This window comes from Glutamicibacter sp. (assembly GCF_035257265.1).
In the GTDB taxonomy this organism is placed as follows: domain Bacteria; phylum Actinomycetota; class Actinomycetes; order Actinomycetales; family Micrococcaceae; genus Glutamicibacter.
The window spans coordinates 401343-459013 of the sequence record NZ_DATEXC010000038.1 but is presented as its reverse complement, the minus strand read 5'-3'; the positions used below and the strand labels follow the sequence as shown (position 1 = coordinate 459013).

52 protein-coding genes (2 of these 52 cut by a window edge) are annotated in these 57671 nt (G+C 56.4%); 29 read left to right on the top strand and 23 right to left on the bottom strand.

Translation table 11 applies throughout. The features are described from left to right. The 3 genes from VJ369_RS10920 to VJ369_RS10910 all read left to right on the top strand — a co-directional run. Positions 1-1533: the 3' portion of a thioredoxin domain-containing protein gene (locus tag VJ369_RS10920; protein ID WP_324092088.1), read on the top strand. 576 nt of this gene lie to the left of the window's left edge; 1533 of the gene's 2109 nt are visible here — the last part of the coding sequence; its start codon lies beyond the left edge, outside the window; it ends in the stop codon at positions 1531-1533. A gap of 99 nt (positions 1534-1632) precedes the next feature. Next, positions 1633-2394, top strand: coding sequence for an isoprenyl transferase (locus VJ369_RS10915; protein ID WP_324092087.1), 762 nt, complete (start codon positions 1633-1635; stop codon positions 2392-2394). 257 nt (positions 2395-2651) lie between these two features. Further along, positions 2652-3965, top strand: a complete 1314-nt coding sequence (locus VJ369_RS10910; protein WP_324092086.1) for a PhoH family protein — start codon at positions 2652-2654, stop codon at positions 3963-3965. Here VJ369_RS10910 and VJ369_RS10905 read toward each other — a convergent pair. After that, the gene (locus VJ369_RS10905) at positions 3962-4756 is read right to left on the bottom strand and encodes a hypothetical protein (protein ID WP_324092085.1); all 795 of its coding nucleotides are present in this window, start codon (positions 4754-4756) and stop codon (positions 3962-3964) included. The two genes, VJ369_RS10910 and VJ369_RS10905, sit on opposite strands and share 4 nt — an antisense overlap. Positions 4757-4846: 90 nt before the next feature. Between VJ369_RS10905 and VJ369_RS10900 the strand changes: the two genes are divergently transcribed. Continuing rightward, a complete protein-coding gene (locus tag VJ369_RS10900) occupies positions 4847-5335 on the top strand; it encodes an A24 family peptidase (RefSeq protein ID WP_324092084.1) in 489 nt (162 codons plus the stop codon). A 4-nt stretch (positions 5336-5339) separates the two neighbouring features. Continuing rightward, on the top strand, positions 5340-5804 hold the full coding sequence (locus tag VJ369_RS10895; RefSeq protein WP_324092083.1) for an NUDIX domain-containing protein: 465 nt from the start codon (positions 5340-5342) through the stop codon (positions 5802-5804). Positions 5805-5899: 95 nt separating this feature from the next. Here the strand turns inward: VJ369_RS10895 and VJ369_RS10890 are convergent, their stop codons facing one another. Then, a complete protein-coding gene (locus tag VJ369_RS10890; RefSeq protein ID WP_324092082.1) occupies positions 5900-7594 on the bottom strand; it encodes an MDR family MFS transporter in 1695 nt (564 codons plus the stop codon). Continuing rightward, on the bottom strand, positions 7591-8301 hold the full coding sequence (locus tag VJ369_RS10885; RefSeq protein ID WP_324092081.1) for a TetR/AcrR family transcriptional regulator: 711 nt from the start codon (positions 8299-8301) through the stop codon (positions 7591-7593). The genes VJ369_RS10890 and VJ369_RS10885 overlap by 4 nt, the downstream gene beginning before the upstream one ends. 115 nt (positions 8302-8416) lie before the next feature. Between VJ369_RS10885 and VJ369_RS10880 the strand changes: the two genes are divergently transcribed. Beyond that, entirely contained in the window at positions 8417-8983 is a 567-nt protein-coding gene (locus VJ369_RS10880; protein ID WP_324092080.1) for a GNAT family N-acetyltransferase, read from the top strand. Positions 8984-9084: 101 nt separating this feature from the next. On the opposite strand, the gene VJ369_RS10875 is transcribed toward VJ369_RS10880, so the two are convergent. The 3 genes from VJ369_RS10875 to VJ369_RS10865 all read right to left on the bottom strand — a co-directional run bounded on the left by VJ369_RS10875 (position 9085) and on the right by VJ369_RS10865 (position 12001). Further along, entirely contained in the window at positions 9085-10497 is a 1413-nt protein-coding gene (locus tag VJ369_RS10875) for a class II fumarate hydratase (RefSeq protein WP_324092079.1), read from the bottom strand. A 154-nt stretch (positions 10498-10651) separates the two neighbouring features. Further along, on the bottom strand, positions 10652-11281 hold the full coding sequence (locus VJ369_RS10870; RefSeq protein WP_324092078.1) for a carbonic anhydrase: 630 nt from the start codon (positions 11279-11281) through the stop codon (positions 10652-10654). A gap of 63 nt (positions 11282-11344) precedes the next feature. After that, positions 11345-12001 (bottom strand): DUF4245 domain-containing protein, encoded by a 657-nt coding sequence (locus VJ369_RS10865; RefSeq protein WP_324092077.1) that lies wholly within the window; start codon positions 11999-12001, stop codon positions 11345-11347. A gap of 146 nt (positions 12002-12147) precedes the next feature. Here VJ369_RS10865 and glpX point away from each other — a divergent pair, with 146 nt between their 5' ends. Continuing rightward, complete coding sequence (gene glpX, locus VJ369_RS10860; RefSeq protein ID WP_096256586.1) at positions 12148-13182, top strand: class II fructose-bisphosphatase; 1035 nt, start codon at positions 12148-12150, stop codon at positions 13180-13182. 74 nt (positions 13183-13256) lie between these two features. On the opposite strand, the gene manA is transcribed toward glpX, so the two are convergent. The 4 genes from manA to VJ369_RS10840 form a co-directional block, all read right to left on the bottom strand. Then, positions 13257-14471, bottom strand: a complete 1215-nt coding sequence (gene manA, locus VJ369_RS10855) for a mannose-6-phosphate isomerase, class I (protein ID WP_324092076.1) — start codon at positions 14469-14471, stop codon at positions 13257-13259. Between the two features lie 83 nt (positions 14472-14554). Then, positions 14555-16165, bottom strand: a complete 1611-nt coding sequence (locus VJ369_RS10850) for an LCP family protein (RefSeq protein ID WP_324092075.1) — start codon at positions 16163-16165, stop codon at positions 14555-14557. Positions 16166-16182: 17 nt separating this feature from the next. After that, complete coding sequence (purE, locus tag VJ369_RS10845; protein ID WP_414652647.1) at positions 16183-16722, bottom strand: 5-(carboxyamino)imidazole ribonucleotide mutase; 540 nt, start codon at positions 16720-16722, stop codon at positions 16183-16185. A gap of 45 nt (positions 16723-16767) precedes the next feature. Further along, positions 16768-17928, bottom strand: coding sequence for a 5-(carboxyamino)imidazole ribonucleotide synthase (locus VJ369_RS10840; RefSeq protein WP_324092074.1), 1161 nt, complete (start codon positions 17926-17928; stop codon positions 16768-16770). Positions 17929-18169: 241 nt separating this feature from the next. Here VJ369_RS10840 and VJ369_RS10835 point away from each other — a divergent pair, with 241 nt between their 5' ends. After that, the gene (locus VJ369_RS10835; RefSeq protein ID WP_324092073.1) at positions 18170-18727 is read left to right on the top strand and encodes a GtrA family protein; all 558 of its coding nucleotides are present in this window, start codon (positions 18170-18172) and stop codon (positions 18725-18727) included. Here VJ369_RS10835 and VJ369_RS10830 read toward each other — a convergent pair. Beyond that, positions 18724-19452, bottom strand: coding sequence for a TIGR03089 family protein (locus VJ369_RS10830; RefSeq protein WP_324092072.1), 729 nt, complete (start codon positions 19450-19452; stop codon positions 18724-18726). The two genes, VJ369_RS10835 and VJ369_RS10830, sit on opposite strands and share 4 nt — an antisense overlap. Before the next feature lie 283 nt (positions 19453-19735). On the opposite strand from VJ369_RS10830, the gene VJ369_RS10825 reads away from it, so the two are divergent. The 3 genes from VJ369_RS10825 to VJ369_RS10815 are packed head-to-tail and all read left to right on the top strand — an operon-like array spanning position 19736 to position 25904. Continuing rightward, positions 19736-20257 carry a WhiB family transcriptional regulator gene (locus VJ369_RS10825; RefSeq protein WP_096256780.1) on the top strand — a complete coding sequence of 174 codons (522 nt, stop codon included), beginning with the start codon at positions 19736-19738 and terminating at the stop codon, positions 20255-20257. Beyond that, positions 20161-23739 (top strand): glycosyltransferase, encoded by a 3579-nt coding sequence (locus VJ369_RS10820; protein ID WP_324092071.1) that lies wholly within the window; start codon positions 20161-20163, stop codon positions 23737-23739. The genes VJ369_RS10825 and VJ369_RS10820 overlap by 97 nt, the downstream gene beginning before the upstream one ends. Beyond that, positions 23739-25904 (top strand): DUF5719 family protein, encoded by a 2166-nt coding sequence (locus VJ369_RS10815; protein WP_324092070.1) that lies wholly within the window; start codon positions 23739-23741, stop codon positions 25902-25904. Before VJ369_RS10820 ends, VJ369_RS10815 begins: the two co-directional genes overlap by 1 nt. Before the next feature lie 5 nt (positions 25905-25909). On the opposite strand, the gene VJ369_RS10810 is transcribed toward VJ369_RS10815, so the two are convergent. Then, complete coding sequence (locus VJ369_RS10810; protein WP_324092069.1) at positions 25910-26368, bottom strand: metallopeptidase family protein; 459 nt, start codon at positions 26366-26368, stop codon at positions 25910-25912. 89 nt (positions 26369-26457) lie between these two features. On the opposite strand from VJ369_RS10810, the gene VJ369_RS10805 reads away from it, so the two are divergent. Together VJ369_RS10805 and VJ369_RS10800 are read left to right on the top strand one after the other, a co-directional pair. Beyond that, entirely contained in the window at positions 26458-26826 is a 369-nt protein-coding gene (locus tag VJ369_RS10805; RefSeq protein ID WP_324092068.1) for a DUF3499 domain-containing protein, read from the top strand. Positions 26827-27081: 255 nt separating this feature from the next. Beyond that, positions 27082-28671: a TIGR01906 family membrane protein gene (locus VJ369_RS10800; protein ID WP_324092067.1), complete on the top strand. Its 1590-nt coding sequence runs from the start codon at positions 27082-27084 to the stop codon at positions 28669-28671. Positions 28672-29305: 634 nt separating this feature from the next. On the opposite strand, the gene VJ369_RS10795 is transcribed toward VJ369_RS10800, so the two are convergent. Continuing rightward, on the bottom strand, positions 29306-30916 hold the full coding sequence (locus tag VJ369_RS10795) for a dolichyl-phosphate-mannose--protein mannosyltransferase (protein WP_324092066.1): 1611 nt from the start codon (positions 30914-30916) through the stop codon (positions 29306-29308). A 67-nt stretch (positions 30917-30983) separates the two neighbouring features. Between VJ369_RS10795 and rsmI the strand changes: the two genes are divergently transcribed. Further along, positions 30984-31844, top strand: a complete 861-nt coding sequence (rsmI, locus tag VJ369_RS10790; RefSeq protein WP_324092065.1) for a 16S rRNA (cytidine(1402)-2'-O)-methyltransferase — start codon at positions 30984-30986, stop codon at positions 31842-31844. Between the two features lie 137 nt (positions 31845-31981). Beyond that, positions 31982-33469 (top strand): NAD-dependent succinate-semialdehyde dehydrogenase, encoded by a 1488-nt coding sequence (locus tag VJ369_RS10785; protein ID WP_324092064.1) that lies wholly within the window; start codon positions 31982-31984, stop codon positions 33467-33469. A 99-nt stretch (positions 33470-33568) separates the two neighbouring features. On the opposite strand, the gene VJ369_RS10780 is transcribed toward VJ369_RS10785, so the two are convergent. From VJ369_RS10780 to VJ369_RS10770, 3 genes are read right to left on the bottom strand one after another with little or no spacing between them, the layout of a single operon-like run. Continuing rightward, positions 33569-35977, bottom strand: coding sequence for a transglutaminaseTgpA domain-containing protein (locus VJ369_RS10780; protein WP_324092063.1), 2409 nt, complete (start codon positions 35975-35977; stop codon positions 33569-33571). Beyond that, positions 35974-37296, bottom strand: a complete 1323-nt coding sequence (locus tag VJ369_RS10775; protein ID WP_324092062.1) for a DUF58 domain-containing protein — start codon at positions 37294-37296, stop codon at positions 35974-35976. The genes VJ369_RS10780 and VJ369_RS10775 overlap by 4 nt, the downstream gene beginning before the upstream one ends. Before the next feature lie 12 nt (positions 37297-37308). Next, a complete protein-coding gene (locus tag VJ369_RS10770; RefSeq protein ID WP_324092061.1) occupies positions 37309-38271 on the bottom strand; it encodes a MoxR family ATPase in 963 nt (320 codons plus the stop codon). 203 nt (positions 38272-38474) lie between these two features. Here VJ369_RS10770 and VJ369_RS10765 point away from each other — a divergent pair, with 203 nt between their 5' ends. The 7 genes from VJ369_RS10765 (at position 38475) to VJ369_RS10735 (ending at position 47133) form a co-directional block, all read left to right on the top strand. Next, positions 38475-39422: a TatD family hydrolase gene (locus VJ369_RS10765; RefSeq protein WP_324092060.1), complete on the top strand. Its 948-nt coding sequence runs from the start codon at positions 38475-38477 to the stop codon at positions 39420-39422. A gap of 212 nt (positions 39423-39634) precedes the next feature. Continuing rightward, entirely contained in the window at positions 39635-40870 is a 1236-nt protein-coding gene (locus VJ369_RS10760; protein ID WP_324092059.1) for a transglycosylase family protein, read from the top strand. Positions 40871-40970: 100 nt separating this feature from the next. Continuing rightward, on the top strand, positions 40971-41852 hold the full coding sequence (gene rsmA / locus VJ369_RS10755; protein ID WP_324092058.1) for a 16S rRNA (adenine(1518)-N(6)/adenine(1519)-N(6))-dimethyltransferase RsmA: 882 nt from the start codon (positions 40971-40973) through the stop codon (positions 41850-41852). 2 nt (positions 41853-41854) lie between these two features. After that, the gene (locus VJ369_RS10750; protein WP_324092057.1) at positions 41855-42790 is read left to right on the top strand and encodes a 4-(cytidine 5'-diphospho)-2-C-methyl-D-erythritol kinase; all 936 of its coding nucleotides are present in this window, start codon (positions 41855-41857) and stop codon (positions 42788-42790) included. 96 nt (positions 42791-42886) lie between these two features. Then, a complete protein-coding gene (locus VJ369_RS10745; protein ID WP_324092056.1) occupies positions 42887-44257 on the top strand; it encodes an FAD-binding oxidoreductase in 1371 nt (456 codons plus the stop codon). A gap of 289 nt (positions 44258-44546) precedes the next feature. Further along, complete coding sequence (locus tag VJ369_RS10740) at positions 44547-44774, top strand: heavy-metal-associated domain-containing protein (protein WP_324092055.1); 228 nt, start codon at positions 44547-44549, stop codon at positions 44772-44774. A gap of 67 nt (positions 44775-44841) precedes the next feature. After that, a complete protein-coding gene (locus tag VJ369_RS10735) occupies positions 44842-47133 on the top strand; it encodes a heavy metal translocating P-type ATPase (RefSeq protein WP_324092054.1) in 2292 nt (763 codons plus the stop codon). Between the two features lie 113 nt (positions 47134-47246). Here VJ369_RS10735 and VJ369_RS10730 read toward each other — a convergent pair whose 3' ends face one another. Together VJ369_RS10730 and VJ369_RS10725 are read right to left on the bottom strand one after the other, a co-directional pair. After that, positions 47247-47483 (bottom strand): metal-sensitive transcriptional regulator, encoded by a 237-nt coding sequence (locus VJ369_RS10730; RefSeq protein ID WP_219844216.1) that lies wholly within the window; start codon positions 47481-47483, stop codon positions 47247-47249. A gap of 461 nt (positions 47484-47944) precedes the next feature. Further along, the gene (locus VJ369_RS10725) at positions 47945-48574 is read right to left on the bottom strand and encodes a maleylpyruvate isomerase family mycothiol-dependent enzyme (protein WP_324092053.1); all 630 of its coding nucleotides are present in this window, start codon (positions 48572-48574) and stop codon (positions 47945-47947) included. 385 nt (positions 48575-48959) lie between these two features. Here VJ369_RS10725 and VJ369_RS10720 point away from each other — a divergent pair, with 385 nt between their 5' ends. The 4 genes from VJ369_RS10720 (at position 48960) to VJ369_RS10705 (ending at position 52226) form a co-directional block, all read left to right on the top strand. Next, on the top strand, positions 48960-49571 hold the full coding sequence (locus tag VJ369_RS10720) for a GrpB family protein (RefSeq protein ID WP_324092052.1): 612 nt from the start codon (positions 48960-48962) through the stop codon (positions 49569-49571). A gap of 458 nt (positions 49572-50029) precedes the next feature. Next, positions 50030-50557, top strand: coding sequence for a GNAT family N-acetyltransferase (locus VJ369_RS10715; RefSeq protein ID WP_324092051.1), 528 nt, complete (start codon positions 50030-50032; stop codon positions 50555-50557). A gap of 108 nt (positions 50558-50665) precedes the next feature. Then, on the top strand, positions 50666-51448 hold the full coding sequence (locus tag VJ369_RS10710) for a class I SAM-dependent methyltransferase (RefSeq protein WP_324092050.1): 783 nt from the start codon (positions 50666-50668) through the stop codon (positions 51446-51448). A gap of 184 nt (positions 51449-51632) precedes the next feature. Further along, complete coding sequence (locus tag VJ369_RS10705; protein WP_324092049.1) at positions 51633-52226, top strand: class I SAM-dependent methyltransferase; 594 nt, start codon at positions 51633-51635, stop codon at positions 52224-52226. 46 nt (positions 52227-52272) lie between these two features. Here VJ369_RS10705 and VJ369_RS10700 read toward each other — a convergent pair whose 3' ends face one another. From VJ369_RS10700 to VJ369_RS10690, 3 genes are all read right to left on the bottom strand, one after another. Next, complete coding sequence (locus VJ369_RS10700) at positions 52273-52635, bottom strand: hypothetical protein (RefSeq protein WP_324092048.1); 363 nt, start codon at positions 52633-52635, stop codon at positions 52273-52275. Positions 52636-52836: 201 nt separating this feature from the next. Beyond that, positions 52837-53208 carry a DUF6176 family protein gene (locus VJ369_RS10695; RefSeq protein ID WP_324092047.1) on the bottom strand — a complete coding sequence of 124 codons (372 nt, stop codon included), beginning with the start codon at positions 53206-53208 and terminating at the stop codon, positions 52837-52839. Between the two features lie 136 nt (positions 53209-53344). Then, entirely contained in the window at positions 53345-53743 is a 399-nt protein-coding gene (locus VJ369_RS10690; RefSeq protein WP_324092046.1) for a hypothetical protein, read from the bottom strand. Positions 53744-53893: 150 nt separating this feature from the next. Between VJ369_RS10690 and VJ369_RS10685 the strand changes: the two genes are divergently transcribed. After that, on the top strand, positions 53894-54454 hold the full coding sequence (locus VJ369_RS10685) for a hypothetical protein (protein WP_324092045.1): 561 nt from the start codon (positions 53894-53896) through the stop codon (positions 54452-54454). A 172-nt stretch (positions 54455-54626) separates the two neighbouring features. Here the strand turns inward: VJ369_RS10685 and VJ369_RS10680 are convergent, their stop codons facing one another. Beyond that, positions 54627-54941 carry a hypothetical protein gene (locus tag VJ369_RS10680; protein WP_324092044.1) on the bottom strand — a complete coding sequence of 105 codons (315 nt, stop codon included), beginning with the start codon at positions 54939-54941 and terminating at the stop codon, positions 54627-54629. 344 nt (positions 54942-55285) lie between these two features. Here VJ369_RS10680 and VJ369_RS10675 point away from each other — a divergent pair, with 344 nt between their 5' ends. Continuing rightward, on the top strand, positions 55286-55699 hold the full coding sequence (locus tag VJ369_RS10675; protein WP_324092043.1) for a hypothetical protein: 414 nt from the start codon (positions 55286-55288) through the stop codon (positions 55697-55699). A gap of 785 nt (positions 55700-56484) precedes the next feature. Further along, the gene (locus VJ369_RS10670; RefSeq protein ID WP_324092042.1) at positions 56485-57093 is read left to right on the top strand and encodes a hypothetical protein; all 609 of its coding nucleotides are present in this window, start codon (positions 56485-56487) and stop codon (positions 57091-57093) included. 212 nt (positions 57094-57305) lie between these two features. Here VJ369_RS10670 and VJ369_RS10665 read toward each other — a convergent pair whose 3' ends face one another. Further along, positions 57306-57671, bottom strand: partial view of a hypothetical protein gene (locus tag VJ369_RS10665; RefSeq protein ID WP_324092041.1) — the 3' end only. The gene runs 480 nt beyond the window's last position; 366 of the gene's 846 nt are visible here — the last part of the coding sequence; its start codon lies off the right edge, out of view; its stop codon occupies positions 57306-57308.

Genomic DNA, 57671 nt, shown 5'->3' with positions numbered 1-57671 from the left:
TGGATTGCCACGAGCAAGGCCGAGGGTGGCTTCACCGCTGCACCAAAGTTCCCACCTACCTGGGCACTGAAGACCATGTGGCGCTCGGTGCTCCTAGACGGAGAACTTGGGACCGAAGCCATTGAACCACTGGCGACAACCCTGGAAGCGATACTGCTTGGCGGTCTGCGAGATCATCTTTCCGGCGGCTTTGCCCGCTATTGTGTGGATGAAAATTGGACGATCCCGCACTTTGAAAAAATGCTCTACGACAACGCCGGCTTACTTTCTTTATGCGCGCATACCGCGGTCTTCGCAACACAGTATGCGCTTCAGCATCCCCAGCACGAGCAGCGAGCCACCCAGCTGGCGCAGTTAGCCCGCCAAGCGGCGCTGGATACGGCGGGCTTCTTGAGCAACGACCTTTTGACCGCCGAATCCGGTGCGCCCCACCGCGCTTTTGCCGCATCGCTAGACGCAGACTCGTTGCGCGGCACGTCAAGCGTCGAAGGGGCAGCCTATACGTTCACCAGAGAAGAATGCCTCGAAGCAGTACGCCGAGCAGGTGTCCAGCTGCCCACGGACATGGTACGGCTAGCTGGCATTGCTGAAGACCCTGGCTATTATCACGTCTCGTTGACCCGGGTACCGGTTGACGGAGAGACCCGGATTTGGGATGCCTTCAGAGCCGAACTGCGCACCGTGCGCGCCACCAGACCAAGTCCGGGACGCGATGAGAAGATCATCGCCGGATGGAATGGGCTTGCCATTGAAGCGCTCGCCGAAGCCGGCGAACTACTCGATGAACCACAACTCGCCCAGCTGGCGGAACAGGTGGCCACCACGCTATGGGAGGTGCACTGGGATGCGCAGAATCAAACGCTGGCGCGTGTGAGTTTTGCCGGTCAACGCTCGGCGGATAACGAGGGCACCTTAGAAGACTATGCCGGGCTTACCCTCGGGTTCTTAGCGCTCACCCAGAGCCCGCACTACAGTGTGTGGCAAGAACGTGCCGGCCTGCTGATCGGAAAAACCGCACAGTTCATCGATGTGGAGACCGGGATTCCTCGCGATGCCTTGGCACTCGATGACCGCTTGAGCAAACAACGCTCACAGATTGCCCCGGTGACAGTACTCGACGACGCCATTCCTGCTGCCGCTGCGCTCTACGCCAAGGCGCTGAGCCGGCTAGCTATCCAGCGGATGGCCGACGAGAATTTTGACGATTCGGGCCAGGAGCAATTTGACCTGGCACACCGGCTTAGCGCTCACGGTGTGGCGCTCGCCGGTCAAGCTCCTACTCAAGTAGCCACGGCTCTTGAGGTGCAGTCGGTACTCGACTCGGCGGTCCATTATGTGAAGTTAAACGGTGCAGACGCAGCCGAGCACCAGCATTTGCGGAGCCTATGCCGCGCTCTGGGGATCGAAGTCCGAAGCTCAGCGCAGCCTGCTTCCGGCGCGCAAGGCCTGGAAATTCAGCCTTGCCGGTTGGCGCTGTGTAATCTTCCGGTGCACGATGTTTCATCGTTGCTGACTTTGTTGGCAGGCAAATAAGCATTGGCTGCGGACGCTTGGCTGCACGGTGTTGCGGGGGAAACACGATAGATTTAGTTTAAAGAAAACTTTTGAACGTGTGCGAAAGCGAGGAACCCGGTGCGTCTTCCCTCTCTTGTGTACCGTTTCTATGAACGGCGCCTAGCGAAGTCGTTACCCGGTGACAAACTGCCCCACCACATCGGTGTCATGGTTGATGGTAATCGCCGCTGGGCGAAACTAGCAGGCAGCCCCACGATGGCCGGTCATCAGGCCGGCGCGGATAAGATCCTTGAGTTCCTCGAATGGTGTGAGGACTTAGGCATCAAGGTCGTCACCCTCTACATGCTTTCTACCGACAACCTCAACCGCGAACCCAGCGAGCTGCGTGATTTGCTGGAAGTCATCGGCAACACGCTGGATCGATTGGGCGAAACGAACCAGGTGAAGGTGCAGCAGGTCGGGGCGTTAGATGTGTTGCCTGCGGATCTCGCAGCGAAACTTGCCGCGCTGGAAACAAGCACCGCACAGCGGACCGGAGTTCACGTCAACGTGGCCATTGGCTACGGTGGACGACGTGAAATTATCGATGCGATTAAGTCCTTGCTGCGCGATGCTACCGAACACGGTCGGTCATTGGAGAGTGTCAGTGATTCGCTGAGTATCGAAGAACTCGAATCGTACTTGTACACCAAGGGGCAGCCCGATCCGGATCTGGTGATTCGCACCAGTGGTGAGCAACGCCTGAGCGGCTTCCTAACCTGGCAAAGTGCCTACTCGGAGTTCTATTTCTGTGAAGCTCTCTGGCCGGATTTCCGTCGCGTCGACTTCTTACGTGCACTGCGCGATTTTGCCGATCGCCAGCGCCGGTTCGGTGCTTAAAACGTCCGCTGAGTTGGCAGGTATTGATCGTTTCCGAAAATGATACTTTGCCGTAACCTGTTGGAGCAGTTGGCCGTCTATGGTGAGGATATGGCGGGACGCTAAAGTCCCGTCAAACCGAAAGGTTCCTCACTAGATGACAAGATGCGGCGTACACACGAAGCGATTCGTGGTTCACCCTTGGCATCCGGTGGTGGAGCTTCCCACTAAAGCGTGGGGAGTATCCCCACGCCGGATTCGAGAATGGGTGCGCTGTTATGACCCGAACTACCAACTCGGCCGTCCGCACATACGTCATTGACACTTCGGTGTTGTTGTCGGACCCGAAAGCGATGTTCCACTTCGAGGAGCACCATGTGGTGATCCCGTTGACAGTCATTACCGAGCTGGAGCATAAGCGCAAAGATCCGGATCTGGGCTTTTTCGCGCGACAAGCATTGCGCTTGCTCGATGAACTGATCTCCAGCCACGGCGGACTATCCCAGCCTGTCCCGGTCTCCGACGCCGGAGGAACCCTGCGCATTGAGCTGAACAACATCGCCTCCGATGTTCTGCCCGTGGGAATGCGCTCGGCAGAAAACGACACCCGTATTCTTGCGGTGGCAAAGCACCTGCTTGATGAAGGCCAAGACGTGGCGTTGGTGACCAAGGACTTGCCCATGCGCATCAGGGCTTCCGCCATTGGTATCCATGCCGAGGTTTACCGTAATGAATTGATCGCCTCCACCGGATGGAGCGGGGTTCAATCATTGGAGCTAGACGAAGCGAGCATGGCTACGCTCTATGAGTCAGAAAAGCTCATCAATCTCCCCGAAGCCAGCCAGAGCCCGATCAATACCGGCTTTGTCATTACCTCGCCCAGAGGCAGCGCGTTGGCGCGCAAGGTCACGGCCGACACCGTCAAGCTGGTCCGTGGTGACCAGCAAGCTTTCGGACTGCATGGAAGAAGCGCTGAGCAGCGTATTGCACTGGACCTGTTGCTGGATCCCAACGTGGGAATCGTGTCGATGGGTGGCAGCGCAGGTACAGGAAAATCCGCTCTGGCCTTATGCGCCGGGATGGAAGCGGTGCTCGAACGCCGCGAACACCGAAAGATCACGGTGTTCCGCCCGCTCTATGCGGTCGGTGGTCAGGAGCTTGGGTATTTGCCCGGTTCCGAAGGGGAGAAAATGGGGCCCTGGGCCCAAGCGGTCTTCGACACTCTCGGATCCATCGTGTCTAAGAACGCCATCGATGAGGTAGTCGAACGCGGCTTGCTCGAAGTATTGCCGCTGACCCACATTCGGGGACGCTCCCTGCACGATTCTTTCGTGATTGTCGACGAGGCCCAGTCGCTGGAACGCAATGTACTGCTTACGGTCCTTTCACGGATCGGGCAGAACTCAAAGGTCGTGCTCACCCATGACGTAGCACAGCGGGATAACCTGCATGTTGGAAGACACGATGGGGTCTCTGCCGTGGTTGAACAGCTTAAAGGCCATAGCCTCTTCGGGCATGTGACCCTGATGCGTTCGGAACGTTCGGCTATCGCCGCGCTGGTCACCGAAATGCTGGATGGTCCGCTGACCTAAGATGTGGCGCGCACCGTCCACGGGATGTGTGCGCGCACATCTGTCATCGTCGGGGTGGGGCTGGTGAACAAAGAGTCGATATAGTACTCATTTTTCGCCAACACCGTGGTGCTCAGCGGGGCCTGATTGCTGCCCAGAATCCTGCGTTCAACGCATATTCCGGTCTCAAGATCCAACACGATCAATGTTCGGGACCCGACCGGAACTAAAGCGAACACCGGGCTGGCTGGCTGGTAATTATGCCCGGCGGTGAGCACCGCCGAAAGTTGCGCGCGTCCGTGCGGGCTACGCGTCGCGGAGAGCTCATGAATATAGGTGGGGTGTTCAAAAGCTAGATCCAAGGAAGCTGGCTCGGTGCCCGCCAGCTCATAGGGATCAAGTACGGACGCCAAAAAATCCAGTGGCAATAAGTCTTGATAGCCCTCGATGTGCGGGCGTCTGGCAATGAGATGGTCTTCGGTGTAAACCGGGGATGTGAGCGAGGCAGGTAAGGACCAGGAAGAGCTGGTGGCGGCCACATAGTCCTGGCCTCGGTCTGCAGTAAAAAGTTCACGTTGATAGCAGACGGTATCTTCGTGGTTGCTGATCGCGATCGCTTCCCGCCCGCGCAGTATTAGCCCCAAGGTACCGTGTAGACCCGCTTGGGCCAGGTGTTCAGGAACGTTAAGTTCCAGGCGCAGTGAAGTGCTCAGCCACGGTGCGGAGCGAGCCAGCGCACGGAAACGCCGCCGGGCGACAGAATCAGGTGCCGGGTGATCGGGAAATAACTGCTCGGAAGCTGACGTGATCATAATTCCAGTGTAGAAGCACCCGTGTTATTCACAACCCAGCACCTCACACTAGAGCACTTCGGGTACTAGACCTATGCTCTAGATATGATCATGCTCTGGCAAGAATCTTCGTGGACCGCTCTACTGCTGGTGCTGTTCTGCGCGAGTTTCCTTTGTTTCGGAGTGCTTTTATCGATGACAGACATCAAAGAGCATCGGCTGCCGAACAGGTTATTACTTCGCTGGGGAGTTATAAGTGCGCTGCTTCTGCTCGGGCTGAGCATGGTGCGCGGGGACTACTTTCCATTGCTCAATGCCGGGATGGGCGCGCTCATTTTTGGTGGGGCGTATCTGATACTCGCGCTGATTTCGCGTGGAGCCATGGGCATGGGAGACGTGAAGCTTGCGCTTGTGCTGGGCCTGAATGTGGGCTACTTTTCCTTATCGTCCCTCTTCGTGGCCAGTGTGTTCGCGTTTGTTTTGGCTAGCTTAGTGGTGCTGAGTGGAATGATCGCTGGCAAACTGAACGCGAAGTCGGCGGTGGCCTTTGGCCCGTTCATGATCCTAGGTGCAGCACTAGCTTTGCTTATGACACCATAGGGCCATGACAACTCCGGAATTCATCACCGATCTGCGCACCCGTATTGGACATGATCTGCTCTGGCTGAGCGGGGTGAAGGTCGTGGTTTTTCGCGGATCTCAGGTCTTGCTGGTGCGCAGGGTGGACAACGGACTGTGGACCTTGCCCGCGGGAATCATTGAACCAGGCGATGAAGCCTCGCATACCGCGATCCGTGAAGTTTTGGAGGAGACCGGCGTGCACTGTGAGCTGACGCATTTATCAGGTGTGGGAGTGACCGAACCTGCAACCTATCCAAATGGTGACCACGCGCAGTATTTAGATATCGTATTTCGTGCCATCCATTTGGGCGGCGAAGCACGAATCAACGATGACGAGAATTTAGAAGTCGGTTATTTTGAACTTTCCGACCGCCCGAGCCTGCCGCCGCTCCATGAGCGAGCCATTGACTGGGCACTGAACCCGAAGCCCGGCGGGTACTTCGCCTGAGGCAAACGCCAACGCCCCGCACTAAGCGGCTCGCACCCACCCAAAATTTTCGGGGGGATAGCGGCGCTCGTACGGGGCGATGAAGCGCTGGAAGCTCACTGCTCCTTGGGATGCTCCACCGAGGAGTCAGTAGCTGATGAACCATGATCGGTCACCAGAACTCCACCACCTTGTTTGGCAGCGCGTTCGGCCTCTTCAAGTTCCTTGGCTTCCAGACCGCCGATGGCCTCACCACGGGCCACCATACCGGCGGTGTCCGAGAGCGGAACCTGCTTAAGGAACAGCGCCAGGACGAAGGCTAGAAGGATGAAGGGAATCAGGTACCAGAACACCGGAGCCAACGAGTCGGCGTAGGCGGTGACAATACCATCGCGTAGCTGCTCTGGGAGCTGGGCCAAGGTCTGCGGGTCCAAGGTAGCCGTCGCGTTGCCGGCATCGGCCGCGCTCGCGCCGGAGGCTGTGAAGACCTCGGTGAGATTTTCCGAGAGTCGATTGGTGAACATTGCACCGAAGATTGCCACACCCAAGGATGCGCCCACTTCACGGAAGTAGTTATTCGTCGACGTGGCGGTACCGACCATTATCGGATCTACCGCGTTCTGCACCACAAGCACTACTACCTGCATGATCAGGCCTAGACCTGTGCCAAAGACAAACAGGTACACGCAGATAAGCCACAACGGGGTGCTGGCACTCAACGTGGTGAATGCGAGCATTGCCAGGGCAGTGACCAGGGCGCCGGCAATCGGGTAGCCCTTATACTTGCCGGATTTGGTGATGGCGATACCAGACCAAATGCTGGTACCCATCATGCCCACCATCATTGGCAGCATCAACAGACCCGATACGGCCGCCGAGGTCCCGGAGGACATCTGCAGGAAGGTTGGCACGAAGGCGATAGCCGCAAACATGCCCAGACCCAATGTAAAGCCGATCGCCGTAGCGTTGATGAAGATGCGGTTTTTGAATAGCGACAGCGGGATGATTGGATCTTCGGCGCGCGCTTCAACGATGACGAAGAGCACCGCTGCGGTCAGCATTCCAAGGCCCCAGCCCCAGGTTTCCAAAGCAGTCCAGCCGTGGTTTTTCGACCCGCCAAAGTCGGTGAAGAAAATCAGGCAGGTCGTTGCGATCGACAGCAACAGCACACCAAGAATATCGATTTTCTTGGTGGACTTCTTATTCGGGATGGTCAGCGCAAACCAAGCAATCAAGAACGCGCCGATGCCGATAGGGATGTTGATGTAGAAAGCCCACTGCCAGGTCAAATGGTCTACAAAGAATCCACCGAGTAACGGACCGGCAACCGCCGAGAGACCAAAGATAGCACCCAGCGGGCCCATGTACTTGCCGCGCTGGGACGCCGGGACGATGTCGGCAATGATTGCCTGCGAGAGGATCATCAGGCCACCGCCGCCCAGACCCTGCATTGCTCGGAAGAAGACGAAGGTCCAGAAAGTACCGGCGAAGGCTGCGCCGACGGAAGCTAAGGTGAACAGCGCGATGGCAATGAGGAAGAGGTTGCGACGGCCAAGGACGTCACCGAACTTGCCATAAATCGGCATCACTATGGTGGTGGCCAGCAGGTAGGCGGTGGTGATCCAGGCCTGGTGTTCGACGCCGCCGAGCTGTCCAACGATGGTTGGCATTGCGGTGGACACGATGGTCTGGTCTAAGGAGGAAAGCATCATTCCGGCGATGAGCGCGGAGAAAATGATCCAAATCCTTCGTTGCGTCAGGAGCAACGGCGCCGATTCCGGGGATTTCCGGGATTCGGTGGTTGAAGTCATGCGTGGGATCCTTGCGAGATATGAGAGTCGAGCGGGGTGGCGCTCGTTGGGGGAAGAGTGAGCGGTTGGCGGTTAATTTCGTGTGCCATCGTGAGCACCGCGAGATATTCCTCAGCCAACGAACGTCCGCTGTCCGCGGCCAAATAACGATCGACGGCTTTGAACGCGGCGAACTGCAGAGAATGAACCAATAGTTCAAGCCCCGGGTGCGTAGCCTCAACGCCTTCGCGTTGAGCGATGAGTTTCACGAATTCGGCCTGGCGCTCGGGACCGACCTTGACCATTCGCTCTAAGAGTTCCGGCTCACGGTGTACCGCGGCGAAGAACCCTTGGGTGCTGCCGATGGCCTGTTCGTCACGGTTGAGCAGTTCGATGAACAAGGCGACAAGATCTGCCTGCAGGGTAGGGGAGATCCCCTGGATCCCGGTTGGACGCGAGGCCCTGAACCGGTCTAAAGCGTCGGCCGGGATCCCGTCATCGTCGTGGCCGAAAACTGCGTCGATTTTTGCGGCGAAGTAATTGAAGAAAGTGCGCCGTGAGATGCCCACCCCAGCGCAGAGCTGGTCGACGGTGAACCCGGCAAAGCCGTGTTCTGCAGTCAGTTCGCGTGCATGCCGGGTGATCGACAGTCGTGTTTTTTGCATGCGCGCGCTGAGCCCGGCGGGAGCGGTATCCGGAACAGCGCCGGTAATTGCACTATTATTCACAAGATGCAGTTTTGCACTTGCTGGCGCCTCAGTGCAAATTAAGTAAGCGGGAGCACAATCTGAGCTCGACCGCTGAACGCGCGCGAGTGTACTGCCTCGTAATAGGCTGTGATCCATGACCTCGTTACGACTGCTCCCACCCAGCGCTCACCTGCATGAATCATGGCTTCGCAACACGGAAGAATGGGAGGGCGCGGACCAACAGGGCGCTTCGGTCTTCTTGGCAGATAAAAACGGTTGGGACCTGAAAAATCCCAAAGATTTCTCGCACTGGGTGCGTTTGCTCAACGACCTTGCAGAAACACAGAATCAGCCCCCGGCAGGATTCGTCAATCAGCGCACGCTATGGCTGGAACGGGACGAAGAATACCTCGGCGCGGTAAGTCTGCGTTATGCGCTGATCAACGATTTTCTTCAAGTCGTGGGCGGGCACATTGGCTATGGAATTCGTCCAAGTGCCCGTGGGGAAGGCCTTGCAGCAAGAGCCTTGATGGCAATGCTTGAAGTAGCTAGAGCTCGCGGAATGCAAAGGGTGCTGCTCACCTGTGATGATTCAAATATTGGTTCAGCAAAATCGATTGTGGCCTGCGGAGGACAGCTCGAAAAGATTCTCCCAGTGGCCCAGCTCGCCGCCCAATTTGGCTCTGTTGCGCCCGTTCGAAGATATTGGATCGATCTCTAAGCCTGCGTAGTTGAGCAACGCCGCAAGCCGGCCACCCTGAGAAAGTCCCAGGGTGGCCGGCTTGCAGCAATTTTAATCTCAGCGGTAATCCGGAATACGGTTTAGTACTTCCCGGTCATCGTCGAAACGTTTAGCAACTCATCAAGCTGTGCTTCGGTGACTTCGCCGCGTTCTACGAAGCCTAAAGCAATGGTCGCTTCACGCACCGTCAGGGCCTCAGCCACAGCCTTCTTTGCAATTTTAGCGGCGTTCTCATAGCCGATGAGCTTGTTGAGTGGAGTCACGATAGATGGTGAAGCTTCGGCGAGGAAACGAGCGCGTTCCACATTCGCGGTAATCCCATCGACCATTTTCTCTGCCATCACGCGCGAAACATTTGAGAGCAGGCGAATGGATTCGAGCAGGTTGGAGGCCATCACCGGGATGCCCACGTTCAGCTCGAAGGCCCCATTGGTTCCTGCCCACGCGATGGTGGTGTCGTTGCCGATCACCTGAGCGGCAACCTGTATGGCGGCCTCGGAGATGACCGGGTTGACCTTGCCCGGCATGATGGAGGAACCGGGCTGGAGGTCCGGGATGGAGATCTCGCCTAGGCCGGTATTGGGGCCGGAACCCATCCAGCGAAGATCATTGGCAATTTTGATGATCGAGATCGCAATGGTCCGCAGTGCAGCGGAACCTTCAACAAGACCGTCACGATTCGCCTGAGCTTCAAAGTGGTTGCGTGCCTCGGTGATCTGCAAACCGGTGTCTTCGCGCAAGAACTCCAGAACTTGAGCCGGGAAACCTTCGGGAGTGTTGATCCCGGTACCGACGGCGGTGCCACCGAGTGGGACCTCAGCTACCCGGGGAAGCGCAGCTTCAATTCGTTCCACGCCGTAACGGATCTGTGCTGCGTACCCGCCGAATTCCTGTCCGAGGGTCACCGGTGTTGCATCCATCAGGTGTGTGCGCCCGGACTTCACCACATCCTTGAACTCCGCTTTCTTGGATTCAAGTGAAACCGCCAGTGATTCCAAGGCTGGAATAAGCTCGTTAACCAGCGCATTGGTGGCCGCTACGTGTACTGAGGTCGGGAAAACATCGTTGGAAGACTGTGAGGCGTTCACGTGATCGTTGGGATGGACCTCGGTCGAGCTGCCTGCCTCTTTCAAAGCACGGGTAGCTAATTCGGCGAGCACCTCGTTGGTGTTCATATTCGAGCTGGTGCCCGACCCGGTTTGAAAAACATCGATAGGGAAATGCTCGTCAAAGTCTCCGGTGGCGACCAGGTCTGCCGCGGCCACGATTGCGTCTGCACGTTCGGCATCCAAAACACCCAACGCCTGATTAGCGCGCGCAGCAGCCTTTTTAACCTGCGCCAGCGCCTTGATGTGGGCGGGTTCGAGTTTTTTCCCAGAGATCGGGAAATTCTCAACTGCGCGTTGGGTCTGTGCCCGGTAGAGAGCGTGTGCCGGGACCCGGACTTTTCCCATAGTGTCGTGTTCGATGCGGAATTCGTTGTTGTCGCTCATGAAGCTCACCCTACGCCTGGAACGCAGTGTCCAAAAGGGATCTGCCTCTAACATCACAGCCGCTAGTGATGTTGGAGAAACTGGGAATAAATTGAGAGTTAAACAAAAGTGGTCCGCGGGTGAACCGCGGACCACTTATTGCTTGGCTTGAGGTTTACTCAAGGCCCATGCTTGAAACTAGCTGAGCTTCACCTTCGGCAAGCTTGTAGGCCACGCCTGCTACTGCGGTTCGTCCCTCAGCAATGGCGGTTTCGATGATGCTCGAAAGATCTACCAGACGTGCGGTGGTCTGTTTAACGTGTTCGACCACGGTGCCATTTACGTCGGTAATATTGGATCGCTCCGCGGCGAACACCGACGGGATGATGTGCTCCACGAGGTCGCGCACGAAGCCCTTAGGCATGTCGCCTGACTCTTTGGCATCGATGGCCGCGGTGACCGCGCCACAGCTGTCATGGCCCAGAATAACGATCAGCGGAATGTTCAGGATATCAACGGCGAATTCCAAAGATCCCAAGCTGGCGGGATCAAGCACGTGACCGGCGGTACGCACCACGAAGACATCTCCCAAGCCGACATCAAAAATGATTTCTGCCGCAAGGCGTGAATCGGAGCAACCGAAAATTACTGCAAAGGGTTCCTGGCCGTTGACCAAGGACTCTCGCCGAGCGCCATCCTGATTGGGGTGCTGAGTGTTGCCGAGGATGAATCGCTGATTGCCATTTGTCAGCTTCTCCCAAGCCTGCTGTGGAGTTAGTGCCGATTTGCCGTGTTCAGATTCCATAATTCGAATTCTACGCCGATGCCAGGGTGTTCTTTCCACTTACTGACATCGTCGATGCAAAAATTACAGACCCTGAGCTTCGGCGGCCTGAACGACGGTCATCAGTTCTTCTTCGCCGGTGTCGCTGGAAATAATCAGCGTGGATTCCTTGAAAGTGGAAATCATGTAAACCGTTTGGTCCTTCTTGCGAACTTCCCAATTGTGGCCGTTAATGACTCGTTCATCACTTGGAACCGCGTTGTCGGTTACCAATGCGATCCATGTGGGGTTCGCATCTGCGCTCTGGCGGACATAAACGAAGTTTGTCTCATCCATCACCAAACCGAATTCCCAGTAGGAGACGTCTTGGATCTGGTTGCTCTTCCAGCGGGCGAAGTTTGCGTATTCATCGCCGGAAACCTGCGGCGCAAAGACCTCAAAGTCGGCGACGCCCGATACCTCGTTGGCCACAGCCTGCAGATCTACCGGATGCTGGAAGGATTCTTCCTTGTTAGCAGGGTTCAGCAGCAACAGCGGAATGACCACCGCGATGGTGAAACCCACCGATAGGAGCATGCCCTTAAAAGTCTGGTTTGCACGCTTTGACTGCTTCTCGGTCAGCAGGGGTGTGAATGGCAGATCCTCAAAGGTCGCTTCGGGGTCGTTCAAATCACGACGTACCGGCTGTTCGCCTACCGGGGCATCATTCTGGGAAGTATTCTCTGGCTGCACATTTCCCATTCTCCCCGAAGTTCCTGTGCAAATCGAACCGAGGTGCCCAATCACACGTTGACGCTTGCGCAGTTTAAGCGACATGAACTACAAGCAGAAAAACGATGGGGATATGATGGAGGTGTTTGCATAGGCGCAATGACTACGACTCAGTGATGGGATCTTTCGTGACCGAAGACAACAATTATGCCCACCTATCTCCACGACTGTCGGTAACCGACGCGGAACCGGACCGTAACCTCGCACTGGAGCTGGTGCGCGCAACTGAAGCGGCAGCCATCGCTTCATCCCCGTGGGTTGGATTCGGTGACAAGAATGCTGCCGACGGCGCTGCAGTAGATGCCATGCGTGGCCTGCTATCCACAGTGAACTTCAACGGCGTCGTGGTAATCGGCGAAGGCGAAAAAGACGAAGCCCCGATGCTGTTCAACGGCGAACAGGTTGGCAACGGCTCCGGAGCCGAATGCGATGTTGCAGTCGACCCAATCGATGGCACTCGCTTGACCGCACTTGGTCTGAACAACGCCCTGTCGGTGCTGGCTGTGGCCGACCGCGGCTCGATGTTTGATCCTTCGGCCGTTTTCTACATGGAAAAGCTGGTGACCGGTCCCGAAGCGGCTGACCTGGTTGACCTGCGTTTGCCGGTGAAGCAGAACTTGCACCTGATCGCGAAAGCCAAGGGCAAGAAGATCAGCCAGATCACCGTCACCTTGCTGGACCGCCCACGCCATGCCGGACTGATCGAAGAAATTCGTGCCGCCGGCGCACGCACCAAGCTTTTGATGGACGGCGACGTTGCAGGCGCCATCGCGGCAACCCGTGAAGGTACCGGCGTTGACGCCTTGATGGGTATCGGCGGCACCCCAGAGGGTATCGTCACCGCATGTGCCATCAAGGCCATGGGCGGCGTGATTCAGGGCCGGCTGTGGCCAACCGATGATGACGAGAAGCAGAAGGCGATCGACGCCGGCCATGAACTAGGCCGCGTGTTAACCACCAACGATCTGGTCACTTCCGACAACTGCTACTTCGCAGCCACCGGCATCACCGATGGTGATCTGCTGCGCGGAGTACGTTACAAGAACGGTCGCATCCACACCCAGTCGATCGTGACTCGTGCCAAGTCTGGCACCATCCGCTTTGTTGATGGTGAGCACCAGCAGGACAAGTGGGAAGCGTACACCCGCTAAAAACACGTTAACAATTCAAGCCGCTGGTTTCCCCTTCAGGGGAAGCCAGCGGCTTGAATTGTTAAAAAGACTGATTAGTTCGATTTTTCCTGCGCGCTGGCGGCAAAAAGCGTGGCTGGGTCGGAGCTGCGCGAAATAGCGCTTACCGGCAGATCTTCTGCAGTGATGAATGCCGAATCACCACGGGAGAGCTGCAGGGTCTGTGCGGCAGATTCCAAAGTGAATGCCCCGGCGGTGCAGAGCACTACCGCTGCACCGTGCAGCTGCAACTCGGTACGCAGCTGTGCCTGGTCAGTCTGGATAACCTGCAACTGGAATTCGTCAAAGTTTGGCTGGAACAGCTGGGAATGATCTGAAACCTTGTCACCTGCCAACAGCGGAGCCGCGGTGGGCTCGGCGATGGAGATCTCCAGCAGTTCGGGAACATCGATGTGTTTGCTGGTCAGCCCGCCGCGTAGCACGTTGTCTGAATTCGCCATCACCTCGATACCGAGCCCGCGCAGGTAAGCATGCACATTGCCGGCGCCGAGGCTGATCGCCTCGCCAGGCTTCAAGAACACTAAGTTCAGCAGCAGTGCCACCAAGACGCCCGCGTCGCCTGGATAGATCTCGTTGATCCTGACCAACTCGGCTAGCTGGACGTTCACTTGCAGCGTTGGATCCGCGGAGATCGCTCCGCATAGGTTGAGCACGAGATCGCTGATTGGGCGCCCGCCGGTAAGCACGTAGCTCAGCGTGTGCCCCAGCGGTTCGGCCCCTTCCAGCAAGTGAATCAGCTCGTTGACAAGTTTTGTGTCGTTGGTAGAAAGCCGGGGCAGGAAAAGACGCAAGTCAGCAACGATGTCTTGGGGAAGGCGGAAGCCTGATAACGCGACAAAATCGGTGAGTGCGTAAAGCATTTCCGGTTTATGGTTGTCATCTTTGTAGTTTCGATTCGCCGCATCGCGGGCGAGGCCTGCTGCATCTTCCATGGCGAAGCGTGCACGGGCTTGGCCTAGGGTCGGGTGGACTTGAATCGACAACGGTTGGGAAGCAGAGAGTACCTTGAACAGGAACGGCAATCGGCCGTAGCGTGCAAAGATATCTTCCCCGAGCGTTCGCTCAGGATCTGCTTCGATGGCCTCGTGCAGGGGCTGTCCGCTGTCCAGCACCGTGCTCGGACACCCCGGATGGGCGCCGAGCCATAACTCCGCCTGAGGGCTGATGATTGCCGGTTGCCCCAACAATTCAGTGATCTCTTGTGTTGAACCCCAGTGGTAGTCCCGAATGGAATTTTTCAACTCAAACACGTTTTGTACCCTTATCTTTCACTAACGATCATGGTTTCAAAACGGTCGGGGGGTCGTAACCGTGGCGTAACCGTGAGGGCTCTTTATGGAACCGAGCATTCGTCGTTGTTTGCGGCAATCTGAGCCAGACGCGAATTCTGACCAATCATTTCAAGCTCAACCAGGTACTGCTCATCGATGGGAGAGCCATCACGCTTGGTCATTGGCACATCATCACCGTTGGAAAGCTTCGGTGCATCGTTGACGTCCGTTGCATCCTTTGGAGCTTCAGCGGAGCTACTTGCCTCGGTGGAGTCCTTGGATTTTTTCGGGGCCTCAGACTTTTTGGATTCCTTTGGCTTCTCCGGTGCGTTCTGCTTTTCAATGATTCCGTTGATTCGATCATGGATCTGATCAAATTTCGGGTAGGTGGAGAACGAACGTTCAAAGTCTGGAGCGCCCAAGGTCAGACGGCTAAATGGTGTACCAGCGACCTTGTCTGCCACCGAAACGAAGGAACTGAGCTGGCTGGCGGGGATGTTCGTTTCAACCAGCTGTTCGCCTGCCTGCATGATGCTGCTGAAATTCGTCAGGATGGTCTGCGGGGTGAACTGCTTGATAATTGCCTGCTGCAGGCACTGCTGACGTTTGATGCGGTGGTAGTCATCGGTGAAATCACGCGAACGAGCAAACCAAAGCGCGTCCTTGCCGTTGAAGGTCTGTACGCCCGGCGCAAACCAGTGGGTATTGACCAGCGAGTTTTCCCACTTCTTGCCGTTGTAGGGGACCCAACCGCCGGAATCAATGGTGACCCCACCTAAGGCATCAACGAAGTTGGCGAAGCCTGCCATGTCAACCATGACATAGCCCTGAACTTGAAGATCGGTGGTTCCGGACAGCGCATCCATGACGGCCTGGGCTCCCACATTTTTTACCGAGTCAGGGAATGCGTCAGCATGGTTATCTACCGCATCGCGGTAAATGGCGTTGAACAAGCACTCGTCGCCGCAATCGTAGCCTTCGGGATAAACCGCAGCCATCGGGGTGCCCTTGGCGAAGCGCGCTTTCTGGAAGTTACGTGGAACGGAGATCATCAGCGATTTACCCGTTTTAGCGTCTACCGAAAGCAACGCAATGGAGTCGGTTCGCACTCCATCACGGTTTGAGCCGGAGTCTGCGCCCAGCACCGCAATGTTGTAACGGCCATCAACCGGGTCAAAGGCAGGGCCTTCGTCAAATACCTTGACGATGGTCTCGCGGCCGGTATTCAAAATGGAGGCGCCGTAAACGAAAATTCCACTGGTGGCGATGACCGCCGCTAGCGTGAAAATCGAAACGATTGCGCGCATCCCAGGAGCCAGCATTCCTGGCCTGATGATGAACAGCGTGTTGATGAACATGATCAGCCAGCCGACCGCGAGCACCGACAGTGCGACGATCAAAAACAGCTGGAAGTTAGGATGTGCCACCCAGCCAAGGATGATTGAGCGGTTGATAAAGTACAGGGCTGCGAGCAGGATCAGCACTGCCCAGCACAGCATGGTGACAGTGACCGCGATCCGTCCCAGCTTACGGTTTCCTGCAATGAGCTGAGCGCTGCCCGGAAAAATTATGGTCAGAACAACCAGAATTAGGGCGCGTTTGCTCCGGGCCGGAGACGAAATACTCTCCGGGTTCCGAAGCGGACTTGGAGCGCGGTGATTGGCAGAACCCATGTACTTAGTGACTTTCCTTAGGAAGAGAAGTTCTCGTTGGCAACCTCGGCACGCAACGCGGCGCCCTTGGCGTAGGCAGATTCGCGGAGCGAGTCTGCAAAGGCTAGCAACTTAACCTGTAACGACTTAGCAAGCTCATCGGTTCCCGATGCCAGCATACGCACAGCTAGCAGGCCAGCATTGCGGGCACCACCGATGGAGACGGTAGCTACCGGAACGCCGGCGGGCATCTGCACGATAGAGAGCAATGAATCCATTCCATCGAGCTTGGCTAATGGTACCGGAACCCCGACCACCGGAAGCGGCGTGACCGATGCGAGCATGCCCGGCAGGTGCGCTGCCCCGCCGGCGCCGGCGATGATTACGCGCAAGCCACGGGCGTGCGCCTGCTGACCGTACTCGATCATTTCGGTGGGCATGCGGTGTGCCGAGACAACATCAGCTTCGAAGGGTATGCCGAACTCGGTGAGCGCTTCGGCGGCGAGGCGCATGACGGGCCAGTCCGAGTCTGAGCCCATAACGAGTCCGACAAGTGGTGCTTGAGTCATTAGAATCATAATCCTTGAAAATTGTGGCTCAGTTTAGTGAGCATAGGTAAAAGCCTAAGCGGTCTCGCAGATGCCGTCGCGGATTAAGCTGGACACTGCATTGGCGCGTTCGCGTAGTTCGGCCACACTTTGCCCCTGCGCAGCAACCACGTTGACATGTCCGATCTTGCGTCCAGGGCGCACCGATTTGCCGTAGCTGTGAACTTTGACCTCTGGTGCGGCAGCCAACGCGGCTTGATAGGCAGAGAAGAGATCTTGATTTGCTCCACCCAAGAAGTTCTTCATTACGGTGAGCCCAAGTTCCCGGGTATCGCCCAATGGCAAATCCAAGACTGCGCGCAGGTGCTGTTCGAATTGGCTGGTGACAGAACCATTCATGGTCCAGTGCCCGGTGTTGTGTGGGCGCATGGCCAACTCGTTAATCACGAAGCCGGCACCCTGTCCGGGAGTTTCGAAGAGCTCTGCGGCCATGACGCCGGTGACGCCGAATTCTTCGGCGATACGGATGGCAGCCTGTGAGGCAGTAGCCGCAGTTTCATCGGAAATGTCTTGGGCGGGGGCAATGACTTCGTCGCAGACGCCTGCCACCTGAATGGTGTGGACTACCGGCCAGGCCTTGGTTTCGCCCGAAGGAGTGCGTGCCACCATGGCTGACAGCTCGCGGGTGAAGTCCACCTTGTCTTCGGCCAACAAGGCGCCGTGCGCGAACCAGTCTTCGCAGTCTTTGGCCTGTTCCGCATTATCGAGCATGCGTACGCCCTTGCCGTCATAACCGCCGCGTGGGGTTTTGAGTACAATCGGCCATCCGGTGTCCTCGCCGAAGGCAAGCAGCTCGGTTATATTCTCTACCTTCGCCCATGCCGGATTTGGCAGTCCGAGTTTTTCGATGGCCGCACGCATCACCAGCTTGTCCTGGGCGTGGATCAGAGCCGCGGGACGTGGCTGGACGTTGACTCCCTCATTGATGAGTGTGGTGAGGAACTCATTTGGAACATGCTCATGATCAAAGGTCACGACATCTTTACCCTGGGCAAACGCCCGCAGGGTAGCTAAGTCTTTGTAGTCGCCAACGGGCGCATCGGGCACGCAACGTGCCGCCGATACATCCGGACCTTCGGCGAGAACATGCAGTTCAAATCCGAGGTTCAGGGCCTCAGGGGCCAACATTCGGGCTAATTGCCCGCCACCAATCACACCAATTTTAGGGAAGCTCACTCTCCTAGGTTAGCGAAAGAGTTCCAGCTTCCTGTCTTCGCGTTGACTGATTACTCACGAAATCCGGGGTTTTGTCAGGAAATGCGGATAAAATAAGTAGCTAGTGTTCCTGCGCTTTGGCGTTAAAGGACACCACCAAACCACTGACCTAGGGAACTGAACTTCCCAAGATTCTGACGATCTTGTGGCCTTACCGATGTCTATATCGGCACGAGGACCATGCTGATTTGTCTGGAGGAAAATGTTCGAGCGCATTACACAAAAACTAACCGGACTGATTTCGATGCTGTGGCGCGAAGTGGCAAAGTTCGGCGTTGTCGGCGGAATCGCGTTCATCATTGACTCTGGAATTTATGTCTGGTTGCTTCATGGCCCCATGAGCGATTCACAGGTCAAAGCGAAGATCATCGCTGGCATCGTAGCCACACTATTCTCGTGGGTGGCCAACCGCTACTGGACGTTCCGTCATCGTCGCCAAGCCAATGTGGCCCGTGAACTGGTGATGTTCCTGATTATGAATGCTATTGGCCTGGGTATCGCTGCAGCCTGTGTTTGGTTCACTAAATACGTACTGAATATGACGGATCCGACCAGCGTCTTTATTGCCGGTTCCGTGGTTGGTCTGGTGCTGGGAACCATCTTCCGGTTCTTCGCCTACCGTTTCTGGGTCTTCGGCGCAGAAATGGATCAAGACGCAGAATTCGCACATGACCACGAACTGCTGACCCTGCGTGAAAACGGAGCCGATACCCAGAGTGTTACTCCGGATACCGGCACCATTCCTACCGTCAAGAGCTAGACAGCAGGTTCGTAGTCGTGGCTGATCTGCTCGCCTTGCCGAAGCCGGTCACTGACTTCCATCTGCGCTTCAACAAGCACAATGGAGTCTCCGGCCTTCCACTGGGCGACCGCATAGGGCAGTAGCTGCAGTACTGGGATATCTGCGTGAACCAAGATGTTGCCCAAGGAGCTGACCTCGGGGGCAAAAATCTCGGCTAACGACAGGACGTTGCTTGCACTAGTGCGCAACGCGATAGTTTCCCCTGACACTGCGGAGGGGTAAAACTGATCCCCGTAAGTGCGCACATTTGCGTTGTAATCCTCGGCGACCGGACCTAGCTCGGCCCCAAATGACAGCGCCATGGCGGCGGGATTAACCGCAAGAATCTCGGATGACGCGGGAATGCGCTGATCCTCGGGCTCTTGGGTGATCCACAAGGCGGCGTTGGAAGCCTGAACATCGTCAGCATCCAATAGCGTCGCCCCGTGATGCAATGCGGCTAGGCCGAGCACCAGTGATTTCCAATGAGACGGCAAATCTAGAACGACGAGGGACCCTTCTTCAAGATCGAAACATTCGACTAGGAGGTTCGCACTTTTAGCAACCCAATTGTCAAAGACCTTGCCCGAAAGCTCGATGCGCTCCCCGGACTGTGAGTACCAGGTGAGCCACGGTGTGGCGTCGGAGCGGCGCGGAGCCAGCAGGCCTTCAGCGAAGGTTCCGGTAGCGGAGTTGAACGGCATTTTCCACCTTAATTTATTTACTGAGAATTTACCGACAATTCGCGGAAGTTGCGACGCGCCGGATCCATTGGTGTCTTTTCGTGGCGTGTTGTGCCGGGAGTTTGCTGTGAACCCTCCATAGAATAACCTCCCCGCTTGACTATGACCGAGTTACACGGCTGTAATTAGATGGTGAGTTCGGCTCGTCCATCATTTCACTACTTCGATGGAATAAAGAGAGACGTATGGATCGGGAGCATTGATGGCTCGATCTTCTCAAACCAAGCGAAAGGTCAACATCAACATGACGAAGCTGGAGCAGAGGTACTCCGATTTTTCGACGTCGGCAGTGGCATCGGCCCAATACGGGGTTGAGGGTGCACCGTCGGATTGGTTTGTCGATCCACAGGCTGGGGAATCCGCACGGGTAGCGGTAGCCACAGATTTGGAGACCGCTGCAGAGGACTTCCTCCGCGAGCATGCGCCGGCTGAGACCGAGGGTGGATCGAGCGCCGGTTCGTGGGCTCCAGAGCTGGATGAAGACGAGCAGGTCCGCGAAAGCATCAAAGCGGTATGGCTCGGCGTCGGCGGAGAAGTCGACGAAGGTGAGCTGGGTTGGCAGGCCCGTGCCCTGTGCGCACAAACTGACCCCGAAGCATTTTTCCCAGAAAAGGGCGGTTCGACCCGCGACGCTAAGCGTGTCTGCGGAGCCTGTGTTGTACGTTCAGAATGTCTGGAATACGCGTTGAGCAACGACGAGCGCTTTGGCATCTGGGGAGGGCTCTCCGAGCGCGAACGCCGCCGACTACGGAAACGAGCAATCTAATTCGACCGCCAATTCACGTCACCGCCATCGTTGCTGCGCACGATGGCGCTGACTTTTTACCACGAACTTTAGCTGCACTGCGAAATCAGTCGCGGCCGATTGAACGGTACCTCGGGGTGGACGCGTCCTCACAAGACGCGTCACATCAGGTATTAAAAGCAAATCTTCCTTCGAATGCCACATTGCTTACGGCTCCCGCCGGATCATTGGGGCTTTCGGTTCAAGAAGCAGTGGATGCACTGCCCGAAGCACGCACCGATCGCGATGAGTGGATATGGATTATCCATGATGATTCGATGCCGGCTCCCGATGCGTTAGAACATCTCACGCGCACGGTTGAAGCCTCCGAATCCGTAAGCATCGCTGGTTGCAAGATTTTAGACATCGACAACCCGCGCCGCTTGGCCGAGGTTGGACTCAGTGTTGACCGTAAGGCACAACGTCTGACGATGATCGACATGGATGAGGTTGATCAAGGCCAGTATGACGGACGTAGCGACTACTTCGCGGTGTCCTCGGCCGGAATGTTCATTCGCCGCGAGGTTTTCGAAGAGCTCGGTGGTTTTGACCCAGCGCTTCCTGGCCGCGGAGATGATGTGGATCTGTGCTGGCGCAACCGACTTGCGGGACACCGCGTAGTCGTGGTTCCAGCCGCAAAAATTTATCATCAGGTTGATGTGGTCGATTCCCTGGCCGGACCAGGTGAGGCGCGCCGTGCCGAGGTGTTCCAGCGTCTTAAGTTCGCCTCCCCATTAGGGCTGCCATTTATCTGGTTAGGGATTCTCTTCGGCGGTATTGGGCATTTCCTTCTAGCTTTGCTCGCCAAAGACCCGGGACATGGATTTAGCCATTTAGCTGCCACGCTTAAGGGCTTGTTCTCTCCGGTGAAGCTGGGTGCGTCGCGGCGCCAGGTCAAGGACATTCGTCAGGTTCCGCGCCGTCAGGTGCGCAAGTTGATGACCTCAAATACTGAGGTCCGCGAATACCGTCGCAACATTTCAAGCGGGCAGGACGACTCACAGGTATTTGGTGATGGCTCCGGAGCCGAAGGCATGGTGGAACCCAGTGGCGAGAACTTCTCGGACTTCGTTCGTATTGCCCGTCCGCCACGAACCACCGCGGTGCTTTCACTGATTCTTGCCCTGCTGATCACCACCGCGACCTCGCTGATAGCGTGGCGTACGGTGATCGGCGCCAGCGCACTTAGTGGTGGTGCGATCCGCCCGCTATCCCGCTCACTTGGTGAGATCGGGGCCAACGCCACATCTTGGTGGCAAAACGTGGGCACCGGCCTGAGCGCCGCACCGGATAACACCGACATTGTTTACTGGTTACTTTCTGTCCTGAGCTTCAACCACGCCAACCAAGGCCTCGTGATCTTGTTTATCGCAGCTATGCCCTTGGCTGCGTTGAGCGCCTGGTGGGGCGTAGGTGTCGTTAGCCGTTCACGAGCCGTACGTTTTTTTGCAGCCGTAATCTGGGCCCTGCAACCAGCGCTGTTCTCGGCGTTAGCTTCAGGCCGCGTGGGATCAGTTTTGATCCACGTGATGTTGCCACTGTTCTTCCTGGCAATGCTTCGTGCGCTCAACGCTCAGGTACTTCCGGAAGGTAAACCCGCAGCTACCGCCGGGCAGCGTAAAACGTCAGCGTGGACCGCTTCGGCTTGCGCAGCATTGATCATGTGGGTTATTTCGACCGGATCAATGCCGTTCTTCCTCACGCTTCTGGTGCTCGTTTACATCTTGGCAATTTCCGCTCCACGCCGCTCACGCACCCTGTGGTGGATTCCGTTGCCAGCAGTGGTGTGGAACCTGCCGTTACTCTTTGAAGCGTTGGGAAATCCTCGGCTGTTGTTCACCGAACCCGGAGCGCCTCTGGCATTTGACCCGGCACCGCTGTGGCAGATGGTTCTAGGTTTTCCCGAGGCTTTTGACGCGATGCTTAGCCCGCTGGGTTGGGGGATTCTACCGGCCGGTCCATGGGCCTTGGTCGCCGCACTTCTGGTGGGTGCACCGCTGGTAATTTTGGCGGTCTTGGGTGCACTTGGATCTGCTTTCAGCCTCGATGCCACCATGCGCCGTAACTCGCGCAAACTTATTTGGGCGGCCGCGTTGTCCTTGGTTGCAGGATGGGGGATTGGGTTCATCCCGGTCTCATTGGACTCTTCAACTACCGTCAGCGCCTACACCGCACCATTTGTTTCCTTTGCGGTCTTCGCGATGCTTGCCGCCGCGGCCAACGCACTAGCGGCTCTGCGACATGAGGATCAGCCACGCGCCCTGCGCCGTCCGGCGAATCGCGGTGCGCTGAGCCTGATGAGTGCGTTGAGCGTTGTGAGTTTGCTGGCCGCCGGCTCGGTGGGTCTAGCTGCGCAATTAAATTCGCAAAATCGCGATGGCGAGTTGACCGCGCTGACTGCCCAGCAACGAGTCGCGGCTTCACAGGAGCGCACGATTCCTGCCACCGCGGCTGACGCGGGACGCTCCGAAACCGCAGAGCGCACCTTGGTACTGACTCCTCGCTCCTCGGGAGAAATCGATAGCTCGTTGCTCTCGGGTGCCGGGGAAACACTGGACTCGATGTCCCGTTCCTCGCAGGTAGCTCAGCTGACCGGTTCGCTGCTGAAGCCAGCGCGTAACGAGCAGTCGGTCACCAACAACCTGCAGCGCGAAGCAGCTGCGATGCTGCTCTCCGAATCCGCCTTGGACTCACGTGAGGCATTGCGGGATCTGGGCGTTGGATTTGTGGTGCTCAACGAAACCGGAGAATCCGTTTCCGCTAGCGTCCGGGTGTTGGATGCTGCAACTGGATTAGCAGCCGTAGGACAGACCGATAATGGGTGGCTATGGCGAGTGAATTACCAGGATTCGGCGCAGAATACCGGAGCAGGTTTCGCTCGCTTAGTTGATGAATCTGACCGGGTGCAGGTAGTGCCGACACAGCGCGGGAAGATCCAGAATCTTGAAATTCCTGCGGCAGACGCCGCTCGAACCCTGGTTTTGTCTACCGCTCAAGATCCTCAATTACGAGCAAGTATCGATGATACGCCGCTGCGTGCGGTAGCTTACCCCCAGGACTCGGATTCCCGCTGGGCTCAGGCCTACGAGGTCCCTGCCGAGGGTGGAAAGCTGACGCTGACCCACGACGAACCCTTGGCTCTGCCGCTGTTGATCCTTGGCGGACTAGTGCTGCTAGTTGCTGTCTTGCTGGCGATACCGGTACCTAGTACCCGCCGCCTGGCAAGCTACCGCAACACCGAGTATCGTTTCCGTGCCGCCGAAGAACCGGTGGACGATAACGAGCTACTAGCCGAGCAGCCCGCAGACACGGTTGACGTTGAGCCAGAGACGGAACCAGCAACCAGCTCCACACCGTTGAGTCGCCGCGAAGCACGCGAACGGGATCACGAGATCCGGGAAAACTTGACCCCGAAGCTCGGTGACCGTATTTCGGACACCGACACCGAGCAGGAGAAAAAGTAGTGAGTGACGAGAAGACCCCTGCTGCCGACGATGCACCAAACCAGCCTGCACCTCATGGCTCCCATGCTGCCAAACCGGAATCGGAGTCTGGCACTTCCTCGGTTGATAAGACAGTAAAGCCCGAAGAAGCCAAGCCAGAAACGGGTTCCGTCACGGAACCTGAGAAACCTGCGCCGCAACCGGTAGCTGCCCAGACACCTCCAGCTTCTGCAGCTAAAGAACCTGCTGGCGCGGATGGCCGCGCGAAGAGCAAGTCGGATCTGCGTGCTGAGGCCAAGGCAGAGAAAGAAGCTGCGGCAGAGGCGAAGGCCGCTGCCAAGGCTTCGGCCAAAGCTGACGCCAAAGCAGCGGCTGAAGCCAAGGCCACAGCCAAGGCAGAGGCCAAGGACCGGAACAACACCCGGCCCAAGGCCGATGCAGTGTCCACCGCGGCTACTAAATCAGAACCTGCAGGCGAACACAGGGCTGAGCCTGTAGCGGTGGCTGCCGGCGCGATAGCAAGCGCAGCGGAACCGACCGCGACGGATGCCACTGCGAACCGTCGACGCCGTAAGCTAGCCCAAGCCTCCAAGGCTGCGCGTAAGGATCAGGAAACAGCTGTGGTGCGCCGCCGCACGGGCGCCGTATTGCTCGGAGTGGTAGCCGTCGTAGCTGCCGGAGCAGTAGTCGCCGCCGGGTCGGTTCTTGCCCCGCAACCAGCTCAAACTGCGCTGCCAGCGGCAGTTACCAGTCTCCCGGCCGGAGATGCCCAAGCAGTTTGTGCCGCCACGCCGCAGCTGTTGAAGGGTGTCGACGGCACCGATCCACAGTTCGCCGCTGGCGCGAAGAAAATTTCAAGCAACATCCGTGCGGCCGTGATCTCCGATTTAGGCAAACGAATTCCTGGAGCCGCACTCGGTGACCTCGGAAGCTCAGAAGCAAATGAGCTGACTAAGCGGATCGCCGAAGACGAAGCTAGCAAGTCATTGGGAGCCGACGAACAAGGACTCACCGGTCGTATCGGCAAAGTGGATACTTCCAATGGCCGGGACAAGGCTCAAGTATTTGCACTTCAGCCACTGGGCGAACTGCCTTCGTGGGGCAGCGCGATGCGTAGCTTCCTCGCCAAAGACGGAGACCTCGCAGGGCTTGCGGCATCCACCTGTGAGGCACCAGCCTCAAATTGGCGCTTCACCGGCTTACAGACACTGACCGGGGCCACCAGCGTCCTGCACCTGTCGAACCCCACACATACGACGGCTCAGGTCTCCGTAGATTTGCGTGGTCCAGAGGGTCTGATAGATACCTCCACCTTGCAGAATGTGGTGCTCGCTCCGGGTACTTCGCGGGCCCTAGTGCTTGGCGGATACGCCCAGAATCTCGACTCGGTCTCCGCAGATATCACGAGCTTAGGCGGAAAGATCACCGCGTCGGTACAACAAGCCGCCTTGCGTGGTTTGACCCCTGCCGGAGTGGATTTGGTCGCTGCGAATGCCTCGGCGTCCAATACCCAGGTGATTCCCGGCGTATGGATTGGTAACAAGAATGACCGGGACAAGCTGAGCAAAGGCGATAAGAAACTTATTCCGCAGCTCCACGTCTCGGCCACCGGTGCACAAGGCGCAGGCTTTAAAGTGAAAATCCTAGGTGCCGACGGTGAAGTCGCCGCGGACCTTGGTTCTAACCTCGCTGTCTCCTCCGACGCAACTAGCATCATCAGCCTCAACGGGTTGGATGCCGGAGCGTATTCAGTGGTCGTGGAAGCCGATGCTCCGGTGACCAGCAGCGTGCGTATGGTGCGTGGCGCAGATCCAAAGCAGTCTTCGGATACCGCGTGGGCAGCAAGCACGATGCCACTTGCCGGCACGCAGGTCGCGCCGATTTCGGCCAACGGTACCGGTGAATTTAGTATTGCAGCGCCCTCGGCGGAGGCTTCGGTAGAGGCAGTTGTTGTTGATAAGGATGGCAAGCTGTCCAAACCAACCGAACTTACGGTCAAGACCGGGCAGAGCATGGTCTTCAAACCCAAGGATGTCAGCGCGGATGCCCAAGCGGTGATCTTCTCATCAGATGCCAACGCCTATATCGGTCAGCTGATTTTCGGCTCGGATCGTTCGTTGGCTTGGGCCGCGATGCCACCGGCAAATGCCGGACGTGATGGCATTGTGGTCAACGTCGGAGGCTGAACAAGCTAAAAATCCGGGTCTTTGGGAAAATAATCAGGATCAACATCGTGGGGCGTCAGCATCCACAGATTAGCGACCTCGTGCACCACACACTGGTGTACGAGGTCGACTAATTCCGTGTGGTTGTGACTTGCTTGCTCTAAAGGCAAGCGGTAAACGGATATCCGGGCTCGGCGTTGCGCGGTGGCTGGGCGTGCTGAAGACAATGGCATCCGATCTCCGACGGCCGCCGCCTGCGACATCACTTTTTCGCCCGGCACCGGAATAATGCGGAAATCAATGATTGCAAGCTTGCTGCCCCAGCGTTCACCTAGGCGTTGTGCGCTGGCCATCACCGCGTCATCGAAACGTTCTGGGCGAGTTCGATAGGCCGGTAAGTGCATGGGCATCAGCGGACCTCGCCGTCCACGGCCATGCCGATTACGCCGCGAACGCTGCGGCGGCGTGTGCTGGTTGTGCTCCATGGCTCCAGAGTAATGGTTCGCACTGGCGAACGTGGCCGTTGGGTCCGGATTACCGGGCTCGGGGCCGATACGAGAGTAGACTTGAAGCCGTGGAAAGTCTTCGTCTTTGCTCTCGCCCTGCGTGCCGTGAATCGGCCCGCGCAACGCTTACCTACAACTATGCCGACTCGACGGCGGTGCTTGGTCCGTTGGCGCAATACCCTGAGCCGCACTGTTATGACCTGTGTGCTCGGCACGCTAACCGTTTAACCGTGCCCAGTGGCTGGAATTTATTGCGCGGCGCGTTGCCAGACGTGATTGAAAATGAAGACGAACTGCATGCCTTGATGAACGCGGTGCGCGAGGACCGAAAGCCTCGGGAAGCGGCCGAATCTCCTGCTCCGCGTGAGTTACGTGGAACCCGCTTTGATGCGCGTCCGCGTCTGGCGATGCTTCCACCGGAAACCGATGAGCGCTAAGCAGGAAATCTGCAGCGAACGGCAACCGGCTAGAACTATTTGAAGCCGCGCCGTTAATTCTCGGAAAAAATTGCCTTCCTACCAATCAGATGAGAATGGTGCAGTAAGCCGTTTCCCGCACCACGGAGCTAATTTAGGTGTGGTAATGCGCGGATTGACACGGCTTGCTGGATAAGCTGAAACCGCGGAGCCTGTACTGCAGGATTCGTCTATTGATGTTAATCAGAAATCGCGCGATTTGCAGGAGGACTCCTCATGGCTGAGGCGGCGAAGAACACCCCCGGTGCTAAGGGACCAGAAGGTTCAGATAAGCCCATCGCGGCCACTCCTTCGGAATCGAGCGACCAAACCAGTAAGGGCTCATTGAGCCAGCGAGCCGAGGAACTGTCGGCACGTTTAGAAGAGCACAAAAAACAGGCCAAGGCTGCTCAAGATGAGCGCGCCGCTAAGGCTGCAGCTGCCGCGAAGGCCGCTTTTTTGAATCCTACAGGGGCTGCACCTACGCAATCCAAAACGGCAGAAACTAAGCCCGCGGCCGCTGCTCAGCCTAGCCCCGCCGCACCTCCAACCACGGTTCAGTCTGTCAGTAAGCCAGCTGCCGCCAAACCTGCCGTCAGCAAACCTGCCGTCAGCAAACCTGCTGCAGCGCCAGCTAAGCCCGCTGCGGCTAATCCTGCGACCGCTCCAGCTGCTGCAACGGCCAAAGCCGCTGCCGATAAGCCTGCAGCCGCCCCTGCCGCTTCCAAGCCTGCAGTGAAGAAGCCTGTTGCCGCGAAGCCAGCTGCTACTAAACCTGCACCTGCTAAACCGGCGGCAGCTAGTGCGGCCAAGCCAAAGGCTGACGAGCCTGTAGAAGATGTCATCCGTGCGATCAAACTTCCGCATGAGATTGAAGCTGAAAAACAGGTGGCTACGCCGGTTTCGAAGCCTGCAGCCACCGCCAAAGCACCGGTCGCCCCGGCGAAACAAGGCGTCCCTCCGGTGAGCGCAGCACCGCAAAAGGACAACCCAGAAACTTCCTCGGCCGCTGTGGCCCAAGCTCGTACTCGCGTTTTTGGTAATTACACCCCCGAGTCTGTGCCCTCTGAAGCCGCAGTGAAACGCCGTGTTGCCCGCGAACGTGCGCTGAACTCCAAACCTCCGATGGCAAGCACCGCCCAGGTACTACTCGCCATCATCTTTCCCGTACTCACCTTGATCGCGGCGATTCGATTAGTCGCCACCCCGGCATTCTTGGCCATGGCTTACGCACGTCCAGGTTTCCCCAGTGACCGCTTTGGCTTCACCGACCCCGAACGGTTGACCTACGGCAGCTACGGCGTGGATTACCTCAATAACTTCGCCGGACCGGAATACCTTTCCGGACTCAAATTGCCCACCGGTTCAACTATGTTCACCGCCCAAGAAGTTCAGCACATGCTAGACGTGAAGAACTTGATCGGACTGGGCTATGTGATCGGAGCGGTGCTTGCTGTCCTGGCAATAGTTTTCATCGTCTACCTGGCTAATCGTTACGCCGGTGGAGTTCGCCGTGCACTGTTCGCAGGCGCTATCGTAACGGTGGTGCTCTTCGCGGCGGTCGCGGCCCTTGCAATTACCGGGTGGAACACCTTCTTCACGGGGTTCCATAACCTCTTCTTCTCCGAGGGGACTTGGACCTTTAATGTCAGCGACACACTCATTCGACTCTACCCAGAACAATTCTGGATGGACTCGGCCGTGGCTATTGGTGTGCTGATGGTGCTGACTGTGCTCGTGGTGCTCATTGCTTGCTGGCCAACGGCTCGCCGTCGTGAAGGCTCACGTCTACGCCAAGAAGCAAGGGTCTTTGGGCTAGGCAACTAAGCGTTCTGTGCACTAGCGCGAGAAACAACAAAACCTCGGGTTCCGTTTGAGACGGGACCCGAGGTTTTGTTTATGCAAGACTCGTCCATCACCGCACTAATTCCTGATTCTCGACTCGGAAGCCGAGAGCAGTCTTGTTCTTCGTCGAGGGTGCCGATACCTTGCGTAGGAGTTCTCGATATTCAATATTGAGAAAGCGTCTCCGGATACTGGATGCTCCGAGGTCCGACCGGGGCCAAGGCGGTTGGTTTCAGGCCGCTGGTACGGTGCCTTCGAAGGTATACGCCGGGGGACGAGCATTGACTCCTCGACTGCGCGCAAGCACTTTGAGACTTCTTTCCCGGCCTTAGGACTGCCTTACTAAAAACTGTTAGGCCCTGTGATTGCCCAACCGAATCGCTGGCGTCAGAATCTAGAGAAACGCTTCTGCGCCGTTACCCTGCTGTCCGATGGCACCACAGCAGGCAGGGGTTCTTTGCGGACTGGAAACTAGAAGTCAAGGCATCGGGGCAGTTGGTCTCTTTCCGGAGCGGAGGCTAGAGCTGAGCTAGGCAGGTAAATAATGTTCGAACTCTCGGAGGAATCTGAGGGCAGAGCGATGTCTGGAGACGGCTAGAAGCCGCGGCGGGAGGGTTTATCCCCAGCTCGGGATCCATACGTGCATGCGGTAATAGTCATCAGAAGTGAGCTCCCCAGACCAGACCGACCAGAAGAAAGCCGAGACTAGCAACAACAAGGCTAGCGATACGGCGACCAAGATGATCCTCGTTCTATAGCTCGCGTCGGAGCGCGGTTTACGAGGAATGAACCTGCCAATGACATAGGTCAATGCAAGCACCATAAATGGCACCAACGGCAAGGTGTAGAAGAAGAACATGGTGCGTTCGGGGTACATCAGCCACGGAAGGAAACCGGCGAGAACACTAGACAGCAGTGCACCAGCGCGCCAATCGCGGGCACCAAGCCACCAGAAAACTAAGAGGACCATGCTGATAGTGCAGGCCCACCACATCACCGGGTTGGGCATATCCATGATCACTTCGGTGCAGCGATCCAGCGCACACCCATTTTGGCCGTTGTCGTAGCCCTCAAAATACATCAGGACGGGGCGTCCAGAAAATAACCACGTCCACGGGGCAGAAGCCCACCCATGATCCGAGCTCAGTCCCGCATGGAAGTCATATGCGGCCTGATGGTAGTGCCAGAGGCTGCGCAGCGTCTCAGGCAACCACGTGACACCCTCACCAGGGTTCTCCACGGCCCACTGGCGGTAACGGCCTCCAGCGGTGATCAGCCAACCGGTCCACGTGGACAGGTAGGTCAGCAGCACTACCGGCATCATGGTCACAAAGGAGTAGATGCCATCACGAGTAAATGCTGCAGACTGCCAACGTTGGATTCCAGCGGTACGCCGCGCACTAAAGTCCCACAACACTGCCATAAGACAGAACACCGCAACGAAGGCAAGTGCCGACCATTTGATGCCTACCGCGCCACCGAGCATGAGTGCTGCGACTAAACGCCACGGCCGCCACCAAAGCATGGGGCCATGATCCAGCAAAAATTCATTGGGTCGGTTCCCTAAGGGAACCGAAAGTTTTTTGGCTAATTGGGTACGCCCATGGATCCGGTCCTTGAGCAGCGCGTAAAAAGCAGCGAGCACGAAGAACATCAAGAAGATGTCCAACAGTGCCGTGCGTGACATGACAATTGAGTGTCCATCGATAGCGATCAACAGCCCCGCGATACCTGCTAACAGGTGTGAGCCGAACAGCAACCGTGCACAGAGTGTGGTCAAAAGCACCGCGAGCGTACCAAATAATGCGGTGGTAAAACGCCAACCAAACCCGTCAAATTCCCCAAAGGCCATCATGCCAAAGGCGATGAGCCATTTACCCAAGGGCGGGTGCACCACAAAAGAGGCGGTGTCTTTGAGCTGTGGATCTCCTGCGACAAACTGGTCATTGCTATCGTCCACCCATTCCATTTCATAACCGAAATGTAGCAATGAGTAGGCATCCTTGACGTAGTAAGTCTCGTCAAAGATCAACATATTGGGGTGGGACAGATGCACAAAACGCAATAAACCACCGATGATTGTCACCACCAGCGGCACAATCCACATTAACGTACCTGAGGGTGCTGCCACCGGTAATAACCGTTGTTTGAGGCTCTCAAAGGTGAAGGCAACGCGCGCAGAGCGCACGTGTCCGGTGTCTGGGGTCTTTGCTGCAGTGGTGCTCATCGTTGTTCATGCTACCGGCGTAACCACCAGAATGTGTGCTTTTGGTACTTCGCGTAGGCTAAAGGGTGTGCAGAATTCAGACGAAGAGGGCGTAATCGTCCTGGGCGCCACCCCTATAGGCAACTTGTCCGATGCATCTCCGCGACTACGCGAGATCATGCAAAGCGCAGATGTGATCGCCGCGGAGGACACCCGCAACTTCCATCACTTGGCGCACGCGCTGGGGATCAAACCCTCAGGGCGAGTCATGAGCCTGCATGAACACAATGAGGCCAATAAGCTCGGCGAGGTCATTGAATTGGCCCGCCAAGGCTCCACAGTGCTTGTAGTCTCCGACGCCGGCATGCCGGCAGTTTCAGATCCGGGATACCCACTAGTGGCAGCGGCCATGCAAGAAGGTATCCGGGTGACCGCAGTACCGGGCCCCTCGGCGGTATTAACCGCGTTGGCCCTCTCCGGGCTTCCCACCGGACGGTTCACCTTTGAAGGATTCTTGCCGCGTAAATCGGGAGAACGGCGTAAACGTCTGAACGCTTTGCTGCATGAGGAGCGCACCATGGTGTTCTTCGAATCTCCGCACCGAGTAGCTGAATTTTTGGGCTCTGCCGTGGAGGTTTTCGGCGCGCAACGCCAGGCCGCCGTGGCACGCGAGCTCACCAAAAAGTTCGAAGAGGTGCGCCGTGATGAACTCGGTGTACTCAAAGCCTGGGCAGATGAAGGGGTGCGCGGAGAAATTGTGGTGGTAATTTCGGGCGCTTCGGCTCCCCAAGCGCCTTCTATTGATGATTTACTTCCGCAGGTGTCGGCATTGGTTGACGAAGGCGTGCGGATGAAACAAGCGGTTGCTGAAGTTGCCGAGTCCGCTGGAGTGAAGAAGCGCGAGCTGTATGAAGCGGTTCTTGCCGAGCGTCATGAAGCGGAAAAATAGCCGCAATCATTTAGGCTGAATGCACAATGAAACAACCAGGTTGTAGTGCACCGGGCGATATACAGTCCGTTGGATCCAGCACTAGCGTTGTGATCAACGAAGATTTTTTCATTTACGAATTTCAGGAGAACCGCGTTATGTCGATTACCGCTGAGCGCGAAGCAGAACTGCTCGCCAAGGTACCTACCGGATTACTTATCAACGGTGAATGGCGAGATTCCTCAGACGGCAGCACCTTTGATGTGCTGGACCCTGCCACCGGTGAAAAGCTGGCTACGCTGGCTAGCGCTACCAGCGAAGACGCACTGGCCGCCTTGGACGCGGCAGATGCCGTGCAGGCTGAATGGGCGTTGACCGCACCACGTGAACGTGCTGAAATTTTGCGCCGTGGTTTTGACCTGGTCACCTCGCGCGCCGATGATTTTGCGCTATTGATGAGCCTTGAAATGGGTAAGCCACTGGCCGAGGCCCGCGGCGAGGTGACCTATGGTGCCGAATTCCTGCGTTGGTTCTCTGAAGAGACCGTGCGCCACTACGGCCGCTACCTTACTTCCCCAGAGGGCAAAAACAAGCTTCTGGTGCACCACAAGCCGGTAGGCCCATGCCTGCTCATCACCCCGTGGAACTTCCCACTGGCTATGGCCACCCGCAAGGTCGGCCCGGCTATTGCTGCAGGTTGCACCATGGTGCTTAAACCAGCGAAGCTCACCCCGCTAACCACGCAGCTTTTCGCGGCCACCATGATGGAAGCTGGCCTTCCAGCAGGCGTACTCAACGTGGTGTCGGGAGCTTCGGCTTCGAAGATCTCCGGCCCGTTGATGAAAGATCACCGTTTGCGCAAGGTCTCCTTCACCGGCTCCACCCCAGTGGGTAAGCAGCTAATGAAGGATGCTACGGAGAATGTTCTGCGCACCTCGATGGAACTGGGCGGCAACGCACCGTTCCTAGTCTTTGAAGATGCAGACCTCGACGCAGCGGTAGAAGGCGCCATGGCTGCCAAGATGCGCAATATGGGCGAAGCCTGCACCGCGGCCAACCGCTTCTTGGTGCACGAGGACGTTGCCGAAGAATTCACCGCAAAGTTCGCTGCAGCCATGAAGGGGCTCAAGCCAGGCCGAGGCACCGACCCAACCTCCACCGTGGGCCCACTGGTTGAGGAAAAGGCGCGCGATGAAGTACACGCACTGGTTGAAGCGGCAATCGCAGATGGCGCAACCGCCGTCACCGGTGGCTCGCCGGTAGATGGCCCTGGCTACTTCTACCAGCCAACCGTGTTGGCCAATGTGGCTAACGACGCCAAGATCCTCACTCAGGAGATCTTCGGCCCAGTGGCCCCGGTGACCACATTCAAGAATGAAGCCGACGCAATTCGTTTGGCCAACGCCAGCGAGTACGGTCTGGCATCATACATTTACTCACGTGACTTCAACCGGATGTTCCGTGTCTCGGAGCAGATTGAGTTTGGTCTGGTTGGCTTTAACGCTGGGGTCATCTCCAACGCTGCGGCACCATTTGGTGGCGTGAAGCAGTCGGGACTTGGCCGTGAAGGTGGAGCCGAAGGATTGGGCGAGTACACCACCGTGCAGTACATCGGTATTGCCGATCCATACGCGCCGGTAAAGTAACACAAAGCAGGAATGACCGCTGCGTTCAGCGGTAGGACAATAGGCTGTGGCCCCAACATCTAGTCAGATGTTGGGGCCACAGCTTTTGCATTGGATAACTCAGCGAACGGTTTGAACCGGCGCCACCTGACGCAACCGCCGCTGACGTAATGATGCGGGGAAGCAGAAGGCCGCGATGCGTTTTCCGAGCGGAAGCTCGTGGTGTAACTGCGTATGCACCTGCGCTAATGCCTCGACAAGAGCCGGTGCATTTTCTGGCTCTGGGTGCCGCTGCGCATAAAAGCTCGCTTCGATGGCAGCCCTGAGCAGGTGCAATTGTTGGCCTTGCTGCTGGTGGGTGGAGCCAAGGCGTCTGGTGTAATCGCCCACCGATTCATATTCTGCAGCGGGGGTTCCCGCATCGGCACCAACCGCACACAATTCATCCCACAGTGCTTGGGCAGCCCATTGACCGCCAGCCTTGACCCGCTCTATCCGGCGGTGGCGCAAACGTGTGCGCTGCCAAGGGATAGCCGCAAGAATAAGCGCGAGAATCAGCACACCGGAGAAAACAAACCAGCCATAATCCTGTGCCTTATCTGCGGCGGGTTCCTCGAGGGGGGCACCAGGGCTTTCCTGGGCCTCGGGATCATCCAGGGTGGGAGCACCTGACGGGTTCAATTCCTCGGGTACTTCTGCCGGCGGCTGACTGGAGGTTGCTTCCGGAGCATAATCCGGGGCTTGACCTTGCCCCGGGGTAGGTTCAAACGGTACCCAGCCGATACCTGGCAGAAATAGTTCCGGCCAGGCGTGCGCCTGCTGCCCGGTCACCTCAAATTCGGTCAGCTCGGTGTCTGGAGGAAGTCCGTTCCCTGCAAGGCCCGGCAGGTCAGCGGCATCCAGGGTTTCTCCCGTCGGCTCGCCCGGCGCATAGCCGACAACGATGCGTGAGGGAATCCCCGCGGCACGAGCCAGTAGGGCCATAGTGGATGCAAAATGTACGCAGTAGCCTTGTCGGCGTTCCAGGAACGCCCTGACCACCTGTCGATTGGCTCCGTCATAGCCTTCACGCAGGGGAGTGCGTTCGGAATACCCAAAAGTTGATGAGCGCAGGAAATCTTGAATCGCAACGGCAATGTCAAAATCGTTAGTCGGCGGTCCCTGAAGTGGTTCGTAAGCCTCCGTAAGCGTGCGTTGAAGTAACTGCCCGAACTGTCCGTCTAGATCTTCTGGCATTGACAGGTACACGTCATCGATCTGTGACTGCATGCTGTCGCCGTAGGAGGCCAGGCTACGCGCGATCTGCGGACTCAAATTCATTTGCGTGTGTCCGATAGTCACTTCTTCGGTGTTTGATAACGCGTCACCGCCAAGTCGCGCCACAGACGTTTCCCGGGTCCAATTCCACGGGCCATTAATGCCGGAAATGAAAAAACTTCGATCCGGTATCGGCAGACCCGGACTGCTTACCCGGTCGTTCCAGCGTAGTTGGGTGACCTCTGCACTTCCGTTGAAAACATCGGAGTCGGTATCCATTGCGGTGTCACCAAAGTAGGCCGATTTCAGTAGCCCCTCGTCCGGTTCCCACCGGGTGGCGCTTAGATCCTCGATCACCGAGGTACGCAGATATACCGGTTCGTTTGAAGTCGTCAGATAGCTGAAAGCCACGGAACCATTATTCGCTCGCAGGTCTCTCCCGAGATTCAGCAGTGGGTCCACATTACTTGCAAGAAGGTCTCCCGAGGGACGAGTGCCCTCAGGCAGCATGCCTTTGCGGAACCCTGGCATGAACGCACTGCTTAGTACCATCACCAAAGCGCAGACCATCGCGGTGAGCAACAGAATATTCAACTGACGCTTGGCTGGAAGCCCGGGACCCGCACCCTGCACCGGAAAGACATAGGGGAGTAACGCAAAGTAACCGAGGAGCGCGAGTGTCAGCACAACCACATACCAGATCCCGGCGCCCTCTTGTTTGAACAAGGAAGCGATCACCGGTGCAAAAGATATGGGCAAGAGCACCAACGGTGCTAAACGCCTGAAGGTCGCGAGAACTTCCACCATAACGCTGAGTAAGACCGCCAGCAGCAACAGTACAAACTCGACATAGCGTGAGTAAGCAACCGGCGGTACCTGCGTGGAGAACTGCAGCGCGCCTTCGGAAACCACCGCGCCAAACCAATCAAAAATACCCAGCCCCGGGATGGTGGTACGCATGGTTGGATGCAGAAATACCGCACCACCAGCAAGGAGCACTGCTACCGGGAGTGCAAGCCAGCGCACCCGAGGCACTCCGCGAAGCAATCCGGCACAGAAATGGATTAAGAATACCGGCCAAATCAGCGCCTGCAGCCACGCAGCACCTTGAACCACACCACTGAGGGACGCGAAACCGGCGAGCATTGCGAGCGCTAAGGCGCTGGCTGCAAGCAAACGCGCAGTGAGGTTCTTTGCCGGCTCCTGGACAACAGGCTCCTTCGCGCCAGGGGGCGGACTGGAAGCAGGAATATCAGTGATTGTGGCGCTCATGAGCGGGACCACAAGTCGTTAATATTCGTGTTGGCTGCCAAGGCGTGCACCTTCCAGCCGGTTTGCGACAGAGTATGTTGTATTTCGCGGTAGCGCTCCGGGTGGGACACGAGAAGGAACAGTTCTACATGTCTTACCGACCGTGAAAGTGTTGCTAGCCAAGCAGCCTGCGTACTGTGAATTTCTCCCAGAATCATGATGACCGGCTCATCAGGCATTCCCTGCAATAACTTGCGAAGTTCTTCGCCCAAGATCTCGGTTCCCGGGGCAGCTGTGCTCGGCGTACGTAAGGACATGTGGGCGCTCGCCGAGTGGAAGTCTTCAAATCCACTGCGCGCGGAAGCCCCGGACAGTGAAATGCTGGTAGCGTCCAGGAGTTGCTCGCCGGCCAAATCTCGAAAGAGCAGCTGATAGCCGTTGGACGCGTAACGCTGACCGATACTGCACGCTAGGCTCAACGCCGTTTCGAAGCGGCGGCTGCTTTGAATGGCGGGCTTTTCGCCCTGCGGAATGCTTAGTCGGAGGTCTGCCCCGTTGCTGTGCCAGTGTTCAAAGGTACGGTCTAAGACCAACAGCGCCTGGGCTGTGGCCACATGGTTTTCTTGGCGGACCATGAGTTTTCCTTGGCGGGCAGTTGCCTTCCAATGCACTTGGCGAATTGAGTCGCCCTGCTGATATTCACGGGTTGCCACGTCGTAGTAGTCGGCGGTGGTGCTTCGGGAGAAGCGAGCATCGCCGGTGAGCATCTTTTCACCCAGTGAGGCAAAACGTTCCAACGGTTGGATTTGGGCGCATACGGGTATTTGTGTGGCCTGACCGCTGTCGACCAGACCATAGATCAGGCCCAACGGGTCAGCCAAGATCTGTTTTGCCGGGCCCACCAAATGGATGCCTCGGCTGCGGAAGACCAATTCGTAGGTGCTTGTGCCGGGGCCGGTAAATTTTGGGCCCGGTCCGAATTCCTCTGGCAGCCCCTCCTGGACGGTGGCTTGATCTGCGCACGTTAACTGCACTCTGGTGATGTCTCCAACTACCGGGTTTGGGCTGAGCAGCGTGCGAGTCAGGGTGGAAGCATTACGTAAACGCAGTACCAGTATCCAGCTCACCAGGACCAGAGCAATGAGTCCGGTTCCGAGAGCCATCATTTCGTGACGGCCCAGAATGTAGGCAAGGAAAATGAGAGCAGCCCCGCCTACTACGGTGCACCAACCACGCCGGGTGAGTAAGTCCAGACGGAACTTCTTTAGGTTTTGTGGCGCCGAGACGGTACGCGCCCACGACAGTGAGTCTTTGGAATCGAACCGTGGTATCTGATCCATGAGAAAACTCAGCTATCCGACAGGTGTAGCGGACACAAGATCCTGGATCAATGCCAGCGGTTCCACACCCTCTGATAATGCCCTGCGGGTGAGGATCAGGCGGTGGGACAAAATCATCGGTGCCACGGCGCGCACATCTTCCGGTAGAACATGGTCACGTCCGTTAATAGCAGCATGGGATTTTGCGGCCCGGACCCACTGAACGAGTGCTCGCGGTGAGGCGCCGAGGGAAATATATGGGTGTTCACGGGTGGCGCGGCCCAAATCGACGATATAGCTGCTCAGCCGCTGGGTGACGGTTACCTGTTTTACCTGGTCAATCATCTGATGAAGCTGATCAAGTTCGAGAACTGGGGTGAGCGTATCTAGCGGTTCGGAGATGTGATGTGTGGAAAGCATAGAGATTTCCGCTTCCCTGTCGGGGTAGCCCAATGAAATCCGGCCCATGAATCTGTCTCGTTGCGCCTCGGGTAACGCGAAGGTTCCTTCGGAATCGATGGGGTTTTGCGTAGCTACGACCATAAATGGTTTTTGCAGCGGATGGGTGATGGAATCGACCGTTACCTGTTGCTCTTCCATGCATTCAAGCAGCGCTGATTGCGTCTTTGCATTGGCACGGTTGATCTCGTCAGCGATCACGATATTTGCAAAGATGGGGCCCGGGTGAAAAGTGAACTGATGATCCTGCGGGGAGAACACCGAAACTCCGGTGACGTCGCTAGGTAAAAGATCCGGGGTGAATTGAATGCGATGCACGCTTCCATTAACACTGCGCGCCAGCGATTTGGCGAGCATCGTCTTGCCAACCCCGGGCACGTCCTCTAGCAGCAGGTGGCCCTGGGCAAGCAGCACCACGATGGTGTTCGTAATAGCCTCCGGTTTGCCGGTGATGACTTCTTGAATTGCATCAAATATCCGCTGGTAATTCGACCTAAAGGTCGAATCGACTGAGGGCAGTGTTGGGTGGGCACTCATGCGCATCCTCCTGGCTGGGCAACTTATCGTGCCGAGGTTGTCGTTGACACGCCAAGCGATTTCCATAGCTTGTGTTCACATCATATGGGGTTCATTTCTCCACCAACAGCATCTTAATGTATCGATTCTCTGCTGCTCGGGCCGTGATGGAAGAATTAGACCCAAGAACTGACAGCATTTTGAACAAAGGTATCGGTGAGCAGATGAGCGATTCAGATTTTTCGGCAATTCCGGAGGGCTATCGTCCGCTCCCGGAGGATGACAGCACACAGTTGAATGACCGTACCCGCTCAGCTAAGAACGAAAAGGGCGGTAATAAAAGGAACACCCGCTATCCGGACGCACCGGAACCTTTGCCCTATCCGGTGATTGATAACCACACTCATTTAGACTTCCGGGACGGTTCGCTGAACGTCACGGTGCAACAAGCACTTGATGCCGCCGCTGCGGTCGGTGTCGAGGGGCTGATCCAAGTGGGGTGCGATGTTGAGTCTTCGCGCTTTGCGGTGCAAGCAGCAAAGGAATATTCAAATGTTTTGGCCGCTATCGCCATCCACCCCAATGATGCTGCACGGCTTGCCGAGGCCGGGGAACTGCAAAGCGCAATCGGACAAATCGAGGCTTTGGCATCCGAAGAGCGGGTGCGAGCCATTGGCGAGACCGGACTGGACTATTTCCGTACCGGAGAAGAAGGCCATCAAGCGCAGGAAGATTCTTTCCGTGAGCACCTGCGAATCGCGGTGGAGCATTCGAAAGCCGTGCAAATTCACGACCGTGACGCGCATAGCGATGTAGTGCGAGTCCTCAAAGATTCGGTGCTACCGGAGCGCGTGGTCTTCCATTGTTTTTCCGGTGACGCAGAACTGGCGCGGATCTGCAATGACAACGGGTGGTACATGTCATTCTCGGGAACTGTGACCTTCAAAAACTCGACTGACCTGCAGGAAGCCTTGCGCCTAGCGGATCCCCAGCTACTGCTAGTGGAGACGGACGCACCATTTTTGACCCCTCACCCATTTAGGGGAAGGCCTAATGCCAGCTACATGATTCCGTATACGACTCGTTTTATGGCTGAGGCCCGAGCGACGGATCTTGCGCAGTTCTGTGAGCAGATTTCTCAGAATACCGGCGCAGTTTACGGAGCATTGTAGTACTGCTCGATGTGCTTTCGGCCATATAAAGGTTGCGCCAATTATTACAATTCGGTTACGGTTAACGGAATGCGTTGAGTTGCGAGCGCGCCTTCGTGCCGTTCGCACTATACAGATTTGCACTATCGGCAGACCACAACCTTTGGTCTGAAGGTCGAGCAAGCCAACACCGAACTTTAGATTGGCGGAATTGTCCGCCAAGGTTGAGCAAGATGTACCGGGATCATCTCCTCGGCGTTCGACCAACAAACGATGGAGACCTCACTACCGTGATGCACTTGCTCAAAAAAAGCTGGGTCAAATATCTGGCCCAGGCCGTAGCTGTTGCTGTGGTTATCGCCGGAGCCGTATTTTATATTTCCGGCCAGAAGTCCGTGACCGTTGCCATCGATGGGCAGGATCAGAGCTTCACCACTCGCGCCGCTACCGTGCAGGCTGCCCTTGAGCAAGAAGGTATCAGTGTAGACGCCCGCGACGAGTTGAATGTTGCTGCGGACTCGGAACTTTCCGATGAGCAGCGCATCGAGATCAACCGGAATAAGTCGGTTCAGGTCAGTATCGACGGCACAAACCGAGTTGTACACACCACCGGGATGACCGTAGCCGATGTAATGGACGAGCTGAAGGTTGATGCGAAATCTCAGGTTTCACTCGGCGAAGAAATTCAGCTTGTGAGCCTTAGTGAAGAAATCGAAATCATCACCCCTAAGGCCATCACGCTGGTTGCGGATAAGAAAAAGCAGAAGATTTCGACCACCGCGCAGACCGTCAAGGAACTGCTTGACGAGCAGAGGGTCAAGCTAGACAAGGACGATGAGGTCAACGTTCAGATCGGTAAGGATACCGACAAGAACGCAAAGACCAGCACCAAGATCGCGGAAGATGCCACGATCGAGATCATCGAAGTTTCGGTGAAGACTTGGGATGAAACCCGAAAGATCGATTTTGAGACCGAAAAGGTCAAGGATTCGAAGCTCGAAAAAGGCAAGACCAAGGTCAAGACCGAAGGCGAGAAGGGCGAACGGGAACTCACGCTTCGCCAAGAAACCCGAAACGGCGAAAAGGGCGAGGAAGAAGTCCTGAAGTCGAAGGTCACCAAGAAGCCGGTCGCCGAGATCATCAAGGTTGGTACCAAGAAGGAAGAGTCGAAGTCGGATTCTCAGAGCTCGGACTCTAAGTCGAAGGCGCCAACCGGCAGCATCTCCTCCACTTGGGCAGCCTTGGCCAAGTGTGAGTCGGGTGGTAACTGGTCAATCAACACCGGTAACGGTTACTACGGTGGTCTGCAGTTCTCCGCTTCCTCATGGCGTGGAGCCGGCGGTACAAAGTACGCACCGTTGCCACACCAGGCAAGTGCCCAGGAACAGATTGCTACCGCCGAGAAGCTACGCGCTAACGGCGGATGGGGTCACTGGCCACACTGCTCGTCCAAGCTTGGACTGCGCTAAGCCCTGAAATAACTTTTGACGCGACGCGTCCACCCTCACGGGGTGGGCGCGTCGCGTCGCGTTCGCAGTGCTTGCGGACTGAACTAGAATTGTAGCTGTGATGTCTAAGGAATCTTTGCCACTGCTTGGGGCTACCGAAATCCGTCGACTGGCCGAGGAACTTGGGATTCGTCCCACGAAAACCCTCGGGCAGAACTTTGTGATTGATGGAAACACGATCCGCAGGATCGTAGCCACCGCGAATGTCTCGCCAGACGAGACAGTTCTTGAGGTCGGTCCGGGCCTTGGTTCGTTGACCCTGGGCATTATGGACGCCGCCGCAAAGGTGGTGGCGGTCGAGATCGATCCGCCGCTTGCTAAGCGGTTGCCGCAGACCATGGCGGAGATGCGCCCGGGCCGTGAGGAAGACCTGACGGTGATCCTCAGCGACGCCATGAAGATCAGCGAGCTTCCCGGAAATCCCACCGCGTTGGTCGCCAACTTGCCATATAACGTCGCGGTGCCTGTGGTGCTGCACCTGATGGAGCACTTTGAATCCATCAAACATGGTCTGGTGATGGTCCAGGACGAGGTTGCAGACCGAATGTGCGCCGCCCCCGGTAACAAGACCTACGGCGTCCCCTCGGTGAAAGGTGCCTGGTATGGCACCATGCGCAAGGCTGGCGTCATTGGGATGAACGTCTTTTGGCCCGCACCGAAGATTCATTCGGGACTGGTTGCTTTCACCCGCGATAAAGACCGCAGTGGAGCGCCAGACCGCAAAGAAGTTTTTGCCATTATCGATGCGGCTTTTGCCCAGCGTCGCAAGACCTTGCGTGCTGCGCTGTCTGGCTGGGCAGGTTCAGGCGCTCGCGCAGAGCAGATTTTGCTGGCCGCAGGTATCGATCCCAAGGAACGTGGCGAGAAGCTGGATGTCGAAGGCTTCATCTCTATTGCGCGCGCAGCCCACACGGTGCCTGCCCTAGAGCAGACCGAAAAATAATAATGGTCAAACAACGTGTCATCACTACCGCACCAGGGAAGATCAACTGTTATTTCCGGGTGGGACCGCCTCGTGAAGATGGCTACCACGAGGTCGCTAGCCTCTATGTGGCGGTCTCCTTGCTGGAGCAGATCGAAGCGACGCTGCGTGAAGACGGCGAATTGCAGCTGAGCCTTGAACCTGGTTCTCCTGTGGTCTCTGATCCTGATAACTTCCCATTGGGTCCAAATAACCTAGTGTGGAAAGCTGCGCAGCTTCTGCGCGAGCATACCGGGTGCACTTTGGGTGCTAACCTGCACATCACCAAACGCGTTCCCATTGCCGGAGGTATGGGCGGTGGTTCTGCGGATGCGGCAGCCGCTTTGGTGGCTTGCAATGAATTGTGGGGGACCGGGCTGGACCGCGAGGAGCTTGGGCGACTGGGAGCACGGCTAGGAGCCGACGTTCCGTTTGCCCTGATGGGTGGAGCCGCTATTGGGTTGGGCATCGGCGACCAGCTGGCTCCCTTGCTCACGCGAGCAAAAACTCAATGGGTACTGATTCCCGCAAGCTTTGGACTGTCTACCCCTCGGGTCTACTCGATGCTGGACCGCTTGCGTGCGGGGCAAGACGTTGAGGTCCCGCAAGAGATTGATCCGCAGGTGATCAAGGCGCTGATGGCATCAGATGCCGAAGCGCTGTCCCAGCTACTGGTCAATGATCTGACGCAGGCGTCTTTGGCTTTGGCTCCCGAATTGGGAACTGTGCGAGATCTCGCCGAAGGTGCGGGAGCGCTGCGCGCAATGGTCTCCGGTTCGGGTCCTACCCTCGCGTTACTGGTGCGCGACGCAGAACATGCCCAGCAGGTGATGACCCAGCTTGGTGACGAGGTAGGCGTTGCTACCCTGATGGTCACTGCCCCGGCTCCTGGCGCTCGAGTGGAACTTTCCGAGCAATAGTCCAGAACCTTGCCAGAGTCTCAGGCTGACCTTAGAGTGATTCCAGAACCATAAAGTGAGCGTGGTTCATTTATTCGTTGCGGACGAAAGAATCACATGATCAATGGCCAGGTTTCTCATTGGTGGGAGCAAATTGGGCTGCCCGTTGCACACCCAACGCTGAACGAATCACTTGAAGTTGATGTAGCAATCGTGGGCGCCGGATTTACCGGTCTATGGACCGCTTACTATTTGAAGCAGGCGGACCCCTCCCTGCGCATCGCAATTTTGGAACAACGCCACGTTGGTTATGGCGCCTCGGGACGTAACGGTGGTTGGTTAACCAACACTATTACCGGTGGGCGCGAACAGTATCTAAAATCCCATGGCCGGCAGGCGGCTACAGACTTTCAGCTAGCCATGAACCAAACCGTCGCTGAAGTGATCCGGATCTGCCAGTCTGAGCAAATCGAGGCAGATATCTTGCCTGGTGGTGAATTCGAAGTCGCCTGCAACGCGGCGCAATTGGCTCGACTGCGTGAGTTCGTTAAGAACGAAAACTCTTGGGAACACACCGACGTACAACTGCTGACGCAGGACGATGCAATCGCGAGAATCGGTGTGGAAGGTGCTCTGGGTGCTGCCTGGCATCCTCATGCCGCGCGGATTCAGCCGGCCAAACTCGTCAATGGCCTGACGCGGGTAGTCCAATCCCTTGGTGTAGAAATCTATGAGTATACCCGTGTGACCGAAATTCGACCCCATCAACTGGATTTTGCGGGCGGTCAGGTGGCCGCGGAATTTATCATCCGAGCGACAGAGGGTTTTACTGCTGGGATCAAGGGACACAAGCGGCTCTGGCTTCCGATGAATTCGTCGATGATCGCCACCGAGCCTTTAGAGACAAGCTTTTGGGACGAAGTGAACTGGAGCCAAGGCGAAGTGCTCGGCGACTTCGCCCACGTTTACATGTACGCGCAGCGCACGGCCGATGACCGAATTGCTATCGGCGGGCGCGGGGTCCCATACAAGTATGGTTCCCGGACAGATCTTGATGGACAGACGCCAGAAGCGAGCATCAAAGGGTTGCAAGAAATATTGCATACTCTCTTCCCGCAAACACGGCATACCAGCATCGATCACGCCTGGTCAGGGGTGCTGGGAGTTCCGCGTGATTGGGCGGCAACAGTGGGGCTCGATTCAGACAGTGGAATCGCTTGGGCAGGAGGGTATGTGGGTACCGGGGTGGCCACCACTAATCTTGCAGGCCGTACCTTGCGAGACCTGGTGTTAGGGCGGAACTCTGACCTGGTTGCCCTACCGTGGGTAAACCACCAAGCACGACTATGGGAACCCGAGCCCTTGCGATGGATTGCCACTAAAGGGCTCTATGCCGCCTATGGCCTCGCGGACCGGCAAGAGGCTAAAGGCAGTTCGCATACTTCGCCGATCGCTCATATCGCGGATCTGGTGACAGGTAAGCGCTAAAGCTCTGATCTCGTACTCTGGTCGAGTCAGGGTGCAACGAATAAGACCGATTCCAGATCCTGGACTGGGGTCTCATTGCTGTGCGCTTTTTACCTATTCTTGTTCCTGCGGACGTGACCTGAATATTTATTGCTTATACCGATATACCCTTGGGGGGTACTTGAAATATACCCTCTAGGGGTATATGCTCTTGGTGTAGGCAAGCTGGCGAGTATTCGTGTCCGGTTGTCTAGCTTGGAACTCATAAGACGAAGAGATTATGAGCAAAATACAACTTACGGAGGAAGCTATGAGCTCCAGCATCACTTTGAAAATTGACGGTTTGACCTGTGGACACTGTGTCTCATCAGTCACTGAAGAGCTACAGGAAATAGCCGGAGTGAGTACTGTCGAGGTTGACCTTGTTGTTGGTGGAACCTCTACTGCGACCGTTGCTGCCGAGACGAAGGTGGAGAATTCTGTGTTCGAGGCAGCTATTTCTGAAGCCGGGTATAACCTCGTCTCTGTCGACGCGTAAAGGGTGGCCCCGCGGGGCGAAGGTCAGAACGCTAATCCGCAGCCAGATGTAAGAAAGAAATGGATTCATGAGTAACGACACTGCATTCCCCACTAACCAGCGCATAGTCGAGTTAGATATTCAGGGAATGACCTGCGCCTCTTGTGTGGGTCGAGTCGAGCGCAAACTGGGCAAGATTGAAGGCGTTGAAGCGTTGGTCAACTTGCCGCTGGAATCGGCGCGTATCACCGTTCCGCAAGACGTGAGCGACGAAATATTGATCTCAACGGTGGAGTCGGCCGGCTATAAAGCCAGTCTCAAGGTTGACCAGTACGCGAAGCCCTCGGTTCCTGTGCTGCATGACGGTGACCAGAACATTCTCGAATCTCCGGCACAGCTTGAACCAATCCAAAAGCAAGCAGCGCCAGCGGTTGGTGCGGACCTGAAGAAACGGCTGATTGTAGCTGCCATCTTCACCACTCCACTCTTTGTCATTTCCATGATTCCCGGCGCACAGTTCCCGCACTGGGGTTGGATAGCGCTGATCCTGGCCACGCCCGTCACCTTCTGGTCGGCCTGGCCATTTCACCGATCTGCCGCGATCAATGCACGCCACTTCGCCTCCACCATGGATACCTTGGTATCCATCGGTGTCCTGGCCGCATACTTCTATTCCCTGTGGCAGTTGATTGCGGATCCTAATATCACTGCCCACACCGGCATGTCGATGAGCGAGCATGCCTTGTACTTCGAAACTGCCGGCGTCGTAGCGACTTTCCTTCTGCTTGGACGGTGGTTGGAAGCGCGCGCCAAGGCCCGCGCGGGTGACGCATTAAAAACGCTGCTGGATCTGGGAGCCAAAGAAGCGACCCTAATCAGTGACGGTGTGGAAACGAAGGTTTCGGCCGCTACTCTGGTGCCCGGAGATGAATTCATCGTGCGTCCGGGGGAGAAGATTGCCACAGATGGCTTTGTGGTCTCCGGACACTCGGCGGTAGATACCGCGCTGGTCACTGGTGAATCTGTTCCCGTTGAGGTTGGCCCGGATGACACGGTCATTGGAGCTACAATCAACACCTCGGGTGCCCTGATTATTCGCGCTACCCGCGTGGGTAAGGACACCACGTTGGCGCAAATGGGGCGCTTGGTCTCGGAAGCGCAGACCGGCAAGGCTCCGATTGCCCGGCTGGCGGACAGGATCTCCTCGGTATTTGTACCTATTGTGCTGGTTATCGCCCTCGGTACTTTTGTTACCTGGTTACTTGTTACCGGAGATATGGGCGCGGCCGTCGCGGCCTCCGTTGCGGTGTTGGTTATCGCTTGCCCCTGTGCATTAGGTCTGGCAACGCCTATTGGATTGTTGGTCGGTACTGGGCGAGGAGCTCAGTTAGGTATTCTGATTCGTGGTCCGCAAGTTCTAGAGGACACACGTAAGGTTGACACGGTTCTGTTGGATAAGACCGGAACTGTTACCGAGGGAAATCTTGCGGTCACCTCCACCACCGCATCTGAAGGGTTTGCTGAGAGCACCGTTTTGGCACTGGCAGGTGCTGCCGAGTCCAGCTCCGAGCACCCAATTGCCCAGGCAATTGTCGAGGCAGCAAGGGCAGAGGGCGACTTGCTGGGATCAAATGATTTCAGTTCGGCCGCTGGCGGAGGCGTTCGCGCGGTGGTCGATGGCCAGACGGTGGTAGCAGGGCGCGTCAGCTGGTTGAAAGAAAACGGTATTGAGCTGACCGAGGCCCAGCATGCGGACCTGACCGCTGCACAACAAGCCGGTGCTACCTCGATCATGGTCGGAGTTGACGGGGTCTTCGCGGGGTTGGTCAACTTGACCGACACGATCAAGGAATCCTCTGCGTCAGCTATCGCCAGGCTCAAGGATTTGGGACTGCGCCCGGTGCTACTGACCGGCGACAACAGGGCGGTGGCCGAACTCGTGGCCGCCAAGGTAGGCATTGCTCCCGAAGATGTCTTCGCAGATGTCTTCCCCGAGGGCAAAGCCGAAGCCGTGCGTAAGCTCCAAGCTCAAGGCAAGGTTGTGGCCATGGTGGGTGACGGTGTTAATGACGCACCTGCCCTGGCTCAGGCTGACCTGGGTATCGCGATGGGTTCCGGCACCGATGTGGCTATTGAGGCCGCGGACGTGACCATCATGGGCAACGATATAGATCAGGTAGCTCAGTCCATCGAACTGTCCCGCAAGACTTTGGGAACTATTAAGATGAACCTTTTCTGGGCATTCATCTACAACACCGCCGGCATCCCGGTGGCAGCTCTGGGGTTCCTGAATCCGATGATAGCAGGCGCTGCCATGGCCGCCAGTTCCGTACTGGTTGTGGCCAACTCGCTACGACTGCGTGGGTTCGGACGTAAGTAACGATTGCCAGTATTGTCGAATTGTAGTGAAAAGTGCCGGTTTTCTCCCAGGGGAGGACCGGCGCTTTTACGTCTACTCACACGAGGTCAACTGGGAAACTCGGTGCTGCATGACTAAGCCAATGAGAGGAACAGCTTTTCCATTTCGGCGCGGTCCACGGTGGGATCATCTGACTCGAGGCATTTTTCTAAACCGGTGGCGATGATAGAGAATCCCGCGCGGTCAATGGCTTTCGACGCTGCGGAGAGCTGGGTAACGACTGCGCGGCAATCACTGCCTTCTTCGAGCATCCTGATCACAGCATTAAGTTGCCCCTGAGCTCTTTTGAGCCTGTTGATCGCAGGTTTCATGGTTTCTGCTTCTAGCTGCACGGTGCGCTCCTCTCATCTTGAAGTTTCTTCAATCCTATACCCCTGGGGGTTTATTAAAGTATGCTAATATTATTTGCATACCCCTAGGGGTATCTTACTGTGATCTAATTCCGTAGTTTGCACACTGAAGAATCGTTGAGTTTAGGGAGCAGAAAATGTGCCGTGCCGTGAAATGCAGCAAGTGCCAGAAAACCACCTGGGCAGGATGTGGACAGCACGTTCAGCAAGTTATGGCTAACGTTCCACGCAACTCCCGCTGTACTTGTGACCCGAACGCGGCTCAAGAAAATAAGTCGGGCAAGGGCTTTTTCGCACGTCTTTTCGGCAGGTAACCCTGAACCAAGGATTGATGATCTGTACCGAACATGGCTGGGGCCAACGACCTTTACAGCGCAATTCTGGATAAGGGAAAGCAGTGCCTGATCGGTATAGGAAGCGGATTAGTCGCAGCGTGATGCGAGTAGAGGCAGCCCGCTTCCGGACAGCTCGGAGCAGTACGCTTTCCTTCCGGTCATCGCCATAATTAGTGCCAGAGTTCTGCCACGAACGGGCAGGCCATGCCCAATGGTGATGCCGCTTTCGAGGCTCTCTAATTGCAAACCCTTGACTCTTTTCTTGGCGACAACAATTTGGTCGCTGCCTGCACAGTATCGAAGTAAAGCATCAAGGGTTTCTTGCCGGTGGGTATGCTGCAACCCGAGCGGTTGCCGAATATCATTGCCGTGGACGATCATTTCTCCGAGTAAAGCTAATTTAGGAATCGGGGGAGAGGTCTTACTGCCGATAGTTGCACAAAAACGTTTCAGCGTATCGTCCGGGGTAGAACCGAGCTGTTCGCTGAGCCGGTCCGCCACTTGTTGATCAAAATCAAAGCGCGCTCGCAGGACACCGAGAAACCAAGTTGTTCCTGACAAGGTGCCGCTGGCGGTCAGGTGTGCCAATACCTCCCGGACCGTCAGCCCTCTACAGAGCGATTGGGTTTGCCACTGCGGCGCATCGATGGATGCTAATTGATGAGCCAAAACGGTGCGCTCGGTATCGATTTCTTGCCAGATGCTACGTCGATCCATAAGGTCATGATCGCACGGAAAATTAGATTGGAAGAGCAAAATTGAAGGAAGATATGTTTTGGCTCTTCTTCGTGGTTTCAATATCGACAAGCCGGACCGGAGCGATACTGGGTCGAGGCTATTGGTATCAAGAAGCACTCATTCAATCCGCTGCCAGTTATATTCGTCTTCGCGCCCCTTGGAATCGTTATAAGCCTTTGGCAGTTACGCCGGAGGAAACATCTTAATGCATGAGTAATAAACTCATCCATTGGCGGGAAGAGGTTGCGCGTCTTTCAGTTAGGAAAGCACATGCCGATGACGGCTAGAGCTGTGTTAGAAATTTGAACGTGGACCCTTGCCTGTCTGAATGTTGTGAGCCAAAGAAGAGTTGATAATAGTTCTCATGCCACAACGTGCCGAAATTACCTCATTCTCCGAACCTGTACCGCCTGCAGGGCAATCTCCTTACCTTCCTGGAGCGGGGCCTTTGCCAGGCGTTGAGATTGCTGAGTGGAACGAAGAGTGGGCAGGACAATTCCAGTTTCTTGCTACGAAAATCAGAAACGTCTTGGGATGGCGGGCTCTGGCGATTGAGCATGTCGGTTCGACATCTGTGCAGGAACTCCCCGCGAAACCAATCATCGACATAGATTTGGTGATTGCTGATCCAAATGAAGAACAGCTCTATGTTCCGGCACTCGAAAAAGTCGGCTTTCACCTAGTTGTCCGCGAACCTTGGTGGTATGGACATCGTGTATTGCGGCACTCGAACCCAGCATGCAACTTACATGTCTTCGGGTATGACAGTCCAGAACTAATCAAACATCGCATTTTCCGTGATTGGTTGCGTGCGCACCCAATCGAGCGACGGGTGTACGCAGAAGCGAAACGGATAGCCGCAGCGCAGGCTACGGCAGCAGACGAACACACTATGCAATACAACGCCCGTAAAGAATCCGTGATCAAAGAAATCTATCACCGAGCCTTTACGGCTATGGGTCTTGTCAAAAATTAAAACGTGTAATTTCGAAAGCTGGCAATGGGATTTTTCTCAGACGCATGAAGAATTCAGTTTCTGGATTCTTCATCGTGAACGCCAGTCTTCTCAAACTGGGACTTAGCCCTGTCGACATAGGACCCAAGATGATTCTTATGGCTATCTGCAAGGACTAATTCAAAGTTGGGTTGTTCTTCCAACACTCCAAGGAATATGAGAGTTCTCCTCGTCGCAGAGCGGGGCGCTTGGGCGTGTATCTTGTCGCTGAGAGTGGCAATTTGGCCGGAATCTATGTGCCCCGTATAAGGCTCGCGGGCATTTTCTCGGGCGGGGTATACGGGAATCTGAAATCTTTGAAAACTCGGAGTTTCGAGCATGTACAAGTCAACGGATCGAGCGTCCCGTAGGATGACCGTCTTACGGGACACCTGTTTGGGTTCACTGGATGTAGCCTCGCCTTGGTAGAGAATTGACGAATGAGAATTATCAACAGCGAGCGACTAATCATGCGGCCGTGGGAACTAGACGACGCGGACTTTCTATTCGACCTTGAATCCCGCTGGGATACAGTTCGTTTTCTTGGGCCTCATGCAAAGACGATGACTACTCGCTCCGAAGCTGTGGAATCCATCATTCGCCGACGTGCCATTGATGACCCGATCCACGGGATATGGGCAGTTACTTCCCGAGAAACTGGTGACATACTCGGAAATGTCCTGCTCAAACCTATCCAGCTCTCAGCAGGTACAAAGGGTGAACGTCCGGTGGAGATCGGCTGGCATCTGCACCCTGATGCCCAAGGGGCGGGCTACGTTACTGAAGCTGCCGGTGCTGTCATGGCGGACGCGGCAACCAGTGGGCTTCGGGCCGTTATTGCCGTCACTGATCCACTCAATGTGGCCTCCCAAAAGGTTTGTGAGCGCCTTGAGATGAGATCAATCGGAGTCACCGAAGCATATTACGATGAACGCCATCTGCTATTCGAGAAAGATCTGTCCCGCTAAGGGTTCTCAACTGGACGTGTTGACACGGCCTCTTCTCCTGATTTTTGTGCCGGTTAATCAACGACCTTCAAAACGTCCCCGGACCTGGCATTCGCTAGGCTGACAGATATGAATCAGACCAATTGTCCGCCAACAGTTTCGAGCCACAGTGCGGTTCTGCATGATGAAGTGCGCCCCGCATGGTCGGCCGAGGTGATTTCGTGGCTGCTGGGGTCACCCTCACGCGGTCACCGGCTGGCAGTCTTGGATCTGGGAGCTGGCACAGGCTTGGGAACCCGGACTATCGCAGCACTCGGATGCACTGTCACCGCAGTTGATACGTCCAAAGATATGCTGTCCGTGCTCCGAACGGCCTGTGAGGATCTCCCGCCCGACGTTGCTGATCGAATCAGCATTGCCAGTGGTTCGGCGGAACACCTCCCTCTGGGTAACCAGAGTGTGGACGCTATTGTTTGTCTCCAAGCATGGCACTGGGTAAACCCCGAACGGGCCATAGCTGAATGTGATCGTGTGATGACACCAAACGGCATGATGGGCTTGGCCTGGCATACCTGGGACCGCGCCAGCGATTGGGTAAAAGCGCTCTCTGCGATCGTCGAACCAGAGGGACCCCCAGCTGAGCAAATCCGGAGCGTACCGGCAGAGTTTGCCGGACGAGGCACGTTTGAACGCATGGATTTCTCTTTCAACTTCGAGCTTTCCGTGGACCAGCTCGTTCACCTAGCCAGCTCATGGGCATTTGTGACACAGCGATCCGACAAGGAGGCCGTTTTGACGAAAATCCGTCGTCTGGGCGAACGAACCGCATCAGCAGACACTGGCCTTGTTAGTTTCCCCCACATCACAGCCGCCTTCCGTCTTCAACAGCTAAATAAAGAAGTAGTGCGGTAGGTAGAACGCTTTTTAACGAGTGGGTCAACCCGCTGCCGAAACCTATCCAATTGACGGCTCCCTGAAGAACACGATGCGTTTGGGTAGCACCCGACGCCAGACGCCGGTTCCCCGTGTCCCATTGTCTTTCGTGGGAGGCTAGGGTCATGAACCCGGTCGAGACTATGATAAATATGCAGCGAAAATGCGCCACCTCGCACACGCTCAAACAGACATGGAGGTGGACGTACGTTTCATTGACATGATGAGCAAGCGATGTGCGCGGGTGCTTGATATTGGATGTGGCATTGGCAATGCTGTCAATGGATTACGTGCCCGCGGCCACGCCGCCTACGGCATCGATCCCACGCGTGAGGTGCTTGAGGTTGCTGAGGACCTCTATGAGCCGTCGTGGTTTCGCCAAATGGCCGCCACTGAAGCAGCGCCAGAGAAACTGGCCATGAACGGCCTTCCCCAGGGCTACGACGTCGTGCTCATGTCTGGAAACGTTCCGGCCTTTCTATCGGCAGATGACTTACGTGCAACTTTTGACAAGGTGGGAGAACTTCTGGAGCCCGGGGGTATTTTCATCGTCGGAACCACCACGAGCATCCAGGGCGGCCCCGTGGATCAAGACAATGCAGTGGCCGGATTAGCTATGACCCTGTCTCATCGATTCTCGGACTGGCATCTCACCCCTTTCCATGCTGAGTCGCCGTGGTCTGTAAGCGTGTTCTCAGCAAACCGGTTGCGAGAATTTACTGAGTCTCCGGACGGAATGTTTATTCTGCAGGGGTAGCGGGGCGAAGGTGTCCCGTAGAAGGTTCCTCAAAAGGGGCTTCCGACTATTCCGAGCAAACGCCCAGCTCATGCTGGAGAGCGGAGAGGCAGCCCTGTTCAATGTCGATGATGGTGACTGTCAGGGAAAGGCCCAGCAACGCGATGAACGAGACGAGCAGGTAGAAGCTTTTGGCAAGCCCGGAGGGGGCATAGCTGTAGTCCGCTTCGAAATCTATGCCGTTGTAAACGTATTCACGCCACAACCATCCTGAGAGGACGCAATGGAGTAACGCGGAGGTGAACCCGATTGGCAAGGAATAAGAACGGAGCTCTACCGCATAGATGCTGGCAATCAGCGCCAAGGCGCTGATTGCGGTGGTGAGCCAGATCGTTTTCCAGCTGTACACCCCACGGGCGAAATCAATCACGGCCATCCGTTCCCCCAAATCCCCTGGGATGTCCCCAAGGACTCCACCATATAGGCACGACTCCAAGCCCGAAAATGAGGCCTAGTGCCAGGCCCGGAGACGCGGGGCACGCAAGGAACGCATAAAGTCCACCACCCGTGGCAGCCGCCGGATTATTGTTCCAGTGAACGTTCCCCTTTTAAGCAACGATCCGAAGATTGGTTAGCTCGCCTCACCGCTCGTCGCCAGCGGCTTCATTGCTGCTTCCACGCGTTCCGGAATCATCGTGACACGAGGTGTCAGATCTTCCGCAGGGAAACGGTCATCAATGCACGCGCGCCAGTACTGCATATGCTTTTCATCAAGCCAGTGCTCCGATTGCTCAACTCCTGAACCGTCTTCGCCCTGGACGCTGTACCAGTACAAGTAATCGATTCCATCGATCCTCTCCGAAAAAATCGTCTCAACGTACATTTGTTCGGGTTCAAGAGTTTCTCGAACTGCGGCAACATTCGCGGTCAGGAATTGCATCCACTCATCGACGATGCTCTGTGTGTTCTCGCGGACTCGGAAACGAGTTAGTTCAATCTGCATTCGTCCATAGTGCCGGGTTCGTTCCGTTGAACTCAAACTTAGTCCCACTCAGCGTTCCGCTTACGGTTGGCACAGCACGGAGATCTCTGGGCAGAAGTGCTGACGGCTTGGGACACTGAGGCCGGTCCTCGATACTTTAGCTGAACCTCTTGAGCTTCCACTCCGGTCCGTGATTACTCGGTATGCAGAGATAGGACCGTCGAAAAATGGGGCTTTTGTAAACCACTAGCGGTTGTGAGCTGAGGACAAAAGTGGCAACGTCGTCAATGGTTTCTTCCGCAAATTCTATGACCTCGTCCAACCCTGCGGGAATCGTTCGTAATCCGACATATTGCTCATCGTAAACAAGCTCCGGTGCCTCGCCTCCCAGCACCAGCGTGAAGACGCCGAGCCGAGGGCCTTGAAGATCTAAAACGACAGAGTGCCTACGCACATAGACTCGACCACTGAAATCCTCCGGCAAGGTCATCGTGATCTTCTCAACCTGATCCTTCAGCTGGGCGAGGTAATTCAGTGCCTTTTGATCATCTTTCATGGACCGGAACTTAACCTCTCTCGTTTGGAATACGTTCAAGCGTCTGAGGCATCCAGAAACGATCGTATCCGGTGTTCCGTGGAGGGTTCGGCTAAAGGGCGGCGGGAGCTTCAACGACCATCCCAATTCGGACTGTGCCATACTGGCGAAATGGAATCGCCGAGTACGCCCAGCTCATCGATCGCGGCGCGGTGGAACCCCACTGATCAAGCCGTGGATCTCGTCATCGACGGGCGGGCTGTCATCGACATCGTTGACCCTCAGAAGCAATGGGGTGTTTCTCCGTTTGCACGCCGTTTCGTCCGCGGAGCGGCGCTACGAACGTTGGCTGAGTACCGCGGGGTACTCGGCGACCGCGATGAGAGGCTTTCAGGGACCGAACTTGAAATCGCTGTCTGCCGGGCGTGCGGCGATCTGGGTTGCGGCAATCTTGTAGTGGATGTCGAGAGGACAGCCGAAACAATCGTTTGGAGACAACCCCACTGGGCCGAAACTGTCGATGACGACGATGAAAACGACGACGAGTCCGATGCAAACGATCCAGAATCGCTCTTTCCTCAGGTAGTGGTGTTCAGCCGCGCCGAGTACGAAGCCGCCCTGGCCGACGCGGAGCGGTTCATTGCTCAAGTGGGCTGGTCCCGGGTCATGCCAGAGGTTGCAGGATGGCTTGATCGACTTCGCAACCGCTTCACAGGGCGGAAGTATAAGTAAGTGAGTGCGCGCTGGCTCGCGGAAGGCCATTTAAGGCAAGTGGCACGCTGCGCCTGTTAATTCTGTCCCGCAGCAGGTTCCGGCGACGGAACGGTCGCTGCTTGACGCTCCTAACTAATCCATGACTTTCCCGACCCGGTGCCAATCTTCGTGAAAGACGGTTGCGCGGGATTCACTGGGAACTGTTTTTCCAAGTGTTTATTAGCTTTTTAGCTGCAAGTCTTTCCTCAACCGCGGGGACAGCTCTTAGTCGGGCGTCAAAGATACTGATCAGGCTTTGAATGAATTCACCTTCGGGGCCTTCTGCGTCAGGCCCGTCAGGCTTCGGGCCGTAGGTGATCGCGGTACCGGACTCGTCGAGTTCACAATCGACGTTAACGGCTCGGAGGAATGCAAAGAGCCTGGCCATTGCCTCGTGGCCAGAAACGTCACGCAGCCTGGGAACTATTAAAGCGATTTCTTCAGAAATAGGATATTGGACCTGCATCTGGGCTCCTAACAAGCGACACAAGAATATGGATACACTTCCGCACCCTTAGATCAGCATACTTCTGGCTAATATCGACGGTCCATGATACATCGGTCAGCACGAAGCACCGCCTGTTCACCAGCATTTGACCGGACCGCACCATGGATATCCGGACCGCCCTTATAGGGTTCCCCTCGCGAACGCACCTAGGTAGTGCAGACGCTTCTGCTATTCCGTGCAGTGGACTTCTGAAAACGACACCTAGTTCAGGTGGCGGACACGCTCGCGGTCGTGGTTCACGTCGCTTCATGACGACGGAGGGAAAAGGGGCGCACTGGCTACAAGGCTGGGATACTGATGAAATGGATGACAATTCCCGACGGGTGCCAGGTAGCCCGCTAAATTCGCAAGAACGCGCCCTGCTAGAGCTTTTGTGCTCGGGCAACTGGCCAGGAACAAAAGAAGCACGCCAACAGGCAGCTCGTGCTCACTGGGGCGGTTTGGCGTTCGATGATTGCGACGATTTCCTTATCGAGGTTTCTGAGCATCCGAATCTGCCAAGGATTCCGCCACATCCAGGCGGGCCTTTCGCGAGTCTCGAGGTCCTCGAAGGTGAGACTCTTCTCGGGCACCTGAACCTCTGGGCACCGGACGGAGTCCTTCATTCGGTGGACTTTATGACGTTCGGCGCTTCAGACCAGCGACTCCCACCCGTGGAACAGCTCGGTTCTGAACCCTTTGCATTCTGGCTTGATTCAAACCCGGTCGCGGAGTGATCACCGACTCACGCCATCAAGCGGCTATGCCCTGAGCCGCCCTGCGCACGCGGACTCCAGCCGAAGTTCTTGACATGTTCAGGAAAAAGACAGATCACTGGTCGACCTCTTTTGCTGTCCGGTAAGGGTTAGTGCCCGGGCGCCTTGAAATCCTAAAGCCGTAGCTGTTGCTCTTGAAGGTATTGTGCAGCATCGCTAGTTGCCCAACTGACGGTTTCCCCAGACGTAATTTTGGTGACTCCTAAGCCAGGAACACCCCAATTCACCACCAGATACTCTGAGTTTTGAGACCCCTCGCTCGAAATGAACTGTTGGCTTTGGACTGCTCCAACTTCGCCAACTTCTAAGGTTGTTCCATCTGGAAGAACGAGAGAAGACCCTTGCAAGTTACAGCCAGGTTCTCCGAGATCGCGCAGGCCATTTGCTTCAATCAAAGCTGGAGGGCATTGCGGAAGGTCTTCATGACCCAACGGTATGCTCACTCCACCTGGCGAACACGAGCAAAGAAGCAAGCTTAAAAGTGCAATGGTGGATATAGCTGTGGCGGTCCGCATGGTCTCATGCTAACAACTGGCAATCCAGCGATGTTTGCAGCGCCGATGAAGATCCATGGTTGCTGGGTCTGCAAAAAGAAATGTGTGGAGCGCGGCGTCCCGGAGAGGGTTCCTCTTCTGAACGAAGCAGAGCGATTCCCTCGGACGCGTGGCGCAATCTGGGACTCCAATTTGCAGCATTTTGCGTTGAAAATCCCCACACCCGAATTGATGGTGTTAGATGAAATGATCATGAGTGAATATAAAACCCTGCTTGCTCTGGCGCAACGCCACTTCAAAGTCCCGAGTTGCCCTACGGTTTCCGAGGCCATCGCCCTGCTGCAAGGATTTGGAGCGACAGCGTTCGATTTCGAGGCGAACCAAGAAACCTTGGCGGACGAATTCGTTGATCGGCGGTTTGTGGTCGGCGCTTACACCATCCATGATCCCCGTTTACTCAAAGAGCGGGCGACTGCTGAAGAGCATCAACATGCTGAATGGTCCTTAGAAGAGTCGGAAGAGGACTCGGGCATTGAGTACCCTGATGAGGACGCCGAGTGGAACCAAATTCAGGACGAACTAAGCAGCCTTCAGCGCCTGCTCATTGTCATAGAGCACGGAGCAGAAGACCCGAACATGGTCGGCAACTTCCGGGTCCATGGATTCGGCCAGTGGTTGCGTGAATCGTTGTGGGCATCCACCGGGGTTCTCCCTCGCGACCCTGGAGCCCCCAGCGCGAAATCCGTGCTTTTCGGACGCGTTTTCGAACTTGCAGGGCGAGATCATTTTCAGGCCGCGGCAATCCCGCAACGCCGCCCACGACGTCCGGCATGGTTCCGAGGTAAAGGCGGGGATACCTAATTCGACCATCTGGATAGTGACCGTCCCGTAAAGCGTTCCCCTTGCGGGCGCTTCTTTAGCGGACCACCTATCGAAACAAAACAACTATCCCGGTGGCTATGGGATACATCTTTCTGATGCCCAAAGCGAAGCAATGCTGGAGGTAACGGGCGCGACGAGATATCCGGCGTTGTGCCGGATAGCACGTCGCGCCCACGTGACACCAGGTCGGTCTAGGCCGGCTTCCTTGGAGTTGCATCTTCGATGACCGTCTGGTCCTTCAGAGTGATCGTGTAGGAGATATCTGGCGCCGGTCCGCCGTTGCCCTCCAATTCGTCACCGAAGGCCTTACCCGGCCACCAAGCAGCGTACTTGCCGTCCTGGACGGTAGCTTTGACCAATTGGCCGTCCGGGGTCGTAATCGTTACCGCTGCTACATCCTCACCCACGTTTCCGTGGGTGAGTGCAATTTCGGGGCGCTCACTGACCCCGAACATATTGCCACCGCGAAATTCGGCAATGTTCCCCTGGGTGAATTCGCCCGCAACTGGAAGGAACCCTTGATCGCCGCCGCCCTTGCTGAAATCAATGTTGTCAGC

Excerpts from the sequence above, each read along its gene's own strand:
- VJ369_RS10670 (WP_324092042.1), top strand. The coding sequence starts at position 56,485 with ATGAGTGAATATAAAACCCTGCTTGCTCTGGCGCAACGCCACTTCAAA.
- VJ369_RS10725 (WP_324092053.1), bottom strand. The coding sequence starts at position 48,574 with ATGGATCGACGTAGCATCTGGCAAGAAATCGATACCGAGCGCACCGTT.
- VJ369_RS10765 (WP_324092060.1), top strand. The coding sequence starts at position 38,475 with ATGAGCGATTCAGATTTTTCGGCAATTCCGGAGGGCTATCGTCCGCTC.
- VJ369_RS10715 (WP_324092051.1), top strand. The coding sequence starts at position 50,030 with ATGAGAATTATCAACAGCGAGCGACTAATCATGCGGCCGTGGGAACTA.
- VJ369_RS10810 (WP_324092069.1), bottom strand. The coding sequence starts at position 26,368 with ATGGAGCACAACCAGCACACGCCGCCGCAGCGTTCGCGGCGTAATCGG.
- VJ369_RS10710 (WP_324092050.1), top strand. The coding sequence starts at position 50,666 with ATGAATCAGACCAATTGTCCGCCAACAGTTTCGAGCCACAGTGCGGTT.
- VJ369_RS10895 (WP_324092083.1), top strand. The coding sequence starts at position 5,340 with ATGACAACTCCGGAATTCATCACCGATCTGCGCACCCGTATTGGACAT.
- VJ369_RS10830 (WP_324092072.1), bottom strand. The coding sequence starts at position 19,452 with ATGCCGTTCAACTCCGCTACCGGAACCTTCGCTGAAGGCCTGCTGGCT.
- VJ369_RS10820 (WP_324092071.1), top strand. The coding sequence starts at position 20,161 with ATGTCTGGAATACGCGTTGAGCAACGACGAGCGCTTTGGCATCTGGGG.
- VJ369_RS10760 (WP_324092059.1), top strand. The coding sequence starts at position 39,635 with ATGTACCGGGATCATCTCCTCGGCGTTCGACCAACAAACGATGGAGAC.
- glpX (WP_096256586.1), top strand. The coding sequence starts at position 12,148 with ATGGGATCTTTCGTGACCGAAGACAACAATTATGCCCACCTATCTCCA.
- VJ369_RS10905 (WP_324092085.1), bottom strand. The coding sequence starts at position 4,756 with ATGATCACGTCAGCTTCCGAGCAGTTATTTCCCGATCACCCGGCACCT.
- VJ369_RS10675 (WP_324092043.1), top strand. The coding sequence starts at position 55,286 with ATGGATGACAATTCCCGACGGGTGCCAGGTAGCCCGCTAAATTCGCAA.
- VJ369_RS10800 (WP_324092067.1), top strand. The coding sequence starts at position 27,082 with ATGGCTGAGGCGGCGAAGAACACCCCCGGTGCTAAGGGACCAGAAGGT.
- VJ369_RS10745 (WP_324092056.1), top strand. The coding sequence starts at position 42,887 with ATGATCAATGGCCAGGTTTCTCATTGGTGGGAGCAAATTGGGCTGCCC.
- VJ369_RS10870 (WP_324092078.1), bottom strand. The coding sequence starts at position 11,281 with ATGGAATCTGAACACGGCAAATCGGCACTAACTCCACAGCAGGCTTGG.
- VJ369_RS10720 (WP_324092052.1), top strand. The coding sequence starts at position 48,960 with ATGCCACAACGTGCCGAAATTACCTCATTCTCCGAACCTGTACCGCCT.
- VJ369_RS10750 (WP_324092057.1), top strand. The coding sequence starts at position 41,855 with ATGGTCAAACAACGTGTCATCACTACCGCACCAGGGAAGATCAACTGT.
- VJ369_RS10890 (WP_324092082.1), bottom strand. The coding sequence starts at position 7,594 with ATGACTTCAACCACCGAATCCCGGAAATCCCCGGAATCGGCGCCGTTG.
- purE (WP_414652647.1), bottom strand. The coding sequence starts at position 16,722 with ATGATTCTAATGACTCAAGCACCACTTGTCGGACTCGTTATGGGCTCA.
- VJ369_RS10780 (WP_324092063.1), bottom strand. The coding sequence starts at position 35,977 with ATGAGCGCCACAATCACTGATATTCCTGCTTCCAGTCCGCCCCCTGGC.
- VJ369_RS10835 (WP_324092073.1), top strand. The coding sequence starts at position 18,170 with ATGTTCGAGCGCATTACACAAAAACTAACCGGACTGATTTCGATGCTG.
- VJ369_RS10690 (WP_324092046.1), bottom strand. The coding sequence starts at position 53,743 with ATGAAAGATGATCAAAAGGCACTGAATTACCTCGCCCAGCTGAAGGAT.
- VJ369_RS10705 (WP_324092049.1), top strand. The coding sequence starts at position 51,633 with ATGCGCCACCTCGCACACGCTCAAACAGACATGGAGGTGGACGTACGT.
- VJ369_RS10865 (WP_324092077.1), bottom strand. The coding sequence starts at position 12,001 with ATGGGAAATGTGCAGCCAGAGAATACTTCCCAGAATGATGCCCCGGTA.
- VJ369_RS10775 (WP_324092062.1), bottom strand. The coding sequence starts at position 37,296 with ATGGATCAGATACCACGGTTCGATTCCAAAGACTCACTGTCGTGGGCG.
- VJ369_RS10825 (WP_096256780.1), top strand. The coding sequence starts at position 19,736 with ATGACGAAGCTGGAGCAGAGGTACTCCGATTTTTCGACGTCGGCAGTG.
- VJ369_RS10735 (WP_324092054.1), top strand. The coding sequence starts at position 44,842 with ATGAGTAACGACACTGCATTCCCCACTAACCAGCGCATAGTCGAGTTA.
- VJ369_RS10770 (WP_324092061.1), bottom strand. The coding sequence starts at position 38,271 with ATGAGTGCCCACCCAACACTGCCCTCAGTCGATTCGACCTTTAGGTCG.
- VJ369_RS10785 (WP_324092064.1), top strand. The coding sequence starts at position 31,982 with ATGTCGATTACCGCTGAGCGCGAAGCAGAACTGCTCGCCAAGGTACCT.
- VJ369_RS10730 (WP_219844216.1), bottom strand. The coding sequence starts at position 47,483 with ATGAAACCTGCGATCAACAGGCTCAAAAGAGCTCAGGGGCAACTTAAT.
- rsmA (WP_324092058.1), top strand. The coding sequence starts at position 40,971 with ATGTCTAAGGAATCTTTGCCACTGCTTGGGGCTACCGAAATCCGTCGA.
- VJ369_RS10880 (WP_324092080.1), top strand. The coding sequence starts at position 8,417 with ATGACCTCGTTACGACTGCTCCCACCCAGCGCTCACCTGCATGAATCA.
- VJ369_RS10685 (WP_324092045.1), top strand. The coding sequence starts at position 53,894 with ATGGAATCGCCGAGTACGCCCAGCTCATCGATCGCGGCGCGGTGGAAC.
- VJ369_RS10680 (WP_324092044.1), bottom strand. The coding sequence starts at position 54,941 with ATGCAGGTCCAATATCCTATTTCTGAAGAAATCGCTTTAATAGTTCCC.
- VJ369_RS10900 (WP_324092084.1), top strand. The coding sequence starts at position 4,847 with ATGCTCTGGCAAGAATCTTCGTGGACCGCTCTACTGCTGGTGCTGTTC.
- VJ369_RS10910 (WP_324092086.1), top strand. The coding sequence starts at position 2,652 with ATGACCCGAACTACCAACTCGGCCGTCCGCACATACGTCATTGACACT.
- VJ369_RS10875 (WP_324092079.1), bottom strand. The coding sequence starts at position 10,497 with ATGAGCGACAACAACGAATTCCGCATCGAACACGACACTATGGGAAAA.
- VJ369_RS10850 (WP_324092075.1), bottom strand. The coding sequence starts at position 16,165 with ATGGGTTCTGCCAATCACCGCGCTCCAAGTCCGCTTCGGAACCCGGAG.
- VJ369_RS10740 (WP_324092055.1), top strand. The coding sequence starts at position 44,547 with ATGAGCTCCAGCATCACTTTGAAAATTGACGGTTTGACCTGTGGACAC.
- VJ369_RS10695 (WP_324092047.1), bottom strand. The coding sequence starts at position 53,208 with ATGCAGATTGAACTAACTCGTTTCCGAGTCCGCGAGAACACACAGAGC.
- VJ369_RS10795 (WP_324092066.1), bottom strand. The coding sequence starts at position 30,916 with ATGAGCACCACTGCAGCAAAGACCCCAGACACCGGACACGTGCGCTCT.